Here is a 57,671-nt window from a genome sequence, read left to right as displayed (position 1 = left end):
GTGCACCGCCCGATGGTGTTGAACACACATGGCCCCTTGGATGACGAGGTGGTGTATGCCGTGGGGGCGTCGGAATGGGAAGCGGTGGTAGTGGCACCGGAGCAACTGCAGTCGTCTGCGGCGAAGGACCGGATTGGCCAGTTAATCGGGACGGGGCAGCGCATTGGGTGGGCGTTGGGCTCTGCGGAGGTTGCGGCGGGAATCGAGGGTGGTGAATCGGCTGCTGTCAATATGTTGAACCAATGGAGACAATGGTCGTTTGAGGAGGGGATGCTGCCACGTATGGTTGATGTGGTAGTTCCGGAAGGGGTGCGAACCAAGGGAGAGGCTTCAGAAGCGGCTGCGGCGGCGAGAATTGCAGTATCTTCGCTGGTGAAAGGCTAATATTCACCTATTGTTCTTACGTGGCCTTAATGAAATCTTTACCCCCTTACCTGGGGGTAAATTTGTTTAAGCCCATTGCGGAGGGTGGGTGCGGCCCATAGTGTCGTCGGTGAACAACAGCGATATTGTTCAACAAACGCAAGGGCTTCAAGCCATCTCCACTTCGAAAGGTGAAACACAATGGGTTCCGTAGAGCAGATTTTCGACAACTTCGACCTCATCAAGTTCGTTAAGGACTTCTTCGGCCAGCTGTTCGAGGGCAACGACTTCGGCGCTGCACTGTCCGACGCAGGTTCTTCTCAGCTGTCCGGCGGCACCGATTCCGCTGAGACCGCAGGTTCCGCTTCCGAGGCTCTGGGTTCCCTGAGCGACTCCGCAGCTACCGAGGCTGCAGAGTAAATCGTTAGCGCGACTGCATCGCAGTTCCCGCTGCGAGAATTCGCACTGGTGTGAATCGTTTGAAAGCCCAGCTCCACATGTGATGTGGATGCTGGGCTTCATTATTTTCTGGGGGGCACTCCGGTAGCCTCAATGTGTCGCTGCTATTCCCTGTGGCCCGAGCGGGCACTAGCGGGAGCAATGATCGGGGGGCACTCCGGTAGCCTCAATGTGTTGCTGCCATTCCCTGTGGCCCGAGCGGGCACTAGCGGGAGCACTGATCGGGGCACTACCTAGAAACCGCCCCACAACTGAGCTCGTTCTACACCGAACCGTCATCCAACAGCTTCATAAATTGTGCCTCGTTCAGGATGGGCACACCCAGATCCTCGGCCTTGGTGAGCTTGGACCCGGCCTTTTCACCCGCGACCAGGTAGCTGGTCTTCTTCGATACGCTGCCTGCCGCCTTGGCGCCACGGGATTCAATAGCTTGTTTTGCGCTATCGCGATCGAAGTTTTCCAACGTGCCCGTCACCACAATGGTCAGGCCTTCCAGAAGGGACGATTGGGCCAGATCCTCCTCGGTTTGTTCAGGGGCTTGTTCTTCCATCGTCACACCCGCTGCCGCCCACTTGTCGACAATATTGCGGTGCCATGCAACGGTGAACCAATCAGCGACGGATTTGGCGATGATTTCCCCAACCCCATCGATGGTGGACATCTCTGCCACGCTCGCCTCGCTGATTGCGGGGATGCTGTGGTAGTGCGCAGCTAAAGCTTTCGCGGCAGTTGGGCCTGCATGGCGTATAGACAAAGCAACGATTACGCGCCATAGTTCTACCTGCTTGGCGCCTTCTAGCTTCTCCAGCAGGGTTTCACCGGCCTTGTTGAGCGCCCCCGCCTTGGTGGAATAGGCAGTGGTCTTCTTCAGATCCTCCTCACCAAGGTCGAACAACTCTGATTCATCTGGGAGCACGCCCGAGTTAATGAGGTCATACGCGGCGCGCTCGCCCAACGCATCAATATCGAATGCCCCGCGCCCCGCCAGGTACGTGAGGCGCGTGTGCAGTTGGCCGGGGCAGCTGCGGGTATTGGGGCAGCGCCAATCGGCGTCGCCCTCCTTAGAAGGAGCCAGGGGGGTGCCACATTCTGGGCACACGCTTGAGAAGAGGTATTCCCGCTGCGTTCCATCGCGTAGATCCTCGACCGGCCCCAAAACCTCTGGGATGACCTCACCGGCTTTGCGGATCATGATGGTATCTCCCAGTAGCACACCTTTGCGGTGAGCTTCCGTGGGATTGTGCAACGTGGCCATGGTGACGGTGGACCCTGCCACATACTTCGGCTCCATCACGGCATACGGAGTGGCGCGGCCCGTGCGACCGATGCCGATGCGGATGTTGCGCAGGCGCGTCATGGCTTCTTCGGGCGGATACTTATATGCGATGGCCCAGCGCGGGGCGCGGCTGGTGGTACCTAAGCTGAGTTGTTCATCGAGGGAATCGACTTTAACTACAAGGCCGTCCATCTCGTGTGCTGCATCGTGGCGATGATCCCCCCAATACGCAACTTCCTTGAGGACTTCCTTGGGGGAGTGCAACTGCTTAGTGTACGGGCTGACGGGCAGGCCCCACGCCTCGATCGCACGGTAGGCCTCGTGTTGGCTGGAGACATTAAAGCCCTCACGAGCCCCGATGCCGTGGCAGATCAGGCGAAGTGGGCGCTTTGCTGTGTCTGCTGCGTTTTTCTGACGCATCGCACCAGCAGCAGCGTTACGAGGATTAGCGAACAGCTTCAGCCCTTCCGCCTGCCGTTGGGCGTTCATTGTTGCGAAGTCCTCAACTTGGATGAACACCTCACCGCGGATCTCTACGAGCTCCGGAACGGGAAACTCCTCGGTGCCCGTGAGGGTATCCGGGATGTCATCGAGGGTGCGTGCATTGTGAGTAATGTCCTCACCGGTGGTGCCATCGCCACGTGTAAGGGCCAGTTCCAGCTTCCCGTCGATATACAGCAGGTTGATCGATGCGCCATCAATCTTCAGTTCCGTGAGGTAAGTCTCCGCCGGGGTGCGCGTCAGCCACGCCTCTAAGTCGCCAGCATTGAAGACATTGTCCAAGGACAGCATCCTCTCGCGGTGGTCCACGTTGTTGAATGCACTCGGCGGGGCTGGGGCGACTTCCTGGGTGGGGCTGGTCCCGGTGACAGCTTCAGGGTGCGTCCTTTCGAGCTCCTTGAGCTGTGCGAGGAGCGTGTCGAACTCCTCATCGCTGATCGTAGGATCGCCGTAGTAATAGCGTTCGCGGTGCGTACGCACCTGCTCTGCCAACTGGCGCCACTGCTCCGTTAGTTCTGGCTGTGTGGTCACAGGTTCCAAGCTTAGTCACGGGGCAAAGTGTGAAGGCGGTGTGGTGGTTGCACTTTGTCGTATCTCGCCTCTTTTTTCCGACGCCGCTTGGTGCTGCCATTGCTGATGGTCGCGGGCGGGGTGGCGGTTGCACTTTGTCTTATCTCGCCTCTTTTTTCCGACGCCGCTTGGCGCTGCCATTGCTGATGGTTGCAGGCGGGGTGGCGGTTGCTGCGCCTTTAATCGACGCCGCTTGGTGCTGCCATTGCTGATGGTTGCGGGCGGGGTGGCGGTTGCTGCGCCTGTATAGAATTACACGTTTTTTAATAGCCCGACTTTGGCACACCGAAAGTGAGCCAGCGCACATTTGGCCGTAGCGAGGCGAACCTCATGGGTGTGTTTTTGGCTCCCAGATCTATATATATGAATCCCACAAACATGCACGCTGCCCCGGTTGTGCAGGCCACAACAGCGGGGGCAAGAGTTGTGTTGCTAGGTGGGGGAGTTGTCGCAAGCGTTCCTAGAGTTTTGCCCATTCCTCAACGCACCTCCGCGACCTCCTGTAGGGGCCGCGGAGGTCTTGAGGATAAACCAACCACCGAAATCACTAATCCGGAAGGGCAATAGATGATCACACGGATTTTAGTGGCCAACCGCGGCGAAATCGCGGCACGAATCATCCGCACAGTCCACGACCTGGGGTTGAAAGCAATCGCTGTATACGCAGATGCAGACAGGGATTCTCCCGCGGTGCAACTCGCGGATGAGGCATATTCTCTAGGCGGCGGTACCGTAGGGGAGACCTACCTGAATTTGGGCAAAATCTTGGAGATCGCCCGCCGAAGTAACGCCGATGCGTTGCATCCCGGTTACGGATTCCTCTCTGAAATCGCCGATGTCGCCCACGCGGTCACCGATGCCGGATTGGTGTGGATCGGCCCTTCGGCCAACACAATCAATCAACTTGGAGACAAGATCTCGGCCCGCCGCACAGCACTCATCGCGGGAGTACAACCTGTGCCGGGGACTAACGATCCCGTCGATAGCATGGCAACGCTCCGCAGCTTCATCGATACCCACGGCCTGCCTATCGTCGCCAAACGCTCCGATGGCGGAGGCGGGCGCGGTATTGAAATCATGCGCACACCAACGGACGTCGAAGAATTCGGCGTCCGCCACGACGGCTCTGACATGGATGCGTTCTTCCTGGAAAAATTCGTGGAAAACGGGCGCCACGTGGAAACCCAATGTATGGCAGACGCTCATGGTGACTTCGCCGTCGTGACTACCCGCGACTGTTCAGTACAGCGCCGAAATCAAAAGCTCATCGAAGAAGCCCCCGCCCCATTTCTCACCGAAACTGCCGAAAGAACCGTCCGTGATTGGTCCCGTAAGCTCTTTCGCTACACGGAATACCAAGGCCTCGGCACCTGCGAATTCTTGGTTAAGGGAGACGAAGTCTATTTCCTCGAGGTCAACCCACGCCTCCAGGTGGAACACACTGTTTCCGAAGAAATCACTGGCCTCGACCTCGTCACCCAGCAAATTCGCATTGCCGACGGAAAACAGCTTCCCCAGGTTCCCGAGCCCCGCGGGCATTCCGTGGAATTGCGTATCACCTCCGAAGACCCGGGCGCCGATCTCACCCCCACGGCAGGCACCATCACCACATTGAATTGGCCCATGGGGCACGGCATACGTATCGAGACCGGTGTTCGCGAAGGAGATAGTGTCACGCCGGATTTCGACTCCATGATCGCCAAACTCATCGTCACTGGACCAGATCGTCCTACCACCATTAAGCGCTGCCTACGCGCTCTCACCGAGCTGACCATTGAGGGCGTGGCCACGCCAGCGCCACTGTTAGAACGAATCCTAACCCACCCCGACTTTGCCGAAGACTTCGCCGTGGGCACGAAGTGGCTCGAAGAAGAATTTTTGCCACAGTGTGAGCTGCCGGCTCCTTTCGCTGAAAGTGGCGTCGAAAAAGAAGAACAAGAAACCCTGCACCTGCCTATAGAAATCGACGGACGTCGACACACGCTTACCTTGCCAGCAGGGTTACTCCGTACCGGAGGGGGAGAGGAGAAACCGCAGCAACCCCGTCGGGGTTCCTCCAAGAGGAACGGCGCCACCGCGGGGGGTGATGGGGCCGTTGGCGCAGATGGCGTGGTTGCTTCCCCGATGCAGGCCATCGTCGTGCGCGTGCCCGTTGAACCAGGTCAGAGGGTCGTAGAAGGGGATGTCCTCATCGTGATTGAGGCCATGAAGATGGAGAAATACATCCATTCCACCGCCACTGGGGTGGTCGAGGAAATCCTCGTGGATGTGTCCCAAAACGTTCCCGCAGGCACCCCGCTGCTCAAGATCGCTACCGAGAAGGAGGCATAAATGGGGATTCAATCACTGCGTCTGCAAGTCAGCCGGGTTCTGGGCCGCAAGAAAGCCCCCCTGAACCTGCCACCGACCGTCGACCCAGGCATGTCCGCGGATTCTGAAGGGCACGCACATCCACCCGTCGGTAGTAAAAACCGCATTGACTACGCTTCGGCCTCGGCCGCAGCCGAGCGCAAAGCGAAGAAAACTCAGCATGCAAAAGGCAAGAAAACCGCACGCGAGCGCATTGCCAGCTTGTTGGACGAGGATTCCTTTGTGGAGTTTGGACGGTTCCATGGCGGCGACGTCACGCAAGGTTTTTTGGGCGCTGCGGTTATTACTGGATTCGGGGAGATCGACGGCCGCAAGGTTGCGCTCTACGTCCAGGATTTTTCTATCCAGGGTGGCACGCTGGGGAAAGTCGAGGGTGTGAAGATCTGCTCTCTCCTGGATAAGGCAATGGCCATGCGGATACCCGTCATTTCCATTCTGGATTCTGGCGGGGCGCGTATCCAGGAAGGTGTACAGGGGTTGTCTGAATACGGTCGCATCTTCCGGCGCTCCTGCAAAGCCTCCGGAATGATCCCGCAGATTTCCTTGATCTTGGGCCCCAGTGCCGGCGGCGCGGTGTATTCACCAGCGCTGACCGACTTTGTCATCATGACTCGAGAGAACTCTCACATGTTCGTCACCGGCCCCGATGTCGTGCGCGCAGTCACAGGGGAGGACGTTAGCTCCGCGGACCTTGGTGGTGCCGAGCTGCACAACGTGCAATCCGGTGTTGCCCATTACCTGGGTGAGGACGAAGAAGACGCGTTCGGGTACGTCCGCAGCTTGTTGACATATTTGCCCAGCCACTGTGACGAGATGCCACCGAGCTACACATACAAACCTTCTGCTGCCGACGAAAAAGCCGCAGCGGCCGTGAAGGATTTGGTGCCCGATAATTCCCGTCAGCCCTACAACATGGTGGACGTGGTGGAATCCCTCGTGGATCACGGGGAATTTGTACAGGTCCAAGAACATTTCGCCCCATCTATCATCATTGGCTTTGCCTGCATTAACGGTGAGTCCGTGGGTATCGTTGCCGACCAGCCGATGCACAATGCCGGTACGTTGGACGTGGATTCGTCCGAAAAGGCTGCGCGGTTTGTGCGTTGCTGCGATGCCTTTGGCTTGCCGGTAGTGACTCTCGTTGACGTGCCGGGCTACCGCCCGGGAGCCGATCAAGAACAGGCCGGCATCATTCGTCGCGGTGCCAAATTGATCTTCGCTTACGCTAACGCGACCGTACCGTTAGTCACCATCACTCTGCGCAAGGCATACGGTGGGGCTTATATCGTCATGGGGTCCAAGTCCATCGGCGCCGATTTCGCCTATGCCTGGCCCGATGCAGAAATCGCCGTGATGGGCGCCGACGGGGCAGTGAGTATTTTGAACCGTCGGGAGATCAAGGCTGCGGGCCCAGCCCCCGCCGCAATGGCAGCCAAAGCCAAGGAATTGGCAGAGGAATATGCGGCCCAGAACATCAACCCAAACCTGTCCGTGGCAACCGGCGAGCTGGACGGAATCATTTCGCCAGAAGGCACCCGCCAAGCCATTGCCGAATCACTCGAAGTGTTGCGGACCAAAGACCGCACTCACAGTGGCCTCAAGCGCCATAACAACGGCCCGTTGTAAACCTCGTTTTCAACCAGTTGGCTTCTCGTGGTGCAAGACCCATTGCGTTTTACCACCTGGTTTCCTGCGGCGTTAACCCCTGCTCAACCGCGTTACATCTTTGCGGTACATCCCTCTTTCCAACCACACATTCTTAGGACTTCACCTCTATGGCACCCACTAGTTTCCTCGCTCACCTGAACACCTCAGGTGATAAGTACGCGATCGTTATGGCCGGGCAATCTAGCCCATGGCAGGAGCTGTTACGCTCCCAGATCGCAGACCCACAATTGTGTTCTATCTTCGGCGGGCTGCTGCGCGCCTCCGATGACCTGCTTGCACCCGTCGCCCCGCAGCTTGTTGCCGTGAGCGCCGGCACACTGAGCGGGCAGCGCCTAGCCCACGACCCCAATGGGGTGAACGCGGCACTATCCGTCCCCGGAATCACCGTTACCCAGTACCTGCAGTACCGGGCCCTTATCAATGCCGGTTTGGATGTTGCGGCCAACCAGCCCATTGCCATACTGGGACATTCCCAGGGTGTGTTGGGAGTGGGCATGGTTCAATCGGATAATCCCGCGGAAGTACTCGCCATCGCGCGCCTCATCGGCGCTGCAACCTCCCGCGCCTCCCGCGGCCTATCCACCCCGCCCATGCTGGCGATTGAAGGGCTGGGTACTGCGGAAGTCCGTGCGGCCATTGACGGTACTGGTGTGGAGCTGGCCCTAGTGAACGGCCGGACCCGTCACGTGGTTTCCGGAAAGCCATCTGATCTGGAACTGGTGAAGCGCACACTGAATGCTGACGTGAACGCGGAGTATTTAGAAGTCGCAGCGCCGTTCCATCACTCCATGCTCAGCGACGGTGTGGAGCAGGTCATCACTTGGGCCAAGGCATGTGATCTGCCTCTTGAACTGGCAGAAACCTACGCCCGCACCGTCATGACGGACCACATTGACTGGCCCGCGGAGCTCCGTGGCGTGGCCGGTGCACAATGGCTGATCGAGTTAGGCCCTGGGCGCAGCCGCCTCACGGAAGACAACGTGGAGGGAACCGGTGTGGGCATTGCCCGCGCGCACACCCTTGATGAGATCGACCGCCTGGCCACCGTTGGGAATCTACCACCGCGCACCACCGATTGGTCTCGTTATGCTCCGCGCGCGGTGCAGCTGCCCACCGGTGAAGCCGTTGAAACTGCCTTCAGCCGCCTTACCGGCAACTCGCCTATCATCCTCGCGGGGATGACCCCGACCACGGTTGATCCGGAGATCGTCTCTGCCGCGGCCAATGCAGGGTTCTGGGCAGAGTTGGCCGGTGGTGGACAGGTCACCGCAGAGGTTTTCGCTAGGAACCTCGCGGACCTAAAGGAGCAGTTAGATCCCGGTCGTACAGCCAAATTCAACGCGATGTTTATGGACCGTTACCTGTGGAACCTGCAGTTCGGTGCTCAGCGGATCGTGGGCAAGGCGCGCGAATCCGGTGCACCCATCGACGGTGTGGTTGTTTCGGCCGGTATCCCGGAGTTGGACGAGGCTCCTCAGCTGATCGAGGAACTGCAATCCCAAGGTTTCCGGTATGTGTGCTTTAAACCCGGCACCAAGTCCCAGATTCGTCAATGCCTGGCCATCGCCGAAACCGTCCCAACCACGGTCATTTTGCATGTGGAAGATGGCCATGCCGGTGGTCACCACTCGTGGGAAAGCCTCGATGACCTGCTGCTGAACACATACGCGGAGATCCGGCGCCACGATAACGTCATCCTGTGCGTGGGCGGCGGAATTGGCACCCCGGATCGTGCTGCGGATTTCATCTCCGGTGAATGGTCCTTAGATCACAACATGCAGAAGATGCCGGTTGACGGGGTACTCATCGGCACTGCGGCCATGACGGCCAAAGAAGCCCGAACTACTGAGCCGGTCAAGGACTTGTTGGTGGCCACCCCTGGTGTCGCAGGCAATGAGTGGGAGGGAGGTGGTGTCCGCTCTGGCCTTTCCCACTTGCGCGCGGACATGTACGAGATCGATAACGATGCCGCCGCCTGCGCTCGCCTTATCGCCGAGGTCGAAGGCGATATGGACCGCATCAATGCCCGTCGCGATGAGATCATTGAAGCACTTAACAAGACCGCGAAGCCGTACTTCGGCGATTTACCTGAGATGACTTACGCGCAGGTGGTCCGGCGCTTCGCTGAACTGTCCTATCCATGGGTCGATCCCTCCTGGTCCCAGCGCTACTGGGAATTGCTGCAACGGGTTGAGGCTCGTTTATCGCCGGCGGATCACGGACCGGTGACAACTCTTTTTCCTTTTGTGGACGACGCCGACCAGGCCTTCAGCGCCGCCGACAAGCTCATCGCGGCCTATCCTCACGCGGAGAAACTTACCCTCACAAGTCTAGATGCTGCCTGGTTCGTATCACTGTGCCGTAAATACCCAAAGCCGATGGGCTTCGTGCCCGTTCTGGATGACGATCTGCTGCGTGCGTGGGGACAGGATTGTCTGTGGCAGTCGCAAGATGACCGTTACGAGGCCTCCGCTGTCCGTGTGATTCCCGGGCCAGTTTCTGTGCGTGGCATTACGACGAAGAATGAACCCATTGGCACAATTTTGAACCGGTTTGAACAGGCGGTGCGGGCACGTCTTGGGAAGTCGACCCCGGTGGTCTCCCGTTTGGCTTCGGCCACCACCGCCGAGGAGCTCATTCAAGCTGCCCCATTCATCTCCTGGACCGGGCACGTCATGGATAACCCAGCACACAACCTGAGTTGCTATGACTTGGTGATTGACAACCCAGAAGACATCGGACGGGCTACTGTCTCCGCAACCCTCACGGTGAAACTGGATACGTACTGGGACGGATCACAAGCCGATGCGCACGCCGTGCGTGAACTGGTGGTGCCACTGTTACTGCCGACTTCCGTTGTCGATGGCGGCCTGCCGATTGTGGATGAAGATCGCTTACCAGAATCCATGTATGCATTGCTCGCAGGCACTGCGGGTGTGGGCAACACGTCCGTTACTCACGATGAGATCACGGCCATGCCTGCGATGGTGCCGTCCGAACGTTCTCCGTACGGGGAGGCACACTACGCCTTCCATCTCACCGACAACCTCGGCCCTGATCACACGGCTGTGACGGGCGCGGATATGGCCACCGCCCGCATTGTTCCCGACGCACTATTGGGGCCATGCTGGCCAGCGATTTATGCCGCACTGGGGTCTGCACGCGTGAACGATTACCCAGTTATCGAGGGGTTGCTCAATGCGGTGCACCTAGACCACACTGTCAGTTTCTCACGCCCCGTCGACGGACTGGATGCCGCCCGGGTGGACGTGATTAGCTGGGCAGAATCTGTACAGGAATCGTCTTCTGGTCGTGTCGTGCAGGTCAACCTGGAGCTTCGCATCGAAGGTGAACTATTGGGCACTTTCACCGAGCGTTTCGCGATTCGTGGCCGTGCATTCGGTACGGATAAGCCCAGTGAGCCAGCATTCGCAGGGGGCGTAGAAAAGATGGAGGACACTCCGCGATCCACGTTGCTGCGCGAGGTGGTGACAGCACCGAGCAACATGACACCGTTCGCGTGGGTTTCCGGTGACTTCAATCCGATCCACACCAGCTACGCCGCAGCCACCGTTGCTGGACTCGAAGCGCCACTGGTGCACGGAATGTGGCTATCCGCTACTGCCCAACACGCTGTGGCCAAATCTGGTTACCGCATTACTGGGTGGACATACCGCATGTTTAACATGGTTGCGCTGGACGCCGAAGTGGAGATAAAGGTCGAACGTATCGGCCGTCGACCCCAGGGTGGTTTGGTACTGGAAGTGACGTGTTCTATCGACGGGGAGCTGGTCTCACAGGCCACCGTCGCCACGGACATTCCACGATCCGCATACGTCTACCCAGGCCAAGGCATCCAGTCCAAGGGCATGGGTCTGAATGAACGCGCCAACTCCCGCGCCACCGCGGAGGTGTGGGAGCGCGCCGATGCGCACACGCTCAGTGCACTGGGCTTTTCTATTCTCACCGTCGTGCGCGATAACCCCACGGAACTCACCGCGGGGCAGACCGTCTACCGGCATCCCGAGGGCGTGCTCAACCTCACGCAATTTACCCAGGTCGCGCTGGCCACGCTGGCTTTCGCCCAGACGGCGCGCCTTCGCGAAGCCGGAGGAGTAGCGGACGGGGCGTTCTTCGCTGGGCACTCCTTGGGTGAGTACAACGCGCTATCCGCTTACGCTCAGGTCATTGACCTAGAAACCGTATTGGAACTGGTATTCCACCGTGGATCCACCATGCACAACTTGGTTGAGCGGGATCCTCAAGGGCGCTCCAATTACCGCATGGGCGCGCTTCGTCCGAACCAATTTGGGGTTACAACTGATGAGGCCGTCAAGCAATACGTCGCCGAGGTCTCTCGCGGCACCGGCGAGTTCCTGGAGATCGTCAACTACAACTTGGCCGGCCAACAGTACGCTGTTGCCGGAACTATCCCTGGCATCGAAGCTTTGGAACTCGACGCCAACGAGCGTGCCGCCGCAGCTGGTGGCAAGGGTGCGTTTATGCTGGTTCCGGGAATTGATGTGCCTTTCCACTCCCAAGTACTGCGCGGAGGCGTGGGGGAATTCCGGGATCGCCTCACTGAGTTGTTGCCACAGCACATTGAGATTTCAGCACTGGAAGGACACTACGTTCCGAACCTCGTAGCCATCCCGTTTGAACTGACTCGCGAGTTCGCTGAGACCATTCTGCAGGTTGTTCCTTCCGAGCCGATCAAGGAGGCCTTGGAGAATTGGGATGTGCAAGACCGCAATGAGCTGGGTCGCATGCTGCTCATCGAGCTCCTGTGCTGGCAATTTGCTTCCCCGGTGCGCTGGATCGAAACCCAAAAGCTGCTGCTGCGTGACAAGCAGGTTGAGGATTACATCGAGGTCGGTTTGGGCGCAGCCCCGACGTTGGCGAACCTGGCCTCCAAGACGTTGGCGTTGCCACAATTTGCGGATCTCACGGTGCGCGTGTTGAACGTGCAGCGCGATGAGAAGTTGGTGTACCAGCAGGACGTTCACACGATCGAGGATCCGCGAGAGGAGGCCCCCACCGAGCCAGCGACGAACCAGCCAGCGGCGAACCAAGCGGTTGCAAACCAAGCAGTTACAAACCAGGGAAACTCGGCTCCACCAGCCAATCGGCCAGCGACGAACCAAGCTGCTACAGGCCAGGCACCAGCCACACCAACTGCACCAGCCGCATCACCTGTGTTAGCTGCGGAAGCCGCGCAAACCTCCCCATCCGTGGCTACTGCACAGGCCGTGTCTGCTACGCCCGCTGCACCGGCTGCGGAAATCCCGACCCTGCCTTACAGGGCCTCGGATGCCATCAAGACTCTCCTTGCGTACTCCAACAAGGTCCGCGCCGACCAGATAGGTGATGCGGATACGACGGGCACCTTGACCAATGGTGTGTCCTCCCGCCTGAACCAGTTGCTCATGGACATGTCCGCAGAACTGGGCCTGTCCAGTGTGGAAGGCGCGGCAGAAGCCGATGTCGCCACATTGTCCGGCACCGTGGATAAAGCCGCATTCAACTACACAGCATTCGGACCCATCCTGGGCGAGGCCGTCAAGGACCGCGTACGTAAGCTCTTCGGTGCCTCTGGTGCCAAGCAATCCTTCATCGGTGAATACCTCACCACTGAATGGGGCTTGGGCGATGGGTGGGCCGCGCACACCACCGCAGCCATCGTGTTGGGTACCCGTGATGGTGCTTCCGCCCGCGGTGGCGACCTCGCGACGTTGCCTACGGAGGTCGCCTCTATGAGTGCAGTAAAAGACCTTATCGACGAGGCCGTTACCCAGGTCGGTTCCGCTCACGGTATCTCTGTAGCCAAGCCGGCTTCCTCTGGCGCCGACGGGGTAGCGGTGGACTCCGCCGCGCTGGATGCTTTCAGCGAACAGATAACGGGCTCTCTTGCTTCCACCGCCCGCCATCTACTTGATTCTCTGGGTTTGGGTAGCACCGAGTCCACAGATTTTGCAGAGGATAACGACGCAGCCACGGTGATGGAGGCCGTCGAAGCAGAGTTGGGCAGCACCTGGCCGCAACTCGTCTCTCCGTGTTTTGACTCTCGCCGGGCTATCCTCTTCGATGACCGTTGGGCAACAGCCCGTGAGGACGTAGCGCGGCTGGGCACAGGTGAGGCACTCGACGTCAACCTCAATTCTTTCATCGGTACCGGGCAGGCCGTGGCGGATCAAGCACTGTGGTGGGCGGAACGATCCGAAGCCTCTGAACTGCTACGTTCCATAGCGAACGCGGCCACTTCCACAAATCCTGGGGAATATCACAGCCAGGTGGCTGTCGTTACCGGTATGACTCCCGATTCGATTGCCGGTGGTGTGGTCGCCCGATTGCTCGAAGGCGGCGCAACAGTGGTGGCAACCGCATCGCGAATCACCTCCAGCCGGCTCTCCTTTGTCAAAGACTTGTACCGCCGCCACGCGCGGGCAGGTGCGGCGCTGTGGCTGGTACCTGCGAACCTAGCCAGCTACCGTGACGTGGATGCGCTCGTGGAATGGATTGGCAATGAGCAGACCGAAACCGTTGGCTCTGATGTCAAGGTCACCAAGCCGGCACTGACCCCGGACCTGTATTTCCCCTTCGCCGCACCACCGGTCATGGGCTCTGTTGAAGATGCCGGCGCAGCCGCGGAAAACCAGGCCCGCCTGCTGCTGTGGAGCGTGGAACGTTCCATGACCGCCTTGGGCCGGATCGGCGTGGAATCCAACGTCGCCCACCGCCTGCACGTCGTCTTGCCGGGTAGTCCAAACCGGGGCACGTTCGGCGGCGATGGGGCATATGGCGAAACCAAAGCCGCGTTCGATGCCATCGTGAACAAGTGGAAGGTGGAACCGTGGGCGGAGCGGATCACCATTGCGCATCCTCGCATCGGCTGGGTCGCTGGCACCGGGCTAATGGGAGGAAATGATCCACTGGTCGAGGCCGCACAGCGCGCGGGTGTTCGTGTATTCACCCCGGCGGAAATCTCCGAAGAACTGCTGGCCCTGTGTACCTCCCAGGCACGTCACCAGGCACGAAAGTGTCCCATCGAAGCCGACCTGACCGGCGGCCTAAGCGAAATAAATATCGGGGAGCTCGAGGAAGTGGCGTCGGATAAAAAGGTCAAAGAGGAAGAACAACCGGCAACTGTCGATGCCCTGCCGACCCCGTACCAACCCACCCAACCTGCAGGGACGTGGGGTACGACCACTGCGACGCTGGATGAGACTGTGGTGATTGTTGGCCTTGGCGAGGTCAGCCCGTGGGGTTCCGGCCGCACCCGTTTTGAAGCGGAATATGGCATTCAATCCGATGGCACCGTGGACCTCACCGCGGCTGGTGTGCTGGAGCTGGCATGGATGACCGGGCTGTTGACCTGGAAAGATACCCCAAAGGCGGGGTGGTACGACCAAGAGGATCAGATCGTTGACGAGGCGGAGATTTTCGATCGCTACCGAGACGAGGTTGTGGCGCGTTCCGGCGTACGCACATTCGTGACGGATTCTGCGATTGCCAACGACGGTGAAGGGCCCCACAGTCCGAAGTCCGTGGAAATGTTCCTCGATCGCGATGTGACCTTTAGCGTGGATAGCAAAGCCGATGCTAAAGCGTTCGTGGAGGCCGACCCGCAATTCACTCGTGCCGTTGACGTTGACGGTGAATGGCAGGTCACGCGGTTGGCTGGGGCGCGTTCGCGAGTTCCCCGTCGCGCGACGTTGGCCCGGCGCGTGGGCGGGCAGTTTCCCACGGATTTTGATCCCACCCGCTGGGGCGTGCCGCAGGACATGGTGGAATCCCTCGACAGGATGGCTGTGTGGAACCTGGTTGCCACCGTGGATGCTTTCCTCTCCGCCGGCTTTAGCCCGTCCGAGCTGCTGGAGGCCGTGCACCCGGCCGAGGTGGCGATGACGCAGGGCACGGGTTTTGGTGGCATGACTTCCATGCGCAAGCTCTTTGTGGACCGATTCCTAGGGGAGGATATCCCATCGGACATTCTGCAGGAGACCTTGCCAAATGTTGTGGCGGCCCACACCATGCAATCCTTCGTGGGCGGTTACGGTTCCATGATCCATCCGGTCGGTGCGTGTGCCACCGCCGCGGTCTCGATTGAAGAAGGCATGGATAAGATCCGCTGCGGAAAAGCGGACTTTGTGGTGGCCGGTGCGGTGGATGACATTTCGGTCGAGTCCATTTCCGGCTTCGCCAACATGAATGCGACCGCGAACTCGGAGGCCATGGCGGCTAAAGGGATTAGCGAGCGCTTCTATTCCCGCGCTGGTGATCGCCGACGCGGTGGGTTCGTGGAAGCACAAGGTGGCGGTACCGTATTGCTGGCCCGCGGTGCAGTCGCGGCCCGCATGGGGCTGCCGGTCTATGGCGTGGTTGGGTTCGCACAGTCGTACGCCGACGGTATCCACACCTCCATTCCAGCTCCCGGAATCGGTGCGTTGGCATCGGTAAGGAAGAGCTCGCAGATACGCGGGAACCTGGAAGCGCTTGGTGTAACTGCAGATGACATCGCCGTGGTGTCCAAGCACGATACGTCGACGAATGCGAATGATCCGAACGAAGCCAACCTGCATACGCGAATGGCTAAGGCGCTGGGGCGCACCCCGGGCAATCCAATGTTCGTGGTTTCCCAAAAGACACTCACCGGTCATGCCAAAGGTGGTGCAGCGGTATTTCAGGTCGCGGGTATTACCGACATGTTCCGCACGGGACGGATACCGGGTAACCGCGCGCTCGATTGTTTGGATCCCGCGATGGAGGATTCGCTGTTCCTCGTGTGGCCGCGTTCGCCACTGCAGCTGGACCGGACCATCAAAGCGGGCATTTTGACCTCGTTGGGCTTCGGACACGTCTCCGCCGTTGTGGTACTGGTTCATCCTGCGGCTTTCCAGGCCGTGGTGGCCACGGAGCTGGGAGAGGACAGTGCCGCCCAGTGGCAGGAACGCGCTACTCAGCGTTTGCGCCAAGGCGTGCGCCGACGGGAAGCCGGCATGCTGGGGCATGCGCCGTTGTTCGAACGTCCTGCTGGGCGCATCTATGAGACGGATGACGAGGAAGCGGCGATGCTCCTGGGAGACGAATCGTGATCATTCGGTTACGTAGGAAGCACCCAGACCGTGCCGTGAAGGCTCTGATGCGCCGGGATAGGCAATCGTGATCCTGGGCATCGGGACTGACCTAGTGAACGTGCCGCAGTTTGCAGAGCTCCTGAGCGAACCCGGCACGAGTTTTGGCGAAGCTTTCACCGCTGCCGAGTGGAGAGCAGCCCAGCGCCGAGCTGAGGTGACCGGGAATCAGGCCCAACACCTCGCCGGGCGGTGGGCGGTGAAGGAAGCTTTCATCAAAGCGTGGTCTGCGGGGCTTTATGGTCGTCCGAACCCCGTGACAGCGGAGCAATTGGTGTGGCAGCACATTGAGGTAGTGCAGGATCACTGGTCCAGGCCCGCGCTACGGCTGCACGAACCTTTGGCTGCGATCGTGGTGGCAAGTTTGGGAGACATCCGGTGGCACGTTTCGCTAAGCCACGATGGTGACTATGCCATTGCGACGGTGATTGGAGAGCAGGTGTGACGGCGAGTTGGGCACAACTTTATCGATAGTAAAACCGCCTGTAGTGATACTTAGGCACATACTTCCAGGTGGAGGTAGGGGGTGGGCAGTCTATCGGAAATATAAGTGCTTTCAGTGCGAGAAACTCTGTTGCCTGCGCAAACGCTGGAAAGTCTATGATTTTAGCGGGGTGAATAAGGATGTAACTGGCGTCACAAAGCTCGATCGGGCACGGGGGCTGGCCATAGCGTGTAAAGCACACGGACGGACAAGCTCCAACCACCGTCCACACCACGCAACGAAAGGATACCCACTATGGCTTTCCCAGATATCTTCAACAAGGACTTCAACATCGCCGACGAGGCAAACGCATTTGTTTTCGGTGACGATGGCGGGCTGTTCATCGAGGCGGACAACAGCGCCCGCATTGCCGACGACATGCTGGTCTAAAACCGACGCGCCGGTTTAACCCCGGCATGTTGGTCTAACTCAGGCCTATAACCAACCTATTTCCCAAGCAATCCGCGCAGCATCGTAGCGGTTTTAGCTTGGGTTTTTTATATGGGCATAGTCAAGGCGCCCAGGGAACCGGGATGCGGCATAGAAACCTGGTTCCTTGTATCAATGGGGTTGTCGCACGCGGACTATAAAGTAGGTCGCATGAACGCACCGATCCCACACTTTGAACCCGCCAACATGCTCAGCTTCGACCTAGAAACTACCGGAACTAACCCCAAGACCTGCCGCATCGTTACCAGCGCCATGATCTCAATAGCGGGGCGCGAACGGGACGATCTGGAACTGCTTGCCGACCCAGGGATCGAAATCCCAGAGCAGGCCACCGCTGTGCACGGAATTACTACTGAGTACGCCCGTGAGAACGGTCGCCCGCACGATGAGGTGCTGGCACAGACCATTGAGATGATCCGTGAGGCCTGGCGGCGCGGCGCCACCTTGGTGGTGTACAACGCTCCTTATGACCTGAGTGTTCTTCATGCACTCGAGCCCAGCTTTACCATTGACGGCTTGGTCTTTGACCCCTTGGTTGTAGACCGCGCGATGGATCCGTACCGCAAGGGCAAGCGCAGGCTAGAAAATGTCTGTGAGCATTACGGAATCGAATTAACGAATGCGCACGAGGCCACGGCCGATGCTGTCGCTGCAGCCCGTGTGGCGTGGAAGTTGGCCAAAAAATACCCCCGATTGGTACAGGATAGTGGCGAGGAATTGATGGTCCAACAGGCCCAATGGTTCTACGAATCACAAACTAAACTGCAACAATGGTTCGACTCTAAAGGGCGGGACATCACAGTAGGAACCAGTTGGCCTGTTCAACCGTAGGGGACCCAACTTGTTTATTCGCTGTGGAAGGTCAAGAATACCGCCTAGGGGACGATAGTCGCCGGTTTACCCTGACGTTTTAGAAGCGGATAATCTCATGGCTTACACAGATATCACCTCGCACAAAGGGCCAAGCATTGCCCCCAGTAAGCGGGAGAAGAAAGACAATACTCACTGGCTCTACATTGCGGTGATTATCGCCGTTATTGGGGGCATCGTTTTGGGGCTCGTGGCTCCAGATGTGGCCCAGGGGCTTAAGCCTCTGGGCACCACGTTCGTCAATATCATCAAGATGATCATCCCTCCGGTGATCTTCTGCACCATTGTCTTGGGTATCGGTTCCGTACGCGCGGCTGCATCTGTGGGTAAAGCCGGTGGTATTGCCTTGGCGTACTTCATTACGATGTCCACCTTCGCTCTGGCAGCAGGGTTGGTTGTTGGTAACCTTATCCAGCCGGGCGAGGGTTTGGATATTCACGCTAACTCCAAGGCCGTCGAAGAGGCCTTAAGTAAGAACGCGGAACAGCCTCACGGCCTTATCGGCTTCATCCAGTCGATCATTCCGGAGACATTCTTCTCCGCCTTCACCAGTGGATCTGTTCTGCAGGTTCTGATGATTGCCCTGCTGGTTGGCTTCGCCATTCAGTCCATGGGCAAAGCCGGTGAGCCAATCCTAGGTTTTGTAGCCCACCTGCAAAAGCTGGTGTTCAAGATTCTGGGTTGGATTCTATGGCTGGCACCAATCGGCGCTTTCGGCGCTATTGCTGCTGTTGTCGGCGCTACCGGGGTACAGGCTGTGGTGCAGCTGGGCGTGCTGATGTTGGCCTTCTACCTCACCTGTGTCATCTTTATCTTCGGCATTCTCGGAACCATCCTGAAGGTCTTTACGGGGTTCAACATCTTCAAATTGGTCAAGTACCTAGGCAAGGAATTCTTGCTGATCTTTGCGACCTCCTCTTCCGAGTCGGCTTTGCCGAACCTCATGCGCAAGATGGAGCACATCGGTGTGGATCAGTCCACCGTGGGCATCGTGGTTCCTACCGGTTACTCCTTCAACCTCGACGGCACCGCTATCTACCTCACGATGGCTTCGATCTTCGTGGCAGACGCCATGGGTAAGCCCATGAACATCGCTGAACAGATCAGCTTGCTGGTGTTCATGATCATTGCGTCTAAGGGCGCAGCTGGTGTGACCGGCGCAGGCATCGCAACCCTCGCCGCCGGATTGCAGTCCCACCGCCCAGATTTGCTGGACGGTGTGGGGGTGATCGTCGGAATCGACCGCTTCATGTCCGAGGCCCGTGCGCTTACCAACTTCGCAGGTAACTCCGTGGCAACCCTGCTGGTCGGTACGTGGACTAAGACCATCGATAAGGAACAAGTTCATCGCGTACTCGACGGTAAGGATCCATACGTGGCTGCCGAGGACGATGCTGATGTCGATCTTCGCTACCCTTCGGTGAAGAATCCCGCCACCGAAACCCTGCAGCCCACCCCACAGCTGGACGTGGATGCCTACCACAACGCGAGCACTGATCAGCCAGGCGTGACGGGTTCGGCTCACCCGCAAAGCAACGTCCGCCCGGATCTGTCCACCTCCAAGGGGCCGCTGGACAAATAAGGCACGACCTGCGGGTGGTGTAGCCGAAATACCGGTTGGGGTTAGCGACCGAAACAAACCCCCAACCCCGCACATCAAACCCCAACCCCGACTGCACAGCGCCAGTCATCACAGATAACATGGTTCTCCATGGTGATGACTGGCGCTGATTATTTGCGAAACATTGTGGCTGCACCCGTGTACCAAGCGGCGATCCACACCCCCTTGGATAACATGCCCTCACTCAGTGAACGCATTGGTAATACAGTCTTGGTTAAGCGCGAAGATCTGCAGCCTGTCCACAGCTTCAAGATCCGTGGTGCCTTCAACAAAATGGCACAGCTCACGGAAGAGGAAAAGGCACGAGGCGTGGTGGCTGCCTCGGCAGGCAACCATGCGCAAGGAGTGGCGCTGTCCGGCCGGAAACTGGGGATCCGCTCGATTATCGTGATGCCTGAACCCACCCCTTCGATCAAGGTCGATGCCGTCCGTAGCTTCGGTGGGGAAGTGTTGCTTCACGGCGCGAACTTCGACGAGGCAAAGACCAAGGCCATGGAACTATCGGAAACCAAAGGCATGGTCTGGGTAGCGCCTTTCGACGACGAGGCCGTTATTGCCGGCCAGGGAACCATCGGTTTGGAAATCTTCCAATCTTGTTCCGATGTTGACCGCGTATTTGTTCCCGTCGGTGGTGGCGGTATCGCGGCGGGTATCGCCGTGCTGCTGAAGCAACTGCGCCCTGAGATCCAGGTCATTGGTGTGGAACCAGAGGAATCTGCATGCCTTGGCGCCGCACTACAGGCTGATAAACCCGTCACGCTCGACCACGTCAGTTTGTTTGCCGAGGGCGTGGCCGTCAAACAAATCGGTGCCGAAACCTTTCGTCTCTGTAAGGAATACCTCGACGATTGCATCACGGTTACCTCGGACGAAATCGCGGCGGCGACGAAGGATATCTACGATGACACGCGAGCGATCGCAGAGCCCGCCGGGGCAGTCGCGCTGGCGGGGCTGAAAGCGTACGTCGGGGAGCATGGCGTCGAAAAAGAAAAGCTAGTATGCGTGCTATCTGGCGCCAATATGAACTTCCACTCGCTGCGCTACGTCAGTGAGCGGGCGGAGCTCGGCGAGGGGACCGAAGGAATCTTCGGAGTTACGATCCCCGAGGTCGAAGGTGCCTTCTTGGACTTCTGCAAGGTGCTTGGTGGCCGGTCGGTTACGGAATTCTCCTACCGGGTGGGTGAAAGGCAGGCCGACGCCCCTCAGGCCCGCATCTTCGTGGGTGTGCGGGTCACCGAAGGTAAGCGGGAACGCGCCGCTATTGTGCGCGACCTAGAGGGGCAGGGCTACGGGGTGGTCGATCTATCCGATGATGAGATTGCGAAAGAGCACGTGCGTTACATGATTGGCGGCCACCCGCCGCATCACATCAGCGAACGGGTGTACAGCTTTGAATTTCCGGAACGACCGGGCGCGCTGCAGCACTTCCTCGAGGTGCTGGGCACGCGGTGGAATATCTCGATGTTCCACTACCGCAGCTTCGGAATGGACTACGGTCGCATCCTCACCGCCTTCGAAAACGTTGCGAACGATGGGGATTTCGAGCGGCACCTAGCTAAGCTCGGCTACCACTCCACCGAGGTATCCGACTCGGATAGCTACGCGTTCTTCCTGCGTTCGAACGGCGAGGGTGCTAGCTGAAAAAAGCCCCGACGATGGTGCCCATCTGCCGCAGGTGTTCTACCTCGGATAGGAGGAAATCGGGCCCGCCGGGGCGACCAACGACCAATAAGAGGGACGTGCCTTGAATTGGAGTTGCAGCCAGCGCGGAATCCATGACCGCCCAGTTTTCGGGGATCCAATCCTCGCGTTCGGAATTGAGCACACGGGCTTCTACGACGGGGGCGGCCTCCAGCTCCTTGCCGTTGTCTGCGGGCGCGGCGGACGACGCGGCAACGCGATGCGTGCGTGGCTCGGTGTCCAATACGATTGACCAGCCAGCGGTCATCGACTGCGGCAGGCTGTTCATCATGAGGTCTAAGGCTTCGGTGAGGTTTTTCCGCTTATCGGCTACATCGGCCAGCATCTTTACCTGTCCGCGGCGATCAACCGTTCCTGAAAACGGCCGGATCGAGTCGACGTAAACCCCGTCGACTTCTTGTGCAGCGGTGATGAGGGAGTCAGGTAGGGAACCGGTGGGCAGGTTGACCACAATGTCATCGACAACGGTTCCAATGTCCTCCGAGGAATCGGCGTTGCCCACGATGTCCACGCCGCGGATATCGCCACCGACGGTACCAATGGCTACGGCTAGTTTGCCGAGAACGCCTGGAACATCGGGCATACGGACGCGCATTAAGTAGGACATGCGTCCGAGTCTAGCTACACCTGTCCGCACTTGGTGTCTAAAGGGTGACTAGAGTAGTGGGCATGTCAGAAATTTCGCGTGATGATGTAGCCCATTTGGCCAAGTTGGCCCGCCTGAAGCTCACCGATGAGGAGCTCGATCACTTCGCCGCTCAGATCGATGGCATCGTCGATCATGTGGCAGCTATCCGCGAGGTCGATACGGAGGGCGTGGAGCCTCTGAGCCACCCCACCCAGAATGTCGACGGCACCGAATCCGTTATGCGTGAGGACGTAGTGATTCCCAGCCTGACCGCCGAACAAGCACTGGACCAGGCCCCGGCCGCAGAAGACCAGCGCTTCGTGGTTCCACAGATTCTGGGCGAATAGTTCCCCAGCTAGCACCCTTATTGACCAGCTTCGTCACATAACTGATTCCCACAGGATGGCACCAATGACCGATAATTCTTCCGCGTCCTCCAAGTACGTCGTTGCCGAGCGCAATGATTCTGATTTCACCACGTGGAGCGCCGCCGATCTGGCCCAGAAGATTCATTCTCGCGACATTTCCGCTGTCGAGGTAACGCAGGCGCACCTCGATCGCATTCAAGACCTTGATGGTGATATCAACGCCTTTCTCCACGTTGGCACCGATAGTGCCCTGGCGGCGGCGGCCACTGTCGATGACGCGCTAGCAGCTGGTGATCAGCCGACGTCCAAGCTGGCTGGCGTGCCACTGGCGCTGAAGGATGTTTTCACTACGACCGATGCTCCCACGACCTGCGCATCTAAGATGCTCGAGGGCTACATGAGCCCTTACGATGCCACCGTTACGCTGCGTCTGCGCGCCGCTGGCATCCCGATCCTTGGCAAGACGAACATGGATGAGTTCGCCATGGGTTCTTCCACGGAGAATTCCGCTTACGGGCCAACGAAGAATCCGTATGACTTGGATCGCACTCCAGGCGGATCTGGCGGTGGTTCTTCTGCCGCCCTTGCCGCGGGTATGGCTCCGCTAGCCATCGGTACGGATACCGGTGGTTCTATCCGCCAACCTGCTGCACTGACCAACACCGTCGGCGTGAAGCCCACTTACGGCACCGTGTCCCGCTACGGCCTAGTAGCGTGTGCGTCCTCTTTGGACCAGGGCGGCCCAACTGCACGCACCGTGTTGGATACCGCTTTGCTGCACGAGGTTATCGCGGGTCACGATGCCAACGATGCCACCTCTTCTTCCCGCCCTGTGGCACCTGTTGTCGACGCCGCCACGGCTGGCGCGAACGGCGACCTCAGTGGGGTCAAGTTGGGCGTGGTCAAGCAATTCGAGCGTCCCGAGGCATTCCAGCAGGGCGTGCTGGATGCGTACCACGCCAACTTGGAACAACTGAAGTCCCAAGGCGCGGAGTTGGTGGAGGTCGATTGCCCGAATTTCGATCACGCCATGAACGCCTACTACTTGATCCTGCCGTGCGAGGTTTCCTCCAACCTCGCCCGTTTCGACGGGATGCGGTATGGCAAGCGCAAGGGTGATGACGGTACCAACAGCGCTGACCAAGTCATGAGCTTGACGCGCGCAGAGGGCTTTGGTGACGAAGTGAAGCGCCGTATCATGCTGGGAACATATGCCCTGTCCGTCGGTTACTACGACGCTTACTACCTGCAGGCCCAGCGCGTGCGTAACCTCATCGCGCAGGATTTTGCCGCTGCCTTCGACAAGGTGGATGCGATTGTTTCCCCGGTAACCCCAACCACTGCATTCAAGTTGGGCGAGAAAGTCGATGACCCATTGGCTATGTACATGTTCGACTTGTTCACGCTGCCCCTGAACCTTGCCGGTGTGTGCGGAATGAGCGTGCCCGGTGGCTTTGCAGCGGACACCAATCTGCCAACCGGCTTGCAGATCATGGCCGGCGCGCACCGGGACGACAACTTGTACCGGGTGGGCGCAGCCTTTGAGGCTGGGCGCAAGTAATAAAGCGCACGAGTAGCATCGCGAGTATGACGCGAGGCTTGTGAGATTCCACCACAAGACCGTATTTCAACGGTGTGAGGAGCGAGACCATGACGGGTGACGGCTGGGCTGTAGGAACAGACGGGTCCCGGCGATGGGGCACGCTGGGCGCCGCTGGGTTGATGCTGCTCACTTCGGCGGGGGAGGTCCTCATGCAACACCGCGCCAAGTGGACTAATCGCGGTGGCACCTGGGCCTTGCCGGGTGGGGCGATTGATACGGGAGAATCGTGTGCGGAAGCCGCGCTGCGGGAAACTTGGGAAGAAATCGGAGTTCTACCCGAATTGGTTACGCTGCGTGGGGAACTGGTGACCTCACGTATCGAGCTGAGTCACGTTCTCACACGCCAGCCGCTGGCCTCCGAGGATATGGAGTTAGTGGAGAGTTTCCGTGATGAGGTCGAGGGTATCGGGGATCCACGAGACCCCCGCGTCCAGGAACTGATGAACGACAACCGGATAGAACACCCCGACCACGGAGGTCACTTGGTGTTTGGTTTGGGCGGTCGTTTTTGGTGGGAGATTCCGGATGGCTCGGTGAGCGAGTGGTGCTATACCGTCGTTCTGGGTACCTGTGACACTGCGCTGGAATTGAATCCAACGGCAGAGTCGACGGACCTGAAATGGCAGCCCCTCGATGAACTCGAGCAACTGGACCTCATGCCAGAGTTCTCCCACAGCTTGCCCACGTTACGCGAGAAGATCGGTGAGTTGGGGCTGCGCTAGTTCAGGCGGGTCAGTGTGAAGTCGAATCGCATTGAGTGTGGCCGATCTCTACACCGCACGGTAGCTTTTGGGTGTACGCAAACCAGCCCCGCCTGACCCGCGCGTGTGCCCTTGCGCAGCGAGTGTCGGAGCCGATCGCTACAATCAGGCACTATGCGTATTGCGACCCTCACCAGTGGTGGTGACTGCCCCGGACTTAATGCCGTTATCCGCGCCGTCGTGCGCACGGCTGCTCAAGAAGGATCCACAGTCGTGGGCTTTGAAGATGGCTGGCAAGGCCTGCTGGAAGATCGTCGCGTGCAGTTATACGACGATGCGTTTATCGATCGGATCCTGCGACAGGGTGGCACCATCTTGGGCACCGGTCGTCTGCACCCTGATGACTTTATGGCAGGTATCGATCGGGTTAAGGAGAACTTGGCCGACGCCCACATTGATGCCTTGATCGCGATTGGCGGGGAAGGAACCCTCAAGGGGGCAAAGTTTTTGCACGAGCATGGCGTTCCGGTTGTGGGCGTGCCAAAGACTATCGACAACGACGTTGACGGCACCGACTACACTTTCGGCTTCGATACCGCGGTCGCCGTAGCTACGGATGCTATTGACCGGTTGCACACCACCGCTGAATCCCACAACCGTGTGATGATCGTGGAGGTCATGGGCCGCCACGTTGGCTGGATTGCAATGCACGCGGGCATGGCTGGTGGTGCTCATGAGATCCTCATTCCAGAAGTCCCGTTCGATATCGACGAAGTATGCAAGCGCATGGCTCGCCGTTTCCAGCTGGGGGAGAAGTACGGAATTATTGTGGTCGCTGAAGGGGCGCTGCCAAAGGAAGGCACGCTGGATGTCGGTGAGCGCGAGGTTGACCAGTTTGGTCATGAGAAGTTTGATGACATCTCTGGTCTCATCGCCAAGGAATTGGAAAACCGGCTCGATACGGATGTGCGCACGACGGTGCTGGGGCACATTCAGCGCGGTGGTACTCCCACCGCTTTCGACCGTGTTTTGGCCACTCGGTTTGGTGTGAACGCCACCCAGGCTTGTTTGGCGGGAGACTTCGGCAAGGTCGTGGCGCTCAACGCGTCCCACATTGAATTGATCACCTTTGAGCAAGCTGTGGGCCAACTCAAGGAGGTTCCACTGAAGTTCTACGAAACGGCGCAGGCGCTGTTCGGCTAGGCGTCGAATCAAAAGAAATTGGTGACGGCCTGCGCTTTTGTACGGCCCGCAATGCCTGCGCTACGTCCGCTGCCTGCGCCGCGCGTTACGCCTCGGTGATTTGCAACTCCAAGCAGGCGACGTCGGCGAAGTAGGGGTGGGTTCCCTCAGAGACACACAGGATCTGATCATCGGCGAATCCCAATGTGTCCTCGGGGCGCAAGACGGCGCCGTTCAGGATGTAGTTGGCAAGGTTCATGAGCTTGGCGTAGAGCTCCTCGGGTGGAATGGGAGAGTCCACGAATATCAACTCGGGGTGCCCCAAGGGTGCTAAGCCGCACGTGTATGCATTACTACCGCCGTTTTCCGACTGCACGATCCACACCGAAACCAAGGCCTCTTCCACTCGGCCCTCTTGAACGAAGCCACGGTAGTAACCCGCATTGAACGTGACCTCAGCCAGGGTGGAGTGCACCAGCAACGCGCCATCGACGGCAGCTACGGCTTCAGTCACAGCGGCGTGGGTGAAAGCACTGTTCATCCGTGGTTCGATGAGTTGCTTGTTCAGCTGCATTCGACCCTCGCTGGGAAGGAGGGCGACCACAACCTGGGCTGTGACGTTATCGGCGGCGCTTTCCTCGCCCGACAAAACGGGGTGGTAGCGCATGTGGAAGTACTCACCGTCAGGCACCGCCTCGACGGTGGTGACGTGAATGAGGTGATCACCCCATACTTCCACCGCCACCGAGTTTGTTTCGGGGTTGATCTGGAATTCACCGAGTTCGTTTTCGAACTGTTGTTGCAGCTGCTCAACGATCTCCTCGGGACCGGGCGTGCGATCGAATAGCACAATGTTCACAAGAGGTGCTGAAACTGTACGGATATCCAGAATGTGCGGGGTGCCTTCTGGATGGGAAGTGTGCTCCTCCTGTGCGGGAATCGGTGCAGATTGTGCCGGTGTTTGTTCCTGCGAGGTGCGAGATGCGCGAGATTTGCGTCCGAACATGAAGGTTCTTTCCGTCGATGACATGTGGGGCCACCAACCTTACCGAGGCTCAGCCATGGCCGTTGCCGAATAAAGAATTTCCGTCGTACTAAGATGGTCACCATGACTGCGCCTGTGTATGACTACTCCGATGATGTAATGGATTTCGATGAAGTGCTGGAGCGCTTCGACCCGGTTATGGGTATGGAAGTCCACGTCGAGCTGTCCACCAAGACGAAGATGTTCTCCACCTCCTCGGCGGAATTCGGCGATGCACCGAACACCAACGTGGATCCCTGTAGCTTAGGGCTGCCCGGCGCGTTGCCCGTGGTGAACAAGCAGGGTGTGGAATGGGCCATCAAGATTGGCCTGGCGCTGAACTGTGAGATCGCACCTTACTCCCGCTTTGCGCGAAAGAATTACTTCTACCCAGACCAGCCGAAGAACTACCAGATCTCGCAGTACGATGAGCCAATTGCGCACGACGGCTACCTGGATGTCGTGTTGGAAGATGGCACCGAGTGGCGCGTAGAGATCGAGCGTGCGCACATGGAGGAAGATACCGGCAAGCTGACCCACCTGGGTGGCGAGCGAGGTCGCATCCACGGCGCTACGTCCTCCCTCGTTGACTGCAACCGTGCCGGCGTGCCGCTCATTGAGATCGTGACCAAGCCGATCGAGGGGGCGGGAAAGCGCGCACCGGAGGTAGCGAAGGCTTATGTTTCCGCACTGCGGGATCTAGTGAAGGCCCTCGGCGTCTCGGATGCGCGTATGGATCAGGGATCGATGCGTGTGGATTCCAACCTGTCGCTCATGCAGAAAGGCGCCACGGAGTACGGCACCCGTACCGAGACTAAGAACATCAACTCCCTGAAATCCGTGGAGCAGGCTGTGCGCTTCGAGATGCAGCGCCAAGCAGCGTGCCTAGTCAACGGTGTGGAGATTGTGCAGGAAACCCGCCACTACCAGGAACTTGATGGCACGACCTCTAAGGGTCGCCCGAAGGAGACGATGGCGGACTACCGTTACTTCAACGATCCTGACCTGCCACCGGTTCTGGCCCCCGCGGAGTGGGTCGAGGAAATCCGCGCTACGTTGCCGGAGATGCCATGGATTCGCCGGGCGCGTATCCAGGAAGAGTGGCAGCTTAAGGATGAGGAAATGCGGGACCTGGTCAACGCCGGTGCGTTGGACCTCATTGTGGATACCGTGGAAGCGGGCGCGAAGCCTGCCGAGGCGCGTTCCTGGTGGGTCTCCTACCTGGCGCAGAAGGCCAACGAACAGGGGGTGGAGCTGGAAGCTCTGCACATCACCCCACAGCAGGTGGCGCGCGTGGCTGCTTTGGTATCCGAAGGCAAGCTGACCAATAAGCTGGCTCGCCAGGCAGTTGACGGCGTGCTGGCTGGCGAAGGCGATGTTGACGAGGTCGTTAAGGACCGTGGTCTAGAGGTCGTCCGTGACGACGGTGCTATCGAAGCCGCGGTTGACGAGGCTTTGGCCGCGAACCCCGACATCGTGGAAAAGTACAAGGCTGGCAACAAGAAGGTCACCGGCGCGATCGTCGGCGCCGTCATGAAGGCCACTAAGGGCAAAGCTGACCCGGCACAGGTTAACCAGCTGATTGCAAGGAAGCTGCAGTAACCCAGCACTAGCTCCCTTCGCACAAGAGGTTGCGCGCGCTGTGCTTTGTGTGTCGCACCTGCCGCGCGATGACGCTCACTGGACGATTACCGCGCAACGCTGGCTGCACGGTGCCCAACTTGGGTTGCGCTAGCTGCGCCGGCTGTGCCTCGTGTGTCGCACCCGCCGCGCGATGACCCTTACTGGACGCTTACCGCGTGGCGGGGTGAACGTGTTGCGGTTAAGTATGTCACCACCCAGCAAACAAACGCTCGAGCTGTTGGGGGCCTCCCACCGGCCGCAATCCAGCCTGCTCGGGCGTTGTGTGCTGTACTGCCAACTCCAGTGCAACCCCACGCGCAGTGGTGATGTCGGACCCATCGGGTAGCTGCACCATCCGATCCGTCACAGCCGCATAGAACGTCTCTAAATTCTCCAACGCTAGCGGCTCGGCCAATCGGACCTGGATCCGCGAATCTGGCGCCTCCGTGGCTCTCTTCTTGCCGGCGCGGCCCTGGCCCTCATGGCCATCCAATTGCCGTACTCGTGGATCGGCCGCAAACAGCGCGGGCACCTCCCCATCCATATACACCTGCACATCTGCCTGCAGCCAGCTTGCGATCACGGCCTCCGAAACTCCGGGGCGTTGCCAAGCGGTTGCGGTGGTGGGGGTTTTTTCTTTTGGTAGGACGACGCCAATGTCAGCCACTTCGAACAACCCGAACTGCGGACGGCACATGGGATGGGTGATGCGTGTGGCCAGTGCGGTCGTTTCGAAGTTTTTTCGACGAATGGTTTCGTCGGGGTCGCCGAAGCGCTGTCCAAAGTCGTCCTGCGGGTGAATAGCAATAGCGGCCGGTTCGTGGACGAACTGCGCACCATGATTCCAAGCGCGCCACGCGAACTCCCAGTCCTCACCGCCGTAGCGGACCAGGGTGGCGTCAAACCCCGAAAGAAAAGTGAAAAAAGACCGCGAGCACACCATGGCGGCGGAGATGATGAAACGCCACGAGGTATCGTCAGCGGCGCGGAGGTGGTCCGTGTGGTGCCATGCGTGGCGCAGCCATTCGGGTTCTTCGGCGCTGGGGCCGGTGAGTCGGCTGCCGACGACGAGCGCGCGGGGATTCGCGGTGATGTGTGGGACGGCGGCGCGGAGGAACCCGGGTTCGGGGCATGTGTCACCGTCGAAAAACGCCAGCACCTCACCGGTGGCTCGAGTGGCGCCGAGGTTGCGGGCGGCAGCTGCGCGGAAACCCTGATCGGGTTGCCAGACGACGGTGGCTCCCAGCCGGTGCAAGGTCGGCTGGAGCTGAGGATCTTCGTGTGCCGGAGGAGTGGAACCATCATCAGCAATGATGATCTGCACCGGACCGGGGTAGTCCTGGTTTACGACTGCGGTGAGGACCCGCAGCAGCTGGTCGGGGGCGTTGTAATAGGGGATAATCACGCTGACTGCGTGAAACGCGGAGCGGGCGTTGCCCGGTTGAGGTGAGGGGTGGGGGTCGGTAGGGCACCAGTGATCGGTATTGCTTGGATTCATTACATCAATCCCGCCTTACACCACTGCTCTTGCCACTGCCGCGCGACACGATCCCAACCGTAGTCCGGCGGGTCGATGTGCTCTGGTGTGAAGTTCTCGATGGCCGCGCGCAGCTGACCTGGGCGCACCAGCGTAATACGCCCAGGTAACCACTCGGCGATTTCGCGCGTGTATGGGGAATCGCTAGCCAGTACTGTGCGGCCGGCTCCCAGCCACGTCATGAGCGAGCCCGAGGCCGAATAGTGCCTGTGCGCGCACACGGGAACCGCAATCTTCCCGGCTTCCAAGGCGAGCTCCGCATCGGAGAGCCACCCAGTGATCTCCGCGTGTGCGGTGAGAGCCTCTGCCCAATCCTCGTGACCGGCAGAGACACCACCAAGAAAGCGCAGGTTGTAATCCGACCCAACCAACGCGGCGATCACGTCCTCGTGGCCCTTGCCAGGGTAAATGAATCCAAGGACTCCGACTGTGCCCGGTTGCGGCTGGTATGGAGAATCAACACGGGGGATAGGCAGGCGAATGACAACCGGGGTGGTGGGGGTGCCACGGAAGAAGGCACCCTCGCTGTGGGAGTTGACCACCGTCAGCGTTGCCGCTGCGGCGAGTTTTTCATAGGCCGGGCGGCGACGTTCAAACCGTTCGTGCCCCTCCTGGGCCTGCGGTATGTCGTGCAAGGACAGCGAAAAAGGTCGGCCGGCCACGCAGCGCAAAACGTTCTCAGCGGCCTCGGCGGGAGAAGAACCGAAAAGGTGGTCCGTGAAAGTGACATGGATGGGTTCGTCGGAGTCTGCGTTTAAATTGTCAGGCGCGTGAGCATCGCCAAACGTCGTCTCGCGGATCACATCCGCACCTACCGCAGTGGCGAGCTGTTGCGCGTACACGGTCACGCCGTGACCCTCGGGGCCCACTACTAGGTGTTTCATGCCAGTAATCCCAGGTTTTCAATCCGATCAGCATGCCGTTGCAATCCGTGGGCGACCAACCGCGGGCGCTGACGATAAAACTCCAATTGTTCCCGCACGATCTGCTCTTCGTCGAGTACACCGCCATTTCGTGTCTTCCACGATTCTCGTCCCGCAACTGCGGTTGGGTCGACGCCCAACGCATCCACCGATTCGGGCTCAATTGGGGCGTCGAGTTCCCCTAGCATTTCGCAATCCGGAGCAGTGATCGATTCGGTGGGTAGACCCAATGTGCGCAATACTCCGCGGGCCAGTACGCAGAGGGTTTCATTGTTGGGATGGTTGACGGTGTGCCACACGGGATTAGTTTCGAGGAAGTTCGATATGACTACCGTATTGTGGCGCTTTTCGCGATTGCGAATCTGCTGTACCGACATTGCAGCGGCGCGGCGCAGGGCCGCAGGGGTCACGGCGCGGCCGAGCACATTGGCTGCCCCAGCTGCTACCGATTCCCCGCTGGACGCAGCTGCCGCCACCAATATGCGCAGGTCGTGATAGGGAACCACGGGCGGGTTTAGTGAGCTGTCATCGGGATCGCGAATAATGGCTTGATACGGCATCAGGCCATCAAAACGCAGCACGGGCACAACCACTTGCTGCGCGTGCGGGGGTGCGGTGGCGAATGCCTGCGCGGTGCCTACGGGCAGTCCGCGGTAATCGTCACGGATGGGTTGGGCGACCACAACATCGGAGCGCTTCAACAGTTCTCCAAACCAAGGCATGTCTGCTGTGGTCAATTCGTGCACGGGAGGGATGCGGTGCGATTCAAAATGGCCCGTGCCCATCAGGAGTTTGCGTAGCGATTCTGCTTGGCAGTTTCCGATGACGGTGAGGGTAGGCATGGGTTCCAATCTAACCACAAGCCGACAGACACACGACGGGGATGAGCGTTAACTACAATCCCGGCTTGCAACGTTTTCGTACACCGCACAGGCAATCTGCAAATAATCCGGAACTTAAGTAAATTGGAATTCTCGTGAAGTATTTTCGGTGCCGTCGCGTGCCGATCGTGGTCTATTCCCGATAAGGGGCGTGAAGAGTGAAGCGTAGTGTACGGGTGCTATCCATCCCCGCCCAGCATCCATACACTCAGGCCATCAAACCAGCTAACGCGGTCTACTTTCCCGATCCCGATATCAATGGAAACTGGTGGCCGCATCCCGCTCTGGAGGCCAACTTCTGGTCGAACGCACCGACTGAGGAGGAGCCCGCAGCGGAGGGGGGCTTCGGTACGGCTTTCTCGCACCTGCAGTATTCGCTAGGGGGCATCGATCTGGTGCATCTGCATTTCGGTTTCGAGCACCGCACCCCCCAACAGATCCAGGAATTTGTTGATGCATTGCCCGTCCCACTTGTGGTGACTGTGCATGACCTCGACAACCCGCATCTGGTCACGGCCGCCCAACAGCAGGAACACCATGAGCGCCTGCGTATCCTCATCCGTGCCGCTGCCAGTGTGATCACGTTGACCCAGCCGGCTGCCCAGCGGCTGCGCGAAGAGTTTTCCGCCCAGCACGTGGACGTGGTTCCGCACCCTGCAATCACCCGGGATATCCCCAATCCGCCCCGCGATCCAGTCGCTGGGGTGTTCCTGAAATCGCTGCGCAATAATGTCATCTCCGACCCCAGCTTTTACCTCGCCATCGCAGCCGAAACTCCGTTGCGGGTCTTTATTCACTCCGACGCCCCCACGCGGCCCCTTCGAGAAGCCCTCACTGGGAAGGTTGATCTGCGCGTCCACGCCCCGTTCAGCGATGACGAGCTACACCGAGAAGTCGCATCGGTCACGACTTGCCTGTTGCCATACGTCCGGGGAACCCATTCCGGTTGGCTGGAAATGTGCCGTGACGTGGGCACCACCGTTGTGGCTCCCGACGTTGGGTGCTACGAAGGTCAAGCCGATAGCCCGGGCACGGTTCGGGTCTATGACGCAGGGGACGCTCACGCGGCCGCCGACGCGCTGAACAGGCAATTAGAACGCGGTACTGTGCCGTACCGCGGCAACCGGGACCGACAGCTTCATGCTATTCACGGTTTCCACGAACGACTCTACGAAAGGTTGGTCACGCCATGACTTCCACATTGCCCTTGCGCAGAGCAAGTGACCACCTGCGCCCGTTGCGTATCGCGTTCGTGGCCCCATCGCGCTATCCCATCAAGGAACCGTATGCCGGAGGGCTGGAAGCATTCTGCGGCACGATGGTCCGAGCCCTTCGGGAACAGGGCCACCAGGTTGATATGTATGCGGCCGTCGGTTCGCAAGGCCATCAGCTAGACATTCAACTACCCGGTGTGGATTGGGGTGATGCTCCCGAAAATGCCGTCGATACCGAATACCCGGCCGGAGAACGTGAAAAGGAAGACTGCGCCTTCATCGCCCTGCGCAACCACTTGGTCGACCAAGATTACGATGTCGTGCACAACAATTCGCTGAATGCGTGGATGTTTCCTTCTGCTCAGTCTCAGGAACATCTACCGATGGTCACCACCTTGCACACCCCTCAGCTCCCGGAGATGCAAGAGGCCATCACGAACGCCGGTCGCGCCAGCGGCGCATTCGCGGCTGTGAGCCACACCACGGGTGCGGACTGGATCACCCCCACTCCGGTCGAGGTGGTTCCCAACGGCGTGAATGTGCGCCAGTGGGCGCTGGGTCCCGGCGGGAAATCGGCAGTGTGGTTTGGCCGCTTGGTTCCAGAAAAAGGGGCACACCTGGCAATCGATGCGTGCCGCGAGCGTCAGCTCCCCCTCATTCTGGCTGGTCGTAAGGGTGACCATGCGTATTTCAAGGAGGAAATCGCTCCGCGATTGAAGTACCCGGAGGTCCGGTGGATTGGGGAATTGCCCCATGACAAGTTACGCCAGTTGGTCGGTAACTGTGCATTGACCGTGGTCACACCCCGCTGGGAGGAACCCTTCGGATTGGTTGCATTCGAATCCATGGCGTGTGGCACACCCGTTGCGGCGTTCGCCCGCGGGGGATTGGCTGAGCTCCTTGCGGAAGCACCCGCATGCCTGGCGGCATCGGATTCAGTTCCGGCACTGGCGGATGCCATCGATCGCGCCCGCACATTTGATCGGCGCAAGGTTCGCAACTGGGTGGTAGCCCGTCACTCCCTGACGCAAACGGCTCAGCGATACATTCAGCTGTACCGGGAGGTTATGGTGCGATGATTTCACCCATGCCTTCCGCCTCGCCCCACGATGATGGTGCGACGACTGCGCCGTGCATTGGGATTTACGCCCACCACCACGGATCCGGGCACCTGCACCGATGCCGCGAAATTGCTCGCCAACTGCGTCAACGTGGTTTTGCGGTGACTGTATTTTCTAGCGCGGTCGGCGCGGACATCACACTCCCCGACGATTCCCCCACAGACGGCCAGGTTCCCTCCTGGCGCGCGACGACGGCCGCAGGCACGGTCCACTACGCACCTCCGCAGAACGCTGGCCTGCAGCAACGGTTTGCCCGCCTCGCGCAGTGGATCGCGGAACACAAACCGGCGGCGTTCTACGTTGATGTTTCCGCGGAAGTCGTATCCTTCGTGCGTCTTATGGGCATTCCTGTGGCCACTATTGCCATGCCCGGCGTGCGCGATGACCAACCCCATCAGACCGCCTACGCTCAGGCTGATGCCATTATCGCTGCCTGGCCACACTGGGTCCCACTGCCTTTTTATTTGACGCCCCACGCTTCCCGCTTCCACGCTATCGGTGGGATCTCTCGGCTTGAACCCATCAACGCGGTTACGCACCATCCCAGGCGCGTGGTAGTCATGACCGGCGAGGGCGGTTCTACCTGGGACCCTGCGGACTGGGCCCAGGTGCAGAGCGCGTGCCCCGACTGGGAGTTCATCCACTTGAGCGGGCGCAACCGTGTTGCAGATCCCAGTGAGCTACTGGCAGGGGCAGCGGTCGCGGTGATTGCGGGCGGCCAGAATTCCATCGCGGACCTCGCAGTTCTGGGTACCCCAGCCATCGTGTTGCCACAACCCCGCCCATTCGCGGAACAAAACGTGACGGCCAAGGTGCTCGCCACAGCGGGCCTAGCAACGGTCATGGAAGAGTTTCCCGCTGCGAACGAATGGCCTGCAATCTTGGAAGAAGCTGCCAATTCTACGCCACGGTGGGAACGGTGGGAGACCGACGGAGCAGCTGGCCGCGCAGCTGACATCATTGCGAATGTGGCACACCCTGCAGTGCGGGATGAATCCGCAGCAGAACCGCGGACGGTGGTCCTCACTTTGACCGACCATCAGCGCGTCCATCACGTGCAAAACCAGGTGAATCTACTGCCCCTCGGGGTGGATCACATCACCATCGCACTTTCTGACGTTGAGCGAGTGCGACGAGCACTACCAACCTCGACGGTGGTAGCCGCTCCGAGCGATAATCTCGCTGCTGCGCGAAACTGTGGAGCACGCCAGGCAATCAAACGGGGTGCCCGCCGATTGATTTTCTTGGATGCGGACTGCGTGGCGTCGAACCAATTAATAAGCAGCTACCAGCAAGCCCTACAGCGAAAGCCCCACGCCGTGGTGGCCGGGCCAGTGACGTACATGAAACCGGGAGAGCTGCGGACCACTAACCCCCAGCCACATCCCGCGCGGCCGAACCCCCAAGTAGGTGAACTGGTGAAGGCAGATAACTACGACCTGTTCTGGTCACTGTCGTTTGCACTAGAGGCAGCAACATGGGAACGCATCGTCGATAGTTTTGGTGGATTCGATGAGGGATATCAAGGGTACGGTGGTGAAGATACAGATTTTGCTTCCAACCTGCAGAAACACAACATCGAACTGTGGTGGGTCGGGGGAGCACACGCCTTTCACCAGTGGCATCCCGTTTCTTCGCCACCGTGGGAGCATGTAGAGGACATTGTGACCAATGCCACCTATTTCCACAACAAGTGGGGGCGCTGGCCGATGGAGGGTTGGTTACGCGAGTTTGCTGAGGCCGGGGCGGTGGAGTTTACCGGTGGTCGGTGGCACCGTACGAAGTGCGACGATTAACCGTTTTCTGTGAGGAAGGCGGATTACGCGCCGGGAAACGTCCCCAATATTGTGCACTTCACGTTCTAAGATGGGCGATGTGACTGATGAGACTAAGCGCAACCGCAACCGAAAGACCGATCCGGGTGTAGCGAAGCCCGCCGGCCGCATGGCAGCGGACGACCTCTTCGCAGATGACACCGCAGATATCGACGTTCCTGTGTACCGCAGGGATCGCAAAGAAGGTGCCGTAGAGGGGGGCGCCGTGCCTAAGCCTCGTCGTGATATCTACGACGTGTTGGGGCGCGCGCGTCCACAGCGGATTACACCACCTACCGCGGAGTCGAAGTCGAGCGATCAACCCGCGCCGAATGCTCAACCTGTGCTGAATGCTGAGCCCGCGCCGAATGCTCAACCCGAGAGGCGGACGGAGGAGCCTGCGACCCTAGCGTCCGGGGCAGATGAGCAGCCTACGACTGTCATCCCCACGGCGGGCCGTGGCCAAGATAGCGGGAGCCGTGGCCACAACAGCGCGGGCAAGGGGACCGCGAAGGCAGTTGGTGTTGGTGCAGGCCCAGCTGGTCAATCTGCAACTACGCAACCCCAGGGTAGCGACGACACGGTGGTGTTCCCAGAAGCCAACGCTAACCCTCACCGGGGTGACGTGCATCCCGCTGAGAGCGCACTGGCGCCAGCTGAGCCGCAGGCAGCAGCAGCGGTGGGTACGGATGCCGCCGTTGTGGAAGGGGATCCAGCCACTGATGTGCATGTGCACGACAAGCGGGGCACCACCGGTTTCGGACTCTTCCTGTTGCGCCTCGTAGCCGGTGCGTTACTGCTGGTGTACGGACTGCAGACACTGTTTGCGTTCGGAGGAAACCCCGGCCTCAATGCCTTCGAAGGATTGCTGACCCAGTACAAGTACGCTGACCTCCTTGCCGTGGGTCTGTCCATTGGACAAGTGGCTGCGGGTGGCCTGTTGATTCTGGGGCTACTTACACCCGTGGGAGCGGCAGTGGGTGCGATCGTCAGCGCATTCATGGCGGGGCACTACATGGGTATGTCCGGTGGAAACCTGTGGCCCTATGCCTTAAGCCCACAAACCCAACTGTGGAGTCTGTTGGCGCTGATCTGCTTGGCTTTGATTTTCACGGGTCCGGGGCGGATCTCCGTGGACCGCAACCGGGGTTGGGCTCGCCGCCCGCTGGCCTCCGCCTGGATTTTCGCGATCATCGCCATCGGCGCAGCTGCGGCATTGTGGATCGTCGTCGGCGGTGGGAACCCGGCTCGTTAATGCAGAGGTTGTCTCGGCGTTCGCATATGCGAACGCACGCTGCGATTGAATAAGGAGAAGTCCCCCAGCTATCGGCTGGGGGCTTCTCCTTTGGTCAGATAATGCGAGAGCAGTGGAATGAGCGCGAACTCGGTGCTGGGGCGTTTGGTTACTGGGGTGAGCTACACGCCCATCGCCAATCGGGCGGCAATGATTACCATCATGATTCCAATGCCCACATTGATTTTCTGCCACACGCTTGGCTTAGCCAGATGTCGAGACATCGCGCGGGCGCCGAAACCGAGCGCCGGGAACCACGTCAGGGTTGCAACCAGCGCACCGATGCCCAACGCCCATGCCAGATCGCCGTACTGGTGCGCCACACCGCCCAGCATCACAAAGCCGTCGACGAATGCCCCCGGATTGAGCCAGCTCATCGCGATGGCGGTGAGTACGGGTTTGCGGATGGATTCGCGGTTGGGAAGCTGGGTTTGAGCCGGGGTATGCTCCATGGAAACCGCAGTAGATGTGCGCGTGAGGGTCGCTACCTGCGACGATCCGCCATCCACGGGTGTGTCCGCGCTGCCGAGCGTATCCACTGCTTGAGGGGTGTGTGAGGTTGGGGACAGCGTGGCGTCGGTAAAAGAATCCCCGTTCGGCGCGTCAGCGGCCATGATGCCGCGAGGGGTGCGGGCCTCTTTGAAATTGACGAAGGCGAACCACAGGAGGAAGGCCACGCCCGCCCAGCGCAGCACCTGCAACAGCCAAGGAACCCGGCCGACGATGAAGTCCACACCGGCGATGCCGCCAATGACGAGTAGGCAATCCGAAAGCATGCAAACCGCGATGACCGGGCCCAAGGCATGGCGGCGCAGGCCTTGTTTGATGATGAGGGCGTTTTGCGGACCAAGCGCCACGATGAGAGAAATCCATAGTAGAAATCCCTGCAGCATCACATGTAATCCTGCCGAAGTGAAGATGTGTCCCATGATCCTTATTAGCTCCTCTCTGTCCGAGACATAGACTAAGATGACGGCATGATGAAGGCAATCTAACGCTTCTTATCCATCATTAGAACAGCTTAATCACCCTGGTAGAGAGGTAAATACTGTGGCAGGCAAACTGGATTCTCGGCAACTCAACACGTTGTTAGCCGTGGTGGACACCGGGAGTTTCGACGCCGCTGCGGCGTCGCTGGGGATTAGTGCGTCAGCAGTATCGCAACGCATCAAGACACTAGAAAGTGGGATGGGGCGGATTTTGGTACGCAGGACCTCCCCTGCAACGGCCACGCCGGCGGGGGAGATCCTGGTGCAAACTGCGCGGCGCATGGAACTTTTGGAGAAGGAAGCTGAATTGCAGCTGGAGGGGCGATTGAATTCGGTTCCCCTGAGCGTGGTGATTAATGCCGATAGTTTGGCCACGTGGTTCCGCCAAGTGCTGATCGATGCCGCAACGTGGCCCGGTGCTGGATTGAATATCAGCATCGAGGACGAGCGCCACTCGTTGCGAATGCTGCGCCGAGGCGATTGCATGGCGGTGGTGACAACGGAATCGGTGGCCATGGCTGGGTGTGAGGTGGACTACCTAGGTCGTCATCGTTATCTGCCCGTGTGCCAACCAAGGCTAGCCCGGTGGTTTAGTAGCGGCGACTTTACGTGGCAGACGTTGCCGGTGGCCCGATTTGGGGCCAAGGATCGCATGGAGGCGGCCTTCCTGCGGCAGGAGCTGGGAGACTTCAGCCCCTCACCCGAGCGCCGTGAATTCCACATCCCATCGTACGAGGGCATTCTGGATGCGGTGTTGGCCGGACTGGGGTGGGCTATGGTGCCCGAGTCGACGGTGTGGCCACTTATAGAAGAAAACCGGCTGGCGCAATTGCATCCAGCCAGCCTAGAAATCCCGTTGTATTGGCAACGGTGGAAGGTGGAGTCGGTGATGCTGGACCGGCTCACCGACAGCATTCATGCGGCGGCGGCCAGCAGCTTGGATTAGGCAAACGCTCCCGCTTCGTCACCCTCGGTCTTGTCCTCTTCACGCACTGGGCCCGGTGCCGTGCCTTCGCCGAATGGGCTGCCACCCAGCGCTTCGCGACCGTGCTCGGTGTAGAAAATTTTTGGATCCGGCCCGATGGGAACAACACCGGTGGGGTTGATGTCCTGGTGAACGAGGAAGTAGTGATCCTTGATCTGGTGGAAGTTGGTGGTATCACCAAACCCTGGTGTCTGGAACAGATCGCGCAGGTAACCCCACAACGCTGGCATCTCGGAGATCTTGTTCCGGTTGCACCGGAAGTGGTTGTGGTACACCATGTCAAAGCGAATGAGGGTGGCGTACAAGAAGATGTCGACCAGCGTGATGTGGTCTCCCATCAGGTATCGACGCCCCGCAAGGCGCTCTTCCAATTTGTCTAGGGTTCCGAAAAGGTTAGCGAAGGCCTCTTCGTACGACTTCTGATTACGGGTGAAGCCGCACTTGTACACACCGTTGTTGACGTTGTGGAAGATCTCATCGGCAAGGGCATCAATGTCCTCGCGCATGTCCTCTGGGTAGAGGTCGGGAGCACCCTCGCGGGCGAACTCTCCCCACTGGGTCGCCAAATCGGGGATGATGGTGGGGAAGTCATTGGTGACAACGGCTTTCGACTCGATGTCCACGATGGCGGGCACGGTGATGCCTCGTGGGTAATCGGGGAACCGGTGCATGTAGGCGTCGCGTAGCTTACCAATGCCAAGCACTGGATCGACCGAGTCTTCGTATAGGTCGAAAGTCCACGACTTCCAATCGTGGGTGGGGCCCGTCAGCCCTTGACTGATGGCATCTTCCAGTCCCATGAGGCGACGGGTGATGACGGCGCGGTGAGCCCAGGGGCAGGCACGCGCTGCAATCAGTCGGTATTTACCAGGTTCGGCCTTCCACGCTTCACCCTGGCCGGACCGTGTGGTGGAGGAATCGAAGCCGGTGGGGTCAGCGAGGATGCGGTCGTCGATGTAGTTGGTATCTCGTTTGTAGGAATTGCCTTCAACATAGCTCATACCAACTTAGTGTACTCGTCATCTAAATCCTGTGTGGTGCTGGGGCCTGAGGGTTATTTCACTTCCCGAACCGCACCCTTGTCTGCGCTGGTAGCCATGGCTGCGTAGGCACGCAGTGCCTTGGTCACCTTGCGGGAGCGCGTTGTAGGGGTCCACGGGTTGTCGCTCGCTTCCATCGCCTCACGGCGCTTCGTGATTTCCTCGTCCGGTACGTCCAGTTCCAGGCGGCGCTCATGAACGTCAATCACGATCTTGTCTCCGTCTTGGATCAAACCGATGAGGCCCCCATGCGCAGCTTCGGGGGAGATGTGACCTACGGAGATTCCCGAAGAACCACCGGAGAAGCGACCGTCGGTGATTAATGCGCACTTCTTGCCCAGGCCTGCACCCTTGAGGAATGCTGTTGGGTGCAGCATCTCCTGCATACCGGGGCCACCGGAGGGGCCTTCGTAACGAACCACAACAACGTGGCCGGGTTGAACCTTCTTGTCCAAGATCACGCGTACGGCATCCTCTTGACTCTCCACAACCAGGGCGGTGCCCTCGAAGTGCCATAGGCTTTCGTCCACACCCGCGGCTTTGATCACAGCTCCATCGGGAGCGATGCTTCCGCGCAGGATCGCCAGACCGCCGTCGGCAGTGTAGGCATGATCGATATCCCTAATCACGCCGCCTTTGGCATCCGTATCCAGGCTGGACCAGCGGTTGGCTTGCGAGAATGCCTCGGTGGTGCGGGTCCCGCCGGGGGCTGCGTGGAACAACTCAATTGCTTCATCACTGGCTTCACCGCTGCGGATATCCCAGGGCAGCAACCATTCTTTGAGAGACGATGCGTGGACGGTGTGGACGTTCTCGTTCAACTTCCCGCCACGCCACAGCTCGCCCAGAATGGCCGGAATGCCACCACCACGGTGCACGTCTTCCATGTGGAAGTCAGAGTTGGGGGAAACCTTCGACAGGCACGGAACCTTTGTGGACAGCTCATCGATATCGTGCAGATCGAAATCAACCTCACCCTCTTGGGCTGCAGCCAAGATGTGCAGGACGGTGTTGGTGGACCCACCCATTGCCATGTCCAGGGCCATTGCATTTTCAAAAGCTTCACGTGTGGCGATGCTGCGTGGTAGCACGGAATCGTCGCCTTCACCGTAGTAGCGCTTGCACAGGTCCACGATGGTGGTGCCGGCCTGCGTGAACAGAGCGCGACGAGCTTCGTGAGTGGCGAGTGTGGAGCCATTGCCCGGCAATGACAATCCCAAGGCCTCGGTCAGGCAGTTCATCGAGTTCGCGGTAAACATCCCGGAGCACGATCCGCACGTTGGGCAGGCTGCCTGCTCCACGTTGAGTAGGGATTGTGCGGACACTGCATCCGATGCTGAAGCCGAGATGGCGGTGATGAGGTCCGTCGGAGCATGGGCTACACCGTCTTCCACCACGGCCTTACCGGCTTCCATCGGACCACCGGAAACGAACACCACTGGGATGTTCAACCGCATCGCGGCGTTCAGCATGCCGGGGGTGATCTTGTCGCAGTTGGAGATACATACCAGCGCATCAGCTGCGTGTCCGTTAACCATGTATTCCACGGCGTCGGAAATAACTTCGCGCGACGGCAAGGAGTACAGCATGCCCGCGTGGCCCATGGCGATGCCATCGTCGACGGCGATGGTATTGAATTCGCGGGGCACACCACCAGCCTCGCGGATGGCATCGGCCACAATGTCACCTACGTTTTTTAGGTGCACGTGGCCTGGCACGAACTGGGTGTAAGAGTTGGCGATCGCGATAATGGGCTTGTCGAAATCGCTATCGGTCATTCCTGTGGCGCGCCAGAGCGCACGGGCACCTGCGGCATTGCGACCCTGGGTGGTGACAGCGGAACGAAAGGGGATTGCGTTCATCGTTTTTCTTCTCCGGACTTTGTGTTATTGGATTCGTATTCCGCGCGGCGCTTCGTTTCGTAGTCCGCGTACTCGTCTTGATCCATGAGGACGGCGTATCCGTCCTTGTGCACGACTTGAACCTTTTCCTGCGTCGCACGACGGCCGGCTGTCACCGGGTCTGGAATTCGGCCGTCGGTTGCCTCGCTCAGGGTGGCGAGCGAGTTGAAGCTCACACCAGGCAGCCACATCATGTCGTCATTGTGGCTGGTGGCAAAACCCTTGCCCGCTTTGTTGAAGCGGATGGATTTGAAATTCTCCCATTCCATCTGACCTGACTTTTTCAGGAGGTAGCGCGTGGAAATCCCTTGCGGCCCCACCACGGTGCGGACGCGCAGCACCCACACAATAAACAGAAGCGGGAGAATCGGTACCCAGAAAAACCATTTAACGTTGTAACCGGTGAACATCAGGCAGATGAGGAACATCACAAACGCTGCCAACACATGCTCACGGCTCGGTCGAAAAACGGTGTTTCGCTCTGGGCTGGGGGATGCTGGGCTTGAGCTCATGGTGCTATCTTAATCAGCTTTTCTTTTTAGTCCGACGCCACCCCGCCCCATTCCATCGAGGTTGCAGCGGGGAAAACTCTTTATCGGGTTGCGTCGGGTGCGTTTTCTGAGGCCCCGTTGGCGCCACCCGCTCCACGGTCAGTGGCGCTATCGGTGCCGGGGTTGTTCCCACTCTGGGGATTGGCGGTTGGATCAGTTCCCCGCTGCGCCGTTGGTGCGCCGGGGGATTGGTTGGTGGTTACCGCGCCACCTGGGTTGGGACCTTGGTCCGTATCTGTCGGTGGGTTGGTCTGTGACGAAGGTGCTTGGTTGCCATCGTCGGTGTTCGTGGTGGTTTCTTCCACGGAAGAGGATGGCTGCTCCGACTGGTTGGGGCTGGGTTCTGTTTCGGATGCAGTGGGTTCGCTAGTTTTGGTTACCCGCCATTTGTCGGGGGAGAGGACACCCGCATTGCCACCCTCTGGGTTGCTGGAGAATATCGCCAGCAGCCCTACGAAAAGAAGCGCGATCATGAGTGCTGTGGTCGACCAGCGCACGCGGCCACCCAAGCTGAGGATATTCTTGATCCTCGTGTCGTATTCCTGCCGCTGTGGCTCGAATTCCTGTAGATCGTCCTCGCTAAATCTATCCGCGTCGAGGCCCTTGCCTGGCCCGTGGTCGCTCGGCGCGATTGGGGCGGCGGCTTCGGCGTCGTCATCGGCGGGAGACTGGTTCTCTGGGATGAGTTTGGTGCCGGTCTCCCCGTCGGCGCGGGCTGATACGGGCGCGGTCTGGCTTGCGCCAGCATCCGTACCGTCAGCTGCGCCTGCAGCACCCGCAACACCAGTGGTACGTGTGTTTCCCTCTGGGTTTGCAGCGTGAGCAGCGCTTGCGTCGTTCCCTACCCCTGCAGCACCCGCAACACCAGCGGCCGGGAACACAGCTGTGGGGCCAGCATTAGTCGCCGCAGCGGAACCTTCCTCGTCCCGCGTATGTGCGGGATGACCGTCAACAGTGCGGCGCGACCATGTGGATGAAGGCGCAGTAATGCCCTCGGTAGAACGATTGGGCGAGGGGAAGGCTTCGGTGGGGGCCGTGTCGGCGTCGGAGCGAGAAGGAGAAAGAGCGCCTGCGACCTGCGGTGGGCGTGATGCGCCAGTGCCGATGGGGGCGCCCGGCAAATCGTAGCGATCCCAGAAAACGTTTAGAAGCGCAGAGCGAATCACGCGTTCAACAGCCCACTGCATGGCGGGGTTGACCTCGGCGTTGATGCGGAAATTCACCGACCACGGTTGGCCGGCGGCGACGGGGGCGATGATCTCCGTGGCGGGGAGGATTTCGATTTGCCCGCGCACGTCACTGACGATGGACGGGTCCTTGAGCGCGTGGTGAACCGTGGTTTCGACCGTGGATATTAGGTCATCCATAGCTTCACCGGGGAGCAGTGGGATGGCCAAGTTGACCACCGCACGCGACCATTCCTGCGAATAGTTTGTGATGACGCCCGCCGAGCCATTCGGAACCGTAACCAATTCGCCCGAAGGGGTGCGCACTTTGGTGGCGCGCAGGGTCAGCGCCACGACAGTGCCTGAAATGTCGCTGGCTGTGCCGTCGAAAGACACGAAGTCGCCCACACCGAATTGTCGCTCAGAGATGATGAAGAATCCGGCGAGGAAGTCGCCAATGATCTTCTGCGAACCAAAACCGATGGCAGCGGTAAGGACGGTGGCGGGGAGAGCAGCTCCGATTGGTGGCACGCCCAAGTTCGTGAGCGCCAACATGATGATGATGAAGAAGCCGATGGCTTGAATGACATAGACCAAGGCACCAATGAGTGCGAGCCGTGTCTTCGTGGCTTCTTCACCCTTACTGAAGCGACGGGCAATGACGCGCACTGCCAAGCGCCCCAGCCTCGGTAACAGGATGGCGCACAGGAGCAACGCGGTGAGGGGGATGCCGTGGTTGACGAACCACTCCCACAACTGAAATAGGAAAAATTTCAAATCCACCATGAGTGCCACGTTACGTGAGTAGTGCGACACTCCAATGCGAAGCATGAGTGTCCCAACTACTTCCCAGCTTGTGTGGCTTGAGTTCCCAGGCGCGTGCGGGTGAGCGCAGGAGACCCCATGACCATCTTCACCGCCCTACTGAGTTCCCAGGCGCGTGCGGGTGAGCGGGTGTGGGTTGGTTGGGGGGTGCGGGTTGGGCGCCGTCACCGAGTTCGCGTCGTGTGGGCCGGTGCTTGAGTACTCGGGCGCGTGAGGGTGAGCGGATGCTGGTTGGGTGCCGTCACCGAGTTCGCGTTGTGTGGGCCGGTGCTTGAGTACTCGGGCGCATGAGGGTGAGTGGGTGCTGGTTGGGCGCCGTCACCGAGTTCGCGTCGTGCGGGTCGGTGCTTGAGTACTCGGGCGCGTGAGGGTGAGTGGGTGCATAAACCGTGGATTACACGCAGTTCGCAGGGCGGTTTTGATGTTCACCTGTTGGGATAGTTGTGCCGTATTTTGGGAAAACTATGGTCAAGGGGGGTGAAAAGTTTGACGGTTTGGTTGTGCTGGTATAAGCTGCTGGCATGACTTCCAAAGAAATTATTCGAGTAGTCGTAGCGTAGGGGCGCCCAGCACCCTCGACCTCACGAACTCGAATCAAGGCGCCCCCGACCCGGAGACCACCGGTAACTCGGGGGCGTTTTTCATTGGATGACATGCCCTCAACTGCCCAGTGAACTGTTGTCACTCGTCAGGCGCCGTGGAGCGTACGGAGACGACAACGCACCCTAAGCAAGGAGCGAGCAACGTGACAGACACATCACGCTCTCAACCAAGTCCAGCCATGCTGGCAAACCGCAGCGCCGGCAAAGCGGCCACGGTGCAGCCAGAGCGAATTAATGGCGCGCAAGCGATTGTGCGTTCGCTAGAGGAGCTCGGTACAGACGTCGTATTCGGCCTCCCTGGTGGCGCGGTTCTGCCACTGTATGAGGCCTTGTATGACTCAACTCGGCTGAATCACATTCTGGTGCGACACGAGCAGGGGGCGGGGCACGCTGCCACCGGTTACGCTCAGGTCACTGGTCGAGTGGGTGTATGTATCGCAACATCCGGGCCGGGTGCAACCAACCTGGTGACCCCCATTGCCGATGCCAACATGGACTCGGTTCCGATTGTGGCGATCACCGGCCAGGTGGGCGCCAACCTACTGGGTACGGACGCCTTCCAGGAAGCGGATATTCGGGGTGTGACCATGCCGATCACCAAGCACAACTTCATGGTGACGCGTCCAGAGGACATTCCGGCCGCGATCGCCGAGGCGTTCCACGTAGCCAGCACCGGCCGCCCAGGTGCGGTGCTGGTAGACATTCCCAAGGATGTCCAGAATGCAGAGCTGGATTTCGTCTGGCCCCCGGCGTACGAGCTTCCGGGGTATCGCCCGGTGACCACGCCGCATAGTCGCCAGATTGAAGAAGCCGTGCGTCTAATTAGCCAGGCTTCTAAGCCCGTGCTGTACATCGGTGGCGGTGTGATTAAGGCCGATGCGCATGCGGAGCTCAAGGCAATTGCGGAAGCGAACAACATTCCCGTGGTGACCACGTTGATGGCTCTGGGGTCGTTCCCAGATTCGCACCCGCTGCACATGGGAATGCCGGGCATGCACGGCAGCGTACCGGCGGTGGCTGCTTTGCAGCGCTCCGACCTGCTGATTACGATTGGCGCGCGTTTCGATGACCGTGTGACGGGTCACGTGGAAAGCTTCGCACCGAACGCAAAGGTCATTCACGCCGATATTGATCCAGCGGAGATTGGCAAGATCCGGGCCGCCGATGTGCCGATCGTGGGCGATGCGCGTGAGGTACTGGCTGCGCTGCACGATGCTATCGATGCACTGGGCTTACCTAAGCCACAGACTGACAATTGGTTGCAGTATCTAGGCAATCTGGTTGATGAATTCCCGCGCGGTTATGAAGAGCAGCCAGACGGCAAGTTGGCACCACAGTTTGTTATCGAGACACTGTCTAAGTTGGCGGGCCCCGAGGCCATTTATGCTGCTGGCGTGGGGCAGCACCAAATGTGGGCTGCGCAATTCGTGGATTATGAAAAACCACGCACATGGCTCAACTCCGGTGGACTCGGAACGATGGGCTACTCCGTTCCAGCCGCGATGGGCGCGAAAGCCGGCGCTCCCGATAGGGAAGTGTGGGCCATCGACGGGGATGGTTGCTTCCAAATGACGAACCAGGAATTAGTGACCTGCGCGGTGGAGAACCTACCTATCAAGGTTGCGCTCATTAATAACGGCAACCTGGGTATGGTTCGACAGTGGCAGACCTTGTTCTACGACAAGCGCTATTCTCATACGAACCTCAAGCCGAAGGAAAACTACCTGCCAGACTTCCTCATGTTGGCAGAATCCATGGGATGCGCGGCTTTCCGTGTGACTAAGGCTGAGGACGTTGAACCCACGATCCGCAAGGCCCAGGAAATCAACGACCGCCCGGTCGTCATCGACTTCATCGTCGGCGAGGATGCTCAAGTGTGGCCCATGGTTGCGGCGGGTACCTCCAACGAGGAGATCCAGTATGCGCGTGACCTTCGCCCACTGTTTGACGATGAAAACTCCGCTGCTGAAAACCCAGCGGATATCCACGAGGTTACCCAAGAAGGGGAGCAGAACTAATGTCCGAAGTTCATACTCTTTCAGTCCTGTGCGAGGACGTGGAAGGCATTATTTCCCGTATTTCGGGGATGTTCACGCGCCGCGCTTTCAACATCCTCTCCATCAGTTCGGGCCGCACGGAGGTAGAAGGTGTTAACCGGATCACCATCGTGGTGGAGGGTGAAGATCACATCATTGAGCAGATTACGAAGCAACTCAATAAGCTGATCCCCGTGTTGAAGGTGACGCGCCACGACCCAAAGGCGATTGTCTCTCGTGGTTTGCTGATGGTGAAGGTATCCGCGGATAACTCCAACCGCACCCAGGTCGTGGAGGCGGCGAAACTCTTCCGTGCTCATGTGGTTGATGTTGGTCCTGAATCCCTCATTGTTGAGTGCACGGGTACTCCGTCTAAGCTGCAAGCTCTGCTGGATGTGCTGGAACCATTTGGTATCCGGGAGCTCGTGGAATCCAGCTTGACTGCGATTGGCCGTGGCCCGAAGGCGATGTATCCTGCCAGGCTCTAACGTGGTCGGGCTGACGTACCTCACCGTCTCAAACGTGGCGCTACGAGTAGGCCAGGCTCTAACGTGGTCGGGCTGACGGCTTAGGTGCTGACTCTCTACATTCGACGGAGCGAAAGTGACACCACCTCCGCTCTGCCAAAATTCCACATTGTGAACACAATCATCCCATACCGTGGAATGAACTGTGATATAACTAGTTACGTGAATGCGTCACTCACGGTCGTGTGAGATCCGGGGTGAACGCACATTTCGACGAAAGGATCCCTAAATTATGGCTATCGACGTTTTCTACGACTCTGATGCTGACTTGTCCCTGATTCAGAATCGCAAGGTAGCGATCATCGGTTACGGTTCCCAGGGGCACGCACACGCCCAGAACCTCCGCGATTCCGGAGTCGAGGTCGTCATTGGCTTGCGCGAAGGCTCCAAGTCCCGTGCAAAGGCCGAGGAAGCGGGCTTCACTGTAAAGTCCAACGCCGAGGCGGCCGAGTGGGCAGATGTGATTATGCTGCTGGTTCCCGATACTTCCCAGGCCAAGGTCTTCACCGAGGAAATCGAGCCCAACTTGAAGGATGGTGATGCGCTGTTCTTTGGCCACGGCCTGAACATCCACTTCGGCCTGATCAAGCCAGCTGAGAACATCACCATCGGCATGGTTGCTCCCAAGGGGCCAGGCCACTTGGTGCGTCGCCAGTTTGTGGACGGCAAGGGTGTTCCCTGCTTGATCGCTATTGAGCAGGACCCGAAGGGCGAAGGCCGTGACGTAGCGTTGGCCTACGCATCTGCAATCGGCGGCGGCCGTGCGGGCGTCATCCCAACGACCTTTGAAGCAGAGACCGTTACCGACCTGTTTGGTGAGCAAGCCGTGCTGTGTGGTGGTACGGAAGAGCTGGTCAAGACTGGATTTGAGGTCCTGGTCGAGGCTGGATACGAGCCTGAGATGGCATACTTCGAGTGCTTGCACGAGCTAAAGCTGATTGTGGACCTGATGTTCGAGGGCGGTATCAAGAACATGAACTACTCCGTGTCTGACACGGCGGAGTTCGGTGGCTACCTGTCCGGTCCTCGCGTTATCGATGCGGGCACCAAGGAGCGCATGAAGGATATCCTCAAGGACATCCAGGACGGCACCTTCACCAAGCGCCTCGTGGCCAACGTTGAGGGCGGCAACAAGGAGCTCGAAGATCTGCGTGCTTCCTACAATGACCACCAGATCGAGAAGACCGGCGAGAAGCTGCGCGATCTGATGAGTTGGGTCAAAGTAGACGCACGCGCGGAAACCGCATAAACACAGGTCAGGAGGTTGGGGGGGGAGGTCCTAGCCCGATACTTGCCCGTGACGATGGATTAAACCCCTGCGGAATTCGAGGCCTCTAAGTGCTCGGAATGCTCGGGGTACTCGGAATACTTCGACCGGCTAGGGCCCTCCGCGTACTCGCAAAGCAGAATGAGATGCGTCCCGCGCGCGGGTTTTTAGTCGTTTCGTTCTGCGAATCCAGCGCGGCCGCCCCGGTTCCGGCGTGGCCGCCGTGATTTCAGCATGGCCGCCCTGATTCCAGCGTGCCCATCCCGGTTCCGGCGTGGCCCAGCTCCAACAAGACGCCCTCGCTGTAGCCTCCATTAATCCACCCCGAACGCTTGCCCCGCGATGACGATTCCCTTCGTGTTCGCCGGCACAATCCACGATCCGTACAGCTTCGTGACCTTTCCCGGCTCGGCTCCCATAATCCAATCCTGGTAGCCCGAGCCGTCGACCATGCAGTACGACGAACTGATAATCTGCCGGCTCTTGCCCGCATCGTCGACGATCGTGGGGTCATCCAGAAGTACAGGGTCATTACCCTGGCCGGGCACGGCCTTCACGTCAAAAGTGGCTTTGACCTGCACAAGTTTCTGGTCCTCCTGGAGTTTCCCCACATTCGAATCGCCGTGATCATCGAACCCGAACTCGCATTTATGCCCAGCGCTCAGCGTGTCAATGGTCGCTTCCGCACCAGGAACGACCTTGCCATTCGAATACACTGGAATGGGCTGATTTAGCTGCGCTTCCTTCGGCTTCGGCCGCTTTTCCGTGATCTCAGGCGCCAGCTCCGAACTAAGTGCCTCAGGCTGGCTGCCTTCCTGGTTGCCGGGGGTTTCTTTATCCGACGCCCCGCTCGGCCCACCTTCGCCATTATCGGCATTGGAGCCACAACCGGTGATCGCCAATCCGGAGGTTAACAGAATGGAAGCAAGGAGCATCTTTCGTCGCATGAGTACAGGGTACCGGTAATCATCTGAGCAAATCGGCATCTATTAACTTGCAGGGTGCCACTCAACGTGAGGATGCAAAGTGTGCCTCTATCCACTCGATAGTTCCGGGCCGTCTTCCGTTTCGCAGGACGGACAGTCTTGTGGTGAGGGAGCTGGGTGAGTATAGGTTCTCATAAGTTTTTGACCTTGTGGGCATCAAGATTTCATTAAGTTACCGATACAGATGTTGAAATCGGTAGGGCTTCTGCGCTATTTGTTGAACACGTGTCTATTTTCTCCCCAGATGATTCTGAAAAAGATCAGCCATTAGGAACGGCTATAGCTGTGTCGAGCGATGTAGCAGATGCCGATGATTCCTATGGGTATGGTCCAAACCACGTAGAGGAGGAACGTAGTAAGCAGATCGCTGAGCGATCGCGTGAGAAGCCGCTCGAGCAGGATGATGTCACCGTCGTCGATAAACCACTGGTAAAGAAAGCCGTGACCGCAGCGTCATTGGGCAATTGCATGGAGTGGTATGACATGGGCGTGTTCGGATTCCTCGCCGCGGGTGTGACCGAACAAGTCTTCTATGGTGAGAGCGACTGGGCCCGCGTAGGTGTCTTCGGCACCCTGGCGCTGGGGTTTGTCATCCGCCCATTCGGTGGAATCTTCTTCGGATTCCTCGGAGATAAGATCGGCCGCCAGAAGGTGTTGGCGCTAACGATGCTGCTGATGTCCCTGGGAACTTTCCTTATCGGTTGCCTGCCAAGCTACAATTCGATCGGCATTTGGGCTGCCGTGGGTCTGCTGGCATGCCGTTTCTTGCAGAGCTTCTCCACCGGTGGCGAGTATGCCGGTGCGACTACTTTCATTGCCGAATACGCCCCTGATAGGAAACGCGCGTTTTTAGGCAGCTGGCTGGACTTCGGTACCTATGCTGGATTCGCGATTGGTTCGGGAACGGTTACGCTTCTCACCGCCGTCCTGGGAACCGAGACAATGGTGGATTGGGGCTGGCGAATCCCATTCCTGATCGCGTTGCCCATGGGCATGGTTGGCTTGTATATCCGCTCTAAGCTGGAGGATAGTCCGGCTTTCAAGGAGGAGCAGCAGAAGTCCGAGAATCGCCAGAAGGCCGACGATTCACGCTCGCGGTTCAAGGAAATCTTCAGCACTCACCGTCGCGCATTTCTTGTGTGCCTCGGGCTGGTAGTCAGCTTCAACGTTTTGGTCTATGTTCTCACCAGCTACCTTCCCAGCTACTTCACTGGCGTAACCGAATTCAGCGCGAACCGTGCCAACATGCTGGTGCTGTACGGATGTGTTTTGATTGTTGTTTGCATCAATATGTTCGGTCGGCTGTCCGATCGAGTCGGCCGTCGCGTGCTGATTCTGGCCGCAGCGATTGCGCAGTTAGTGCTCGCGTACCCTGTGTTCTTACTCTTCCGGATGGATAGCCTGCTGGCACAGATAGTTGGGGTGACGATTCTCGGAGTAATCTTGGCATGTTTCGCTGCGCAACAGGCTGCGTCGTTGCCAGCACTGTTTCCCACCAATGTCCGTTTCAGTGCTCTTTCCATCGCTTTCAACATCGGTATCTGCATTTTCTGCGGCACGATCCCACTGGTGGCGGATGCTACCTTTACCGGGTTGAAAGGCAAGGTGCCGGACAACATCTCGATGATGATTCCCGCATTCATGCTGATCGGCGCGTCTATCTTATGCCTTATCTGCCTGCGCTTTGTAGGTGAGAGTGCATTGCAGCCACTGGAGGGGTCGAAGCTTCAGGTGGATGATGAAAGTGAGATCGAAGAGATCCTGCGCGAGAGCCGTCATCACCACAACACGTGGAAGCGCACACATGGCCGGGGCAACCGGAATCACCGCGGTGGCCGGAATCAGGGTGGTACCCGTGATCACCGCGTAGTCTAAATTACCGCCTTAGGCGGGGCAGCCGTGCTTGTCGGGATTACCGTGGTGGTCGGTGCAGCCGTGCTAGTAGCGATCACCGCGGTAGTCTCCATAGCAAGCACGATCGGAGTGGCTCAGTTACGGAAAACGGGATAACCAATGATGACTATGGGGCAATCCACCTATTTGAACAGAGCTTTCTCGAACGTTGGCCAAGAATCGGCCAAACTGCGCCGGAATACTCCCCACTGGTGCGTACCGGTGGGGTAGAACTTCGAGGTCACCGGCACGCCCTCGGCACGAAGCCGGCTGTTGAACGCGTGGGTGCACAAGTTAGCGCCCATGTCGATAGGTCCTCCAGCGATCACTAGATTGGCTGCAAAATCTCTATCACCTGGCGCCAACGGGTTAGTCAGCGTGAGGTCATCTGCCCCCGCCAATCCAGAGGCCGAGGAGATATATACAGCGAGCTCTTTACCTTGGTAATCCGCGCGCAGCTTGCGAGCGTTCAAATATGGGTCGTTGTATTTTGCGTAATCGCTCGAGGTCTCGCCCCACATATCGGTGGGTGAAGCACCGTCTTCACGACGATCAAGCACGGTGCTGACAACAAACCGCCCCAGCAAGCTGGTGGTAGACGCGCAACCGGAGAACGACCCGACGGCGTCGTAGAGGCCGGGATTGTGTTGCGCTGCAAGGAGAACCGATGTCGCGGACATCGAAACGCCCATAATGGCGCGTTTCTTATTCGCGTTCAAGGCAGTTTCGAGCGGGTCGGGCAGCTCGCGGGTGAGGAATGTCTCCCACTGCTGCTTAGCGAATTCCGGGTTGGTTCCTTCACCACGTCGCCAGTCCGTGTAGTAGGTGAATCCGCCCGTGATCGGCATAACAACATTGACATTCCGCTCGCCATAGAATTCAATCGCGTTGGTGTTCGCGAACCAACCGTCACCACCATCTAGCCCGTTGAGAGCGTAGATCGTAGGTGCGTTATCGCGCTTGGCTGGATCTTTGGGTCGTAGGACCAACAGGGGAACGTCCACTCCCATCGCTTCGGAGTGCGCGGTTACCTCAATAACATTTTCATGGCGGGCTGCAATTTGCCGGAATGATTCTTGATCGGAATAACCTGGCGTACGGTTGTCCAGCTTGATGGTCGCGGGCTGTGCAGGCGGAATCTCATCTGGCGCCTCATAGAGTTTTCCACCTGGCAGGAAGCTCAGGCCACCGTTGTTTCCGGAACTTAAAAGTGCGGAACCCGTGGGTTCGTTCGTATTCGATGGTATCTCCTGCGCGGAGGCTACGGCGACTGTAGACGAAAACGTGGTCGCAGCAGTCAGTGCGAGTGTCATCGCCCGTCGGTGGGATGCAGAGAGGTATTTCACGATCTTCCTTCACTGGTGGCTGGGTTATCCAACAACAACTTATGGCAGAGCTACCTATAGACAACTCTTGGTGAGGTCATCTAAAGACAACTGGGGGCTGGGTTATCCAACGACGGAACGCGCGTGGATGGGGGATCTAAAAATCGGTCCCTAGCTACTGCGCTTCTGAATTCTCTGGCGGAAACCAGTTGACAAGATAGTTGAACGGCAGGCTGTATAACGCGTGAGGTGGTGGGGGCCTTCGCCAAACGTGCAGTTAGAAATCCGAATTCTATTTCGGGTGTTACTCTAACATGAAGTGATGATGCCACCATTCTGGTAGGCCCCCGCTGGGGTAGCATGTCGCAGCAGATTGTTCAACACCGTAATTAAATGAAGGAAGTGTTCAATGGAATTTGAAGCTCTCATCCCATTCTTTGACCCCAAAATTTGGGATCCAATTATCATTGCTATCACGAACGTGCTGGGTCCGATTGCTCAGTTCTTTGGCCCGGTTGTGGCTGGCTCGATGACGGCCACTGGTTCGCTCTAGCCGGGGGGGGACTGCCGCTTGAGTTCCGCTACGGTGGCTGGCTCGATGACGGTCACTGGTTCGCTCTAACCGGGGGGACTGCCACTCGGGTTGTGCTTGGGCAATTGTGGGGTGATTTAACCCTGCGCGTTTTGGGGCGCGGCGGTTCGAGGTCCATTCAATTAGAATTCATATCGACAAGCATTGTCATTAGTGTAGTGTGGGAACCTCGATAGTTGAAAACGCGAGGAGGTTCGCACCATATGACCATGAACACGACGGCGGAGTCGCGCCTACAGGCACAGTCGGGAGGGCCCCGCCAGACCCCTGTCACCATTCTTTCGGGATTTCTGGGTTCTGGTAAAACTACGCTGCTTAACGAGCTCCTTGCTGATGTCGCAGGGCTCGCCGATCGCCGAGTAGCCGTTGTTGTTAACGACTTTTCGGAAATTAATATCGACGCCGCCCTCATTGCCAATGAAGGTCACGTTGAACGAGGCGAAGATCGCTTTATCGAGCTCACAAATGGTTGCATCTGCTGCACGCTGCGCGAAGACCTGGTGGAATCTGTTGGAAAACTCGCGCGATCGGAGGAGTTTGATCAAATCATTATCGAATCCACCGGTATTTCTGAACCCATGCCCGTCGCTGCAACGTTTGAATGGCGGTGGGAGGATGGCACTCGTCTGGCGGATATAGCACCCATCGATACCATGGTGACCTTGGTGGATGCTAGCCAATTTCTTTCCATGATAGCTACTAAGGCCAAGCTCACGGACCGTGAATTAGGGGCAGTGGAAGGCGACGAACGCACCATTGCGGACCTGCTCGTTGACCAGGTGGAATTTGCTGACAAAATCTACGTGACCAAATCGGACCTCGTATCACCCAAACAATATGCGGCGACAGCCGAATTGGTTCACCGTATGAATCCGCGTTGCGGCGTCGAAAAACTTGTAGAAGGACAAGTAATCGACGAAAAAGGAAACAGTCGACCAGCAACCAGTGACATCCTTGGGGCGAATCTATACGACGAAGATACCGCGCGAGCATTCCAGGGGTATATGGATGAATTGGCAAATCCGCATACTCCGGAAACGGAAGAGTATGGCATTAGTTCCATCATTTTCCGCGGGGCGCGCCCGTTGGATCGCACGCGCTTGATTCAGGCGCTGCGGGCAACTAAGGGATTGGTGAGATCTAAGGGTTACTGCTGGATTGCTGACAGTTTGGAGCACGTGCAGGTGTGGCACCAGGCCGGGCCAGATCTGCGAATTCAGCCGGCGACCTTGTGGAAGGGGAGTGGTATGACACCGGGCAATGAGGTCGTATTGATTGGTGTGGGATTTGATGCGGAAGCGGCGCTGAAGCGATTTGAGGCGGCAATGCTCACGGATGAGGAGGCTGCGGCGCTGGTGAAGTAGGGCAGGGATGTGGTGGCTGCGGCGCTGGTGAAGTAGGGCCGGGATGTGGTGGCTGCGGCGCTGGTGAAGTAGGACCAGGAAGTGGTGGTTGCGGCGCTTATGTGATCGGTAACACATTGATAAAACTGGGGGAAGCCGAGCCACTGTCGCAGGCACCATCTAAGATGTGAACTTGTCGCACGTCGCAGGTGGGAATCAATTCCCCGGGAAGGCGTGGGCCCTGTTGCTCGGCGCGGTCGTGTCGAGGAGCGGGAAGCCAATTTTCGCAGGAGTCATTCGTGAGCCAGAACACCCGTCCAGTAGTCCTCATTGCCGACAAGTTAGCGCAGTCCACCGTTGATGCGCTGGGAGATTCCGTTGAGGTGCGCTGGGTTGATGGACCCAACCGCCCAGAACTTCTCAAGGCAGTAGCAGATGCCGATGCTTTGCTGGTGCGTTCCGCAACCACCGTCGATGCCGAGGTGCTCGAGGCAGCTCCGAAGCTGCAGATCGTCGGTCGCGCCGGAGTCGGTCTCGACAACGTTGATATCAGCACCGCCACCGCCAAAGGCGTGATGGTTGCAAATGCGCCAACCTCTAACATCCACTCCGCATGTGAGCACGCTATTTCATTGCTGCTTTCTACTGCTCGCCAGATTCCTGCCGCAGACAAGACCCTGCGCGATGGAGAGTGGAAACGCAGCGCCTTCAAGGGTGTTGAGATCCTTGGTAAGACCATCGGTATCGTCGGGTTCGGTCACATCGGTCAGCTGTTCGCACAGCGTTTGGCTGCGTTCGAGACCGAGATCATCGCTTACGATCCTTACGCTAACCCTGCTCGCGCTGCACAGCTGGGTGTGGAGCTCGTTGAGCTGGATGAGTTGATGGGTCGTTCCGACTTCGTCACTATCCACCTGCCCAAGACTAAGGAAACTGCCGGTATGTTCAATGCCGAGTTGCTGGGCAAGGCAAAGAAGGGGCAGATCATCATCAATGCTGCTCGCGGTGGCCTGGTGGATGAGCAGGCCCTAGCAGATGCCATCAAGTCCGGGCACATCCGTGGTGCGGGATTCGACGTTTACGATTCCGAACCATGCACCGATTCTCCGCTGTTCGAGTTGGACGAAGTTGTCGTGACGCCACACCTAGGCGCATCCACGGTTGAGGCTCAGGACCGCGCTGGTACCGACGTTGCGGCTTCTGTTCTGCGCGCCCTCGCGGGAGACTTCGTACCGGATGCTGTGAACGTGTCTGGTGGCAAGGTCAGCGAGGAGGTTGCCCTGTGGTTAAACCTGGCTACCAACTTGGGGCGCGTTGCGGGTGAGCTGTTGGGGGCAGCTCCAACCGCAGTGAACGTGACCGCAAAGGGTGAGTTGTCGTCTGAGTCCGTGGATGCGCTGGGCCTCGCGGCCCTGCGCGGTGTATTTACCGGTTTCATCGACGAGCAAGTGACTTTCGTTAACACCCCTACCATCGCCGAAGAACGCGGTGTGCAGCTGGAAGTTAGCACGCACGACGAGTCTGTCACCCACCGCTCGGTGCTGGAGGTGCAGGTAGTGGCTCCAGATGGAACTACCGCGACCGTGACAGGTGCGCTGACTGGTTTGGAGCGCGTGGACAAGATTGTTCGAATCAACGACCGTGGCTTGGATCTGCGTGCCACCGGTTCCAACCTGTTCTTGGTCTACAAGGATCAGCCGGGTGCGCTGGGCCGTGTTGGTGTGGCGTTGGGTAACGAAGGTATCAACATTGATGCTGCTGCACTATCCCCGAATGAGGGCGACGGCTCTGCAACTCTCGTGCTGCGCGTGGACCGCGAAGTACCAGCGGAGCTGATGGAGACGATCAAGGCGGACCTCTCTACGACCGCTGCGTTCCAGCTGGATTTCTAAGGGGTAGGTTGCGGATGTAGATTCCGCGGAACTCCTAGAATTTGGGCGGGGGCCCACGCTATTCGCGTGGTCCCCGCTTTTTCGTGCGCAGGTGTTGTGGGTGCGTGGGTGCGTGGGTTGTTGTGGGTGCGTGGGTGCGTGGGTGTTGTGGGTGCGTGGCTGCGTGGGTGTTGTGGGTGCGTGGGTGCGCAGGTGTTGTGGGTGCGTGGCTGCGTGGGCTTGTGATGCATCGTGTGTCGGAGAAGCAGAATGAGATGCACACGGGCGGGGAGTTGTTCGGGAAAGCAGAATGAAATGCCCGGGAATGCGTGGTTGTGGTGTTTGTCGTTCTGCTTCGTCGACGTGGGGTGGGGGAATGATCGGGAAAGCAGAAT

General features: G+C 58.9%; 40 protein-coding genes (1 of these 40 running past the window's edge). 27 read left to right on the top strand and 13 right to left on the bottom strand.

What is annotated here, in order from left to right; translation table 11 throughout:
* Positions 1 to 384, top strand: partial view of a uroporphyrinogen decarboxylase/cobalamine-independent methonine synthase family protein gene (locus HMPREF3098_RS02290; protein WP_070433835.1) — the final stretch only. It extends 612 nt beyond the left edge of the window; 384 of the gene's 996 nt are visible here — the last part of the coding sequence; its start codon lies beyond the left edge, outside the window; the stop codon is at positions 382 to 384.
* 180 nt (positions 385 to 564) lie between these two features.
* Complete coding sequence (locus HMPREF3098_RS02285) at positions 565 to 783, top strand: hypothetical protein (protein ID WP_035115275.1); 219 nt, start codon at positions 565 to 567, stop codon at positions 781 to 783.
* Positions 784 to 1,084: 301 nt separating this feature from the next.
* On the opposite strand, the gene ligA is transcribed toward HMPREF3098_RS02285, so the two are convergent.
* Positions 1,085 to 3,130, bottom strand: coding sequence for an NAD-dependent DNA ligase LigA (gene ligA / locus HMPREF3098_RS02280; RefSeq protein ID WP_070433834.1), 2,046 nt, complete (start codon positions 3,128 to 3,130; stop codon positions 1,085 to 1,087).
* A gap of 606 nt (positions 3,131 to 3,736) precedes the next feature.
* Here ligA and HMPREF3098_RS02275 point away from each other — a divergent pair.
* The 8 genes from HMPREF3098_RS02275 to ilvA all read left to right on the top strand — a co-directional run bounded on the left by HMPREF3098_RS02275 (position 3,737) and on the right by ilvA (position 21,404).
* Positions 3,737 to 5,500 carry an acetyl/propionyl/methylcrotonyl-CoA carboxylase subunit alpha gene (locus HMPREF3098_RS02275; protein WP_070433833.1) on the top strand — a complete coding sequence of 588 codons (1,764 nt, stop codon included), beginning with the start codon at positions 3,737 to 3,739 and terminating at the stop codon, positions 5,498 to 5,500.
* Positions 5,501 to 7,165 (top strand): acyl-CoA carboxylase subunit beta, encoded by a 1,665-nt coding sequence (locus tag HMPREF3098_RS02270; RefSeq protein WP_235700807.1) that lies wholly within the window; start codon positions 5,501 to 5,503, stop codon positions 7,163 to 7,165.
* Between the two features lie 149 nt (positions 7,166 to 7,314).
* On the top strand, positions 7,315 to 16,299 hold the full coding sequence (locus tag HMPREF3098_RS02265) for a type I polyketide synthase (RefSeq protein ID WP_070433832.1): 8,985 nt from the start codon (positions 7,315 to 7,317) through the stop codon (positions 16,297 to 16,299).
* A 70-nt stretch (positions 16,300 to 16,369) separates the two neighbouring features.
* Positions 16,370 to 16,783: a holo-ACP synthase AcpS gene (locus tag HMPREF3098_RS02260; RefSeq protein ID WP_035115343.1), complete on the top strand. Its 414-nt coding sequence runs from the start codon at positions 16,370 to 16,372 to the stop codon at positions 16,781 to 16,783.
* A 294-nt stretch (positions 16,784 to 17,077) separates the two neighbouring features.
* Positions 17,078 to 17,212, top strand: a complete 135-nt coding sequence (locus HMPREF3098_RS11965; protein WP_256364842.1) for a hypothetical protein — start codon at positions 17,078 to 17,080, stop codon at positions 17,210 to 17,212.
* Positions 17,213 to 17,422: 210 nt separating this feature from the next.
* Positions 17,423 to 18,103, top strand: coding sequence for a 3'-5' exonuclease (locus HMPREF3098_RS02255; protein WP_210385921.1), 681 nt, complete (start codon positions 17,423 to 17,425; stop codon positions 18,101 to 18,103).
* A gap of 97 nt (positions 18,104 to 18,200) precedes the next feature.
* Positions 18,201 to 19,724 carry a cation:dicarboxylate symporter family transporter gene (locus tag HMPREF3098_RS02250; RefSeq protein WP_070433830.1) on the top strand — a complete coding sequence of 508 codons (1,524 nt, stop codon included), beginning with the start codon at positions 18,201 to 18,203 and terminating at the stop codon, positions 19,722 to 19,724.
* Between the two features lie 129 nt (positions 19,725 to 19,853).
* Positions 19,854 to 21,404, top strand: a complete 1,551-nt coding sequence (gene ilvA / locus HMPREF3098_RS02245; RefSeq protein ID WP_070433829.1) for a threonine ammonia-lyase, biosynthetic — start codon at positions 19,854 to 19,856, stop codon at positions 21,402 to 21,404.
* Here the strand turns inward: ilvA and HMPREF3098_RS02240 are convergent.
* A complete protein-coding gene (locus HMPREF3098_RS02240) occupies positions 21,397 to 22,071 on the bottom strand; it encodes an ACT domain-containing protein (protein ID WP_070433828.1) in 675 nt (224 codons plus the stop codon). The genes ilvA and HMPREF3098_RS02240 overlap by 8 nt on opposite strands.
* A 62-nt stretch (positions 22,072 to 22,133) precedes the next feature.
* Between HMPREF3098_RS02240 and gatC the strand changes: the two genes are divergently transcribed.
* From gatC to HMPREF3098_RS02220, 4 genes are all read left to right on the top strand, one after another.
* Positions 22,134 to 22,439, top strand: a complete 306-nt coding sequence (gatC, locus tag HMPREF3098_RS02235) for an Asp-tRNA(Asn)/Glu-tRNA(Gln) amidotransferase subunit GatC (RefSeq protein ID WP_035115286.1) — start codon at positions 22,134 to 22,136, stop codon at positions 22,437 to 22,439.
* 64 nt (positions 22,440 to 22,503) lie between these two features.
* A complete protein-coding gene (gene gatA / locus HMPREF3098_RS02230; protein ID WP_070433827.1) occupies positions 22,504 to 24,021 on the top strand; it encodes an Asp-tRNA(Asn)/Glu-tRNA(Gln) amidotransferase subunit GatA in 1,518 nt (505 codons plus the stop codon).
* A gap of 89 nt (positions 24,022 to 24,110) precedes the next feature.
* Entirely contained in the window at positions 24,111 to 24,785 is a 675-nt protein-coding gene (locus tag HMPREF3098_RS02225; RefSeq protein ID WP_070433826.1) for an NUDIX domain-containing protein, read from the top strand.
* A gap of 153 nt (positions 24,786 to 24,938) precedes the next feature.
* Positions 24,939 to 25,967: an ATP-dependent 6-phosphofructokinase gene (locus HMPREF3098_RS02220; RefSeq protein ID WP_070433825.1), complete on the top strand. Its 1,029-nt coding sequence runs from the start codon at positions 24,939 to 24,941 to the stop codon at positions 25,965 to 25,967.
* Positions 25,968 to 26,052: 85 nt separating this feature from the next.
* Here HMPREF3098_RS02220 and HMPREF3098_RS02215 read toward each other — a convergent pair whose 3' ends face one another.
* On the bottom strand, positions 26,053 to 26,976 hold the full coding sequence (locus HMPREF3098_RS02215; RefSeq protein ID WP_083283955.1) for a DUF4261 domain-containing protein: 924 nt from the start codon (positions 26,974 to 26,976) through the stop codon (positions 26,053 to 26,055).
* 78 nt (positions 26,977 to 27,054) lie between these two features.
* Between HMPREF3098_RS02215 and gatB the strand changes: the two genes are divergently transcribed.
* The gene (gatB, locus tag HMPREF3098_RS02210) at positions 27,055 to 28,572 is read left to right on the top strand and encodes an Asp-tRNA(Asn)/Glu-tRNA(Gln) amidotransferase subunit GatB (protein WP_210385920.1); all 1,518 of its coding nucleotides are present in this window, start codon (positions 27,055 to 27,057) and stop codon (positions 28,570 to 28,572) included.
* 229 nt (positions 28,573 to 28,801) lie between these two features.
* Here gatB and HMPREF3098_RS02205 read toward each other — a convergent pair whose 3' ends face one another.
* Genes HMPREF3098_RS02205 through HMPREF3098_RS02195 form a run of 3 tightly spaced genes read right to left on the bottom strand, consistent with a single transcriptional unit; the run spans position 28,802 to position 31,895 of the window.
* A complete protein-coding gene (locus HMPREF3098_RS02205) occupies positions 28,802 to 30,091 on the bottom strand; it encodes a glycosyltransferase (protein ID WP_083283952.1) in 1,290 nt (429 codons plus the stop codon).
* On the bottom strand, positions 30,091 to 31,014 hold the full coding sequence (locus HMPREF3098_RS02200) for a glycosyltransferase family protein (protein ID WP_070433822.1): 924 nt from the start codon (positions 31,012 to 31,014) through the stop codon (positions 30,091 to 30,093). The genes HMPREF3098_RS02205 and HMPREF3098_RS02200 overlap by 1 nt, the downstream gene beginning before the upstream one ends.
* Positions 31,011 to 31,895: a WcbI family polysaccharide biosynthesis putative acetyltransferase gene (locus tag HMPREF3098_RS02195; RefSeq protein ID WP_070433821.1), complete on the bottom strand. Its 885-nt coding sequence runs from the start codon at positions 31,893 to 31,895 to the stop codon at positions 31,011 to 31,013. The genes HMPREF3098_RS02200 and HMPREF3098_RS02195 overlap by 4 nt, the downstream gene beginning before the upstream one ends.
* A gap of 197 nt (positions 31,896 to 32,092) precedes the next feature.
* Here HMPREF3098_RS02195 and HMPREF3098_RS02190 point away from each other — a divergent pair, with 197 nt between their 5' ends.
* The 4 genes from HMPREF3098_RS02190 (at position 32,093) to HMPREF3098_RS02175 (ending at position 37,338) form a co-directional block, all read left to right on the top strand.
* Positions 32,093 to 33,127 carry a glycosyltransferase gene (locus tag HMPREF3098_RS02190; RefSeq protein WP_070433820.1) on the top strand — a complete coding sequence of 345 codons (1,035 nt, stop codon included), beginning with the start codon at positions 32,093 to 32,095 and terminating at the stop codon, positions 33,125 to 33,127.
* Positions 33,124 to 34,227, top strand: a complete 1,104-nt coding sequence (locus tag HMPREF3098_RS02185) for a glycosyltransferase (protein WP_141739641.1) — start codon at positions 33,124 to 33,126, stop codon at positions 34,225 to 34,227. Before HMPREF3098_RS02190 ends, HMPREF3098_RS02185 begins: the two co-directional genes overlap by 4 nt.
* The gene (locus tag HMPREF3098_RS10895; RefSeq protein WP_246815815.1) at positions 34,224 to 36,065 is read left to right on the top strand and encodes a glycosyltransferase; all 1,842 of its coding nucleotides are present in this window, start codon (positions 34,224 to 34,226) and stop codon (positions 36,063 to 36,065) included. Before HMPREF3098_RS02185 ends, HMPREF3098_RS10895 begins: the two co-directional genes overlap by 4 nt.
* A 79-nt stretch (positions 36,066 to 36,144) precedes the next feature.
* A complete protein-coding gene (locus HMPREF3098_RS02175) occupies positions 36,145 to 37,338 on the top strand; it encodes a DoxX family protein (protein ID WP_246815814.1) in 1,194 nt (397 codons plus the stop codon).
* A gap of 161 nt (positions 37,339 to 37,499) precedes the next feature.
* Here HMPREF3098_RS02175 and HMPREF3098_RS02170 read toward each other — a convergent pair whose 3' ends face one another.
* Positions 37,500 to 38,306: a LysE/ArgO family amino acid transporter gene (locus HMPREF3098_RS02170; RefSeq protein WP_070433818.1), complete on the bottom strand. Its 807-nt coding sequence runs from the start codon at positions 38,304 to 38,306 to the stop codon at positions 37,500 to 37,502.
* A 121-nt stretch (positions 38,307 to 38,427) separates the two neighbouring features.
* On the opposite strand from HMPREF3098_RS02170, the gene HMPREF3098_RS02165 reads away from it, so the two are divergent.
* Entirely contained in the window at positions 38,428 to 39,312 is an 885-nt protein-coding gene (locus HMPREF3098_RS02165) for an ArgP/LysG family DNA-binding transcriptional regulator (protein ID WP_371440938.1), read from the top strand.
* On the opposite strand, the gene HMPREF3098_RS02160 is transcribed toward HMPREF3098_RS02165, so the two are convergent.
* The 4 genes from HMPREF3098_RS02160 to HMPREF3098_RS02145 all read right to left on the bottom strand — a co-directional run bounded on the left by HMPREF3098_RS02160 (position 39,309) and on the right by HMPREF3098_RS02145 (position 44,795).
* Positions 39,309 to 40,352 carry a glutathione S-transferase family protein gene (locus HMPREF3098_RS02160; protein ID WP_070433817.1) on the bottom strand — a complete coding sequence of 348 codons (1,044 nt, stop codon included), beginning with the start codon at positions 40,350 to 40,352 and terminating at the stop codon, positions 39,309 to 39,311. The two genes, HMPREF3098_RS02165 and HMPREF3098_RS02160, sit on opposite strands and share 4 nt — an antisense overlap.
* Before the next feature lie 53 nt (positions 40,353 to 40,405).
* Entirely contained in the window at positions 40,406 to 42,253 is a 1,848-nt protein-coding gene (gene ilvD, locus HMPREF3098_RS02155; RefSeq protein WP_070433816.1) for a dihydroxy-acid dehydratase, read from the bottom strand.
* Positions 42,250 to 42,804, bottom strand: a complete 555-nt coding sequence (locus HMPREF3098_RS02150; RefSeq protein ID WP_070433815.1) for a PH domain-containing protein — start codon at positions 42,802 to 42,804, stop codon at positions 42,250 to 42,252. The genes ilvD and HMPREF3098_RS02150 overlap by 4 nt, the downstream gene beginning before the upstream one ends.
* A gap of 80 nt (positions 42,805 to 42,884) precedes the next feature.
* Entirely contained in the window at positions 42,885 to 44,795 is a 1,911-nt protein-coding gene (locus HMPREF3098_RS02145) for a mechanosensitive ion channel domain-containing protein (RefSeq protein WP_070433912.1), read from the bottom strand.
* A gap of 784 nt (positions 44,796 to 45,579) precedes the next feature.
* On the opposite strand from HMPREF3098_RS02145, the gene HMPREF3098_RS02140 reads away from it, so the two are divergent.
* From HMPREF3098_RS02140 to ilvC, 3 genes are all read left to right on the top strand, one after another.
* Positions 45,580 to 47,454, top strand: coding sequence for an acetolactate synthase large subunit (locus HMPREF3098_RS02140; RefSeq protein ID WP_070433814.1), 1,875 nt, complete (start codon positions 45,580 to 45,582; stop codon positions 47,452 to 47,454).
* Complete coding sequence (gene ilvN, locus HMPREF3098_RS02135) at positions 47,454 to 47,960, top strand: acetolactate synthase small subunit (protein ID WP_070433813.1); 507 nt, start codon at positions 47,454 to 47,456, stop codon at positions 47,958 to 47,960. Before HMPREF3098_RS02140 ends, ilvN begins: the two co-directional genes overlap by 1 nt.
* A gap of 271 nt (positions 47,961 to 48,231) precedes the next feature.
* Positions 48,232 to 49,248, top strand: a complete 1,017-nt coding sequence (ilvC, locus tag HMPREF3098_RS02130; protein WP_070433812.1) for a ketol-acid reductoisomerase — start codon at positions 48,232 to 48,234, stop codon at positions 49,246 to 49,248.
* Between the two features lie 332 nt (positions 49,249 to 49,580).
* Here ilvC and HMPREF3098_RS02125 read toward each other — a convergent pair whose 3' ends face one another.
* Positions 49,581 to 50,213: a hypothetical protein gene (locus HMPREF3098_RS02125; RefSeq protein WP_141739640.1), complete on the bottom strand. Its 633-nt coding sequence runs from the start codon at positions 50,211 to 50,213 to the stop codon at positions 49,581 to 49,583.
* Positions 50,214 to 50,537: 324 nt separating this feature from the next.
* On the opposite strand from HMPREF3098_RS02125, the gene HMPREF3098_RS02120 reads away from it, so the two are divergent.
* Positions 50,538 to 52,127, top strand: coding sequence for an MFS transporter (locus HMPREF3098_RS02120; protein ID WP_246815813.1), 1,590 nt, complete (start codon positions 50,538 to 50,540; stop codon positions 52,125 to 52,127).
* A 161-nt stretch (positions 52,128 to 52,288) separates the two neighbouring features.
* Here HMPREF3098_RS02120 and HMPREF3098_RS02115 read toward each other — a convergent pair whose 3' ends face one another.
* Positions 52,289 to 53,491, bottom strand: coding sequence for an alpha/beta hydrolase (locus HMPREF3098_RS02115; protein WP_070433809.1), 1,203 nt, complete (start codon positions 53,489 to 53,491; stop codon positions 52,289 to 52,291).
* Positions 53,492 to 53,879: 388 nt separating this feature from the next.
* Here HMPREF3098_RS02115 and HMPREF3098_RS11475 point away from each other — a divergent pair, with 388 nt between their 5' ends.
* The 3 genes from HMPREF3098_RS11475 (at position 53,880) to serA (ending at position 57,297) form a co-directional block, all read left to right on the top strand.
* Complete coding sequence (locus HMPREF3098_RS11475) at positions 53,880 to 54,023, top strand: hypothetical protein (protein ID WP_156963517.1); 144 nt, start codon at positions 53,880 to 53,882, stop codon at positions 54,021 to 54,023.
* Between the two features lie 248 nt (positions 54,024 to 54,271).
* A complete protein-coding gene (locus HMPREF3098_RS02110; protein ID WP_070433911.1) occupies positions 54,272 to 55,426 on the top strand; it encodes a GTP-binding protein in 1,155 nt (384 codons plus the stop codon).
* 278 nt (positions 55,427 to 55,704) lie between these two features.
* Positions 55,705 to 57,297, top strand: coding sequence for a phosphoglycerate dehydrogenase (gene serA, locus HMPREF3098_RS02105; RefSeq protein WP_070433808.1), 1,593 nt, complete (start codon positions 55,705 to 55,707; stop codon positions 57,295 to 57,297).
* Positions 57,298 to 57,671: the final 374 nt, after the last annotated feature.

Origin of the sequence: Corynebacterium sp. HMSC28B08 (assembly GCF_001806865.1) — a bacterium.
GTDB lineage: Bacteria > Actinomycetota > Actinomycetes > Mycobacteriales > Mycobacteriaceae > Corynebacterium > Corynebacterium auriscanis.
This window is presented reverse-complemented; position numbering and strand designations above follow the sequence as displayed.

Excerpts from the sequence above, each read along its gene's own strand:
- HMPREF3098_RS02285 (WP_035115275.1), top strand. The coding sequence starts at position 565 with ATGGGTTCCGTAGAGCAGATTTTCGACAACTTCGACCTCATCAAGTTC.
- HMPREF3098_RS02275 (WP_070433833.1), top strand. The coding sequence starts at position 3,737 with ATGATCACACGGATTTTAGTGGCCAACCGCGGCGAAATCGCGGCACGA.
- HMPREF3098_RS02270 (WP_235700807.1), top strand. The coding sequence starts at position 5,501 with ATGGGGATTCAATCACTGCGTCTGCAAGTCAGCCGGGTTCTGGGCCGC.
- HMPREF3098_RS02265 (WP_070433832.1), top strand. The coding sequence starts at position 7,315 with ATGGCACCCACTAGTTTCCTCGCTCACCTGAACACCTCAGGTGATAAG.
- HMPREF3098_RS11965 (WP_256364842.1), top strand. The coding sequence starts at position 17,078 with ATGGCTTTCCCAGATATCTTCAACAAGGACTTCAACATCGCCGACGAG.
- HMPREF3098_RS02255 (WP_210385921.1), top strand. The coding sequence starts at position 17,423 with ATGAACGCACCGATCCCACACTTTGAACCCGCCAACATGCTCAGCTTC.
- HMPREF3098_RS02250 (WP_070433830.1), top strand. The coding sequence starts at position 18,201 with ATGGCTTACACAGATATCACCTCGCACAAAGGGCCAAGCATTGCCCCC.
- ilvA (WP_070433829.1), top strand. The coding sequence starts at position 19,854 with ATGGTGATGACTGGCGCTGATTATTTGCGAAACATTGTGGCTGCACCC.
- HMPREF3098_RS02240 (WP_070433828.1), bottom strand. The coding sequence starts at position 22,071 with ATGTCCTACTTAATGCGCGTCCGTATGCCCGATGTTCCAGGCGTTCTC.
- gatC (WP_035115286.1), top strand. The coding sequence starts at position 22,134 with ATGTCAGAAATTTCGCGTGATGATGTAGCCCATTTGGCCAAGTTGGCC.
- gatA (WP_070433827.1), top strand. The coding sequence starts at position 22,504 with ATGACCGATAATTCTTCCGCGTCCTCCAAGTACGTCGTTGCCGAGCGC.
- HMPREF3098_RS02225 (WP_070433826.1), top strand. The coding sequence starts at position 24,111 with ATGACGGGTGACGGCTGGGCTGTAGGAACAGACGGGTCCCGGCGATGG.
- HMPREF3098_RS02220 (WP_070433825.1), top strand. The coding sequence starts at position 24,939 with ATGCGTATTGCGACCCTCACCAGTGGTGGTGACTGCCCCGGACTTAAT.
- HMPREF3098_RS02215 (WP_083283955.1), bottom strand. The coding sequence starts at position 26,976 with ATGTCATCGACGGAAAGAACCTTCATGTTCGGACGCAAATCTCGCGCA.
- gatB (WP_210385920.1), top strand. The coding sequence starts at position 27,055 with ATGACTGCGCCTGTGTATGACTACTCCGATGATGTAATGGATTTCGAT.
- HMPREF3098_RS02205 (WP_083283952.1), bottom strand. The coding sequence starts at position 30,091 with ATGAATCCAAGCAATACCGATCACTGGTGCCCTACCGACCCCCACCCC.
- HMPREF3098_RS02200 (WP_070433822.1), bottom strand. The coding sequence starts at position 31,014 with ATGAAACACCTAGTAGTGGGCCCCGAGGGTCACGGCGTGACCGTGTAC.
- HMPREF3098_RS02195 (WP_070433821.1), bottom strand. The coding sequence starts at position 31,895 with ATGCCTACCCTCACCGTCATCGGAAACTGCCAAGCAGAATCGCTACGC.
- HMPREF3098_RS02185 (WP_141739641.1), top strand. The coding sequence starts at position 33,124 with ATGACTTCCACATTGCCCTTGCGCAGAGCAAGTGACCACCTGCGCCCG.
- HMPREF3098_RS10895 (WP_246815815.1), top strand. The coding sequence starts at position 34,224 with ATGATTTCACCCATGCCTTCCGCCTCGCCCCACGATGATGGTGCGACG.
- HMPREF3098_RS02170 (WP_070433818.1), bottom strand. The coding sequence starts at position 38,306 with ATGGGACACATCTTCACTTCGGCAGGATTACATGTGATGCTGCAGGGA.
- HMPREF3098_RS02160 (WP_070433817.1), bottom strand. The coding sequence starts at position 40,352 with ATGAGCTATGTTGAAGGCAATTCCTACAAACGAGATACCAACTACATC.
- ilvD (WP_070433816.1), bottom strand. The coding sequence starts at position 42,253 with ATGAACGCAATCCCCTTTCGTTCCGCTGTCACCACCCAGGGTCGCAAT.
- HMPREF3098_RS02150 (WP_070433815.1), bottom strand. The coding sequence starts at position 42,804 with ATGAGCTCAAGCCCAGCATCCCCCAGCCCAGAGCGAAACACCGTTTTT.
- HMPREF3098_RS02145 (WP_070433912.1), bottom strand. The coding sequence starts at position 44,795 with ATGGTGGATTTGAAATTTTTCCTATTTCAGTTGTGGGAGTGGTTCGTC.
- ilvN (WP_070433813.1), top strand. The coding sequence starts at position 47,454 with ATGTCCGAAGTTCATACTCTTTCAGTCCTGTGCGAGGACGTGGAAGGC.
- ilvC (WP_070433812.1), top strand. The coding sequence starts at position 48,232 with ATGGCTATCGACGTTTTCTACGACTCTGATGCTGACTTGTCCCTGATT.
- HMPREF3098_RS02125 (WP_141739640.1), bottom strand. The coding sequence starts at position 50,213 with ATGCGACGAAAGATGCTCCTTGCTTCCATTCTGTTAACCTCCGGATTG.
- HMPREF3098_RS11475 (WP_156963517.1), top strand. The coding sequence starts at position 53,880 with ATGGAATTTGAAGCTCTCATCCCATTCTTTGACCCCAAAATTTGGGAT.
- HMPREF3098_RS02110 (WP_070433911.1), top strand. The coding sequence starts at position 54,272 with ATGAACACGACGGCGGAGTCGCGCCTACAGGCACAGTCGGGAGGGCCC.